This window comes from Leucobacter sp. OLIS6, from assembly GCF_002752355.1.
In the GTDB taxonomy this organism is placed as follows: domain Bacteria; phylum Actinomycetota; class Actinomycetes; order Actinomycetales; family Microbacteriaceae; genus Leucobacter.
Genome location: NZ_MRAV01000011.1, coordinates 454742 through 510768 on the forward strand (window position 1 = coordinate 454742; position 56027 = coordinate 510768).

At 70.7% G+C, this 56027-nt stretch carries 54 protein-coding genes (2 of these 54 running past the window's edge); 31 read left to right on the forward strand and 23 right to left on the reverse strand.

Translation table 11 applies throughout. From position 1 onward, the window contains the following. Positions 1 to 426 carry the final stretch of an EamA family transporter gene (locus BMH31_RS08545; RefSeq protein WP_099723388.1) on the forward strand. Its footprint begins 462 nt before the window's first position, so the window shows 426 of its 888 coding nt (coding positions 463-888); its start codon lies beyond the left edge, outside the window; the stop codon is at positions 424 to 426. Positions 427 to 447: 21 nt separating this feature from the next. Here BMH31_RS08545 and BMH31_RS08550 read toward each other — a convergent pair whose 3' ends face one another. Then, a complete protein-coding gene (locus BMH31_RS08550) occupies positions 448 to 1155 on the reverse strand; it encodes a phosphonatase-like hydrolase (protein WP_099723387.1) in 708 nt (235 codons plus the stop codon). Then, positions 1152 to 1958 (reverse strand): GntR family transcriptional regulator, encoded by an 807-nt coding sequence (locus BMH31_RS08555; RefSeq protein WP_046454574.1) that lies wholly within the window; start codon positions 1956 to 1958, stop codon positions 1152 to 1154. Before BMH31_RS08555 ends, BMH31_RS08550 begins: the two co-directional genes overlap by 4 nt. Before the next feature lie 165 nt (positions 1959 to 2123). Between BMH31_RS08555 and BMH31_RS08560 the strand changes: the two genes are divergently transcribed. From BMH31_RS08560 to BMH31_RS08585, 6 genes are all read left to right on the forward strand, one after another. Beyond that, positions 2124 to 3257, forward strand: a complete 1134-nt coding sequence (locus BMH31_RS08560) for a TIGR03364 family FAD-dependent oxidoreductase (protein ID WP_099723386.1) — start codon at positions 2124 to 2126, stop codon at positions 3255 to 3257. A gap of 81 nt (positions 3258 to 3338) precedes the next feature. Next, positions 3339 to 4253 carry a phosphate/phosphite/phosphonate ABC transporter substrate-binding protein gene (locus tag BMH31_RS08565; RefSeq protein ID WP_099723385.1) on the forward strand — a complete coding sequence of 305 codons (915 nt, stop codon included), beginning with the start codon at positions 3339 to 3341 and terminating at the stop codon, positions 4251 to 4253. A 4-nt stretch (positions 4254 to 4257) separates the two neighbouring features. After that, entirely contained in the window at positions 4258 to 5013 is a 756-nt protein-coding gene (locus BMH31_RS08570) for an ATP-binding cassette domain-containing protein (RefSeq protein ID WP_099723384.1), read from the forward strand. Positions 5014 to 5023: 10 nt separating this feature from the next. Next, positions 5024 to 5881: a phosphonate ABC transporter, permease protein PhnE gene (phnE, locus tag BMH31_RS08575; RefSeq protein ID WP_241898201.1), complete on the forward strand. Its 858-nt coding sequence runs from the start codon at positions 5024 to 5026 to the stop codon at positions 5879 to 5881. Between the two features lie 8 nt (positions 5882 to 5889). Further along, the gene (locus BMH31_RS08580; RefSeq protein WP_199068259.1) at positions 5890 to 6711 is read left to right on the forward strand and encodes an inositol monophosphatase family protein; all 822 of its coding nucleotides are present in this window, start codon (positions 5890 to 5892) and stop codon (positions 6709 to 6711) included. 65 nt (positions 6712 to 6776) lie between these two features. After that, on the forward strand, positions 6777 to 9842 hold the full coding sequence (locus tag BMH31_RS08585) for a metallophosphoesterase (protein ID WP_099723382.1): 3066 nt from the start codon (positions 6777 to 6779) through the stop codon (positions 9840 to 9842). 636 nt (positions 9843 to 10478) lie between these two features. On the opposite strand, the gene BMH31_RS08590 is transcribed toward BMH31_RS08585, so the two are convergent. Next, positions 10479 to 11768, reverse strand: a complete 1290-nt coding sequence (locus tag BMH31_RS08590) for an MFS transporter (protein WP_099723381.1) — start codon at positions 11766 to 11768, stop codon at positions 10479 to 10481. Then, a complete protein-coding gene (ddaH, locus tag BMH31_RS08595; protein ID WP_099723380.1) occupies positions 11761 to 12531 on the reverse strand; it encodes a dimethylargininase in 771 nt (256 codons plus the stop codon). The genes BMH31_RS08590 and ddaH overlap by 8 nt, the downstream gene beginning before the upstream one ends. 158 nt (positions 12532 to 12689) lie before the next feature. Between ddaH and BMH31_RS08600 the strand changes: the two genes are divergently transcribed. Then, positions 12690 to 14276, forward strand: a complete 1587-nt coding sequence (locus BMH31_RS08600; RefSeq protein WP_099723379.1) for an AMP-binding protein — start codon at positions 12690 to 12692, stop codon at positions 14274 to 14276. Positions 14277 to 14396: 120 nt separating this feature from the next. Beyond that, complete coding sequence (locus BMH31_RS08605) at positions 14397 to 16565, forward strand: AAA family ATPase (RefSeq protein WP_099723378.1); 2169 nt, start codon at positions 14397 to 14399, stop codon at positions 16563 to 16565. Positions 16566 to 16638: 73 nt separating this feature from the next. Here BMH31_RS08605 and BMH31_RS08610 read toward each other — a convergent pair whose 3' ends face one another. Then, a complete protein-coding gene (locus BMH31_RS08610; protein ID WP_099723377.1) occupies positions 16639 to 17526 on the reverse strand; it encodes a MurR/RpiR family transcriptional regulator in 888 nt (295 codons plus the stop codon). Between the two features lie 89 nt (positions 17527 to 17615). Here BMH31_RS08610 and BMH31_RS08615 point away from each other — a divergent pair, with 89 nt between their 5' ends. From BMH31_RS08615 to BMH31_RS08665, 11 genes are all read left to right on the forward strand, one after another. Beyond that, positions 17616 to 18797: a C45 family peptidase gene (locus BMH31_RS08615; protein WP_099723376.1), complete on the forward strand. Its 1182-nt coding sequence runs from the start codon at positions 17616 to 17618 to the stop codon at positions 18795 to 18797. Positions 18798 to 18893: 96 nt separating this feature from the next. Continuing rightward, entirely contained in the window at positions 18894 to 20483 is a 1590-nt protein-coding gene (locus BMH31_RS08620) for an ABC transporter substrate-binding protein (RefSeq protein WP_241898202.1), read from the forward strand. Between the two features lie 6 nt (positions 20484 to 20489). Beyond that, complete coding sequence (locus BMH31_RS08625; protein ID WP_099723374.1) at positions 20490 to 21440, forward strand: ABC transporter permease; 951 nt, start codon at positions 20490 to 20492, stop codon at positions 21438 to 21440. After that, positions 21437 to 22285, forward strand: a complete 849-nt coding sequence (locus BMH31_RS08630) for an ABC transporter permease (protein ID WP_099723373.1) — start codon at positions 21437 to 21439, stop codon at positions 22283 to 22285. The genes BMH31_RS08625 and BMH31_RS08630 overlap by 4 nt, the downstream gene beginning before the upstream one ends. 12 nt (positions 22286 to 22297) lie before the next feature. Further along, positions 22298 to 23086: an ABC transporter ATP-binding protein gene (locus BMH31_RS08635; RefSeq protein ID WP_158234911.1), complete on the forward strand. Its 789-nt coding sequence runs from the start codon at positions 22298 to 22300 to the stop codon at positions 23084 to 23086. Next, positions 23083 to 23925 (forward strand): ATP-binding cassette domain-containing protein, encoded by an 843-nt coding sequence (locus BMH31_RS08640; RefSeq protein WP_099723371.1) that lies wholly within the window; start codon positions 23083 to 23085, stop codon positions 23923 to 23925. Before BMH31_RS08635 ends, BMH31_RS08640 begins: the two co-directional genes overlap by 4 nt. 108 nt (positions 23926 to 24033) lie before the next feature. Beyond that, positions 24034 to 24672, forward strand: a complete 639-nt coding sequence (locus BMH31_RS15565; RefSeq protein WP_199068255.1) for an excalibur calcium-binding domain-containing protein — start codon at positions 24034 to 24036, stop codon at positions 24670 to 24672. Between the two features lie 142 nt (positions 24673 to 24814). Next, a complete protein-coding gene (locus BMH31_RS08650) occupies positions 24815 to 25783 on the forward strand; it encodes an aldo/keto reductase (protein WP_099723370.1) in 969 nt (322 codons plus the stop codon). After that, the gene (locus tag BMH31_RS08655) at positions 25770 to 26696 is read left to right on the forward strand and encodes an MBL fold metallo-hydrolase (RefSeq protein ID WP_099723369.1); all 927 of its coding nucleotides are present in this window, start codon (positions 25770 to 25772) and stop codon (positions 26694 to 26696) included. The genes BMH31_RS08650 and BMH31_RS08655 overlap by 14 nt, the downstream gene beginning before the upstream one ends. A gap of 143 nt (positions 26697 to 26839) precedes the next feature. Beyond that, entirely contained in the window at positions 26840 to 27565 is a 726-nt protein-coding gene (locus tag BMH31_RS08660) for a TrmH family RNA methyltransferase (RefSeq protein WP_099723368.1), read from the forward strand. Positions 27566 to 27601: 36 nt separating this feature from the next. Continuing rightward, the gene (locus tag BMH31_RS08665; RefSeq protein ID WP_099723367.1) at positions 27602 to 28858 is read left to right on the forward strand and encodes an ATP-binding protein; all 1257 of its coding nucleotides are present in this window, start codon (positions 27602 to 27604) and stop codon (positions 28856 to 28858) included. 7 nt (positions 28859 to 28865) lie between these two features. Here BMH31_RS08665 and efeB read toward each other — a convergent pair whose 3' ends face one another. The 3 genes from efeB to efeU form a co-directional block, all read right to left on the reverse strand. Beyond that, the gene (gene efeB / locus BMH31_RS08670; protein ID WP_099723366.1) at positions 28866 to 30224 is read right to left on the reverse strand and encodes an iron uptake transporter deferrochelatase/peroxidase subunit; all 1359 of its coding nucleotides are present in this window, start codon (positions 30222 to 30224) and stop codon (positions 28866 to 28868) included. 17 nt (positions 30225 to 30241) lie between these two features. Beyond that, complete coding sequence (efeO, locus tag BMH31_RS08675) at positions 30242 to 31483, reverse strand: iron uptake system protein EfeO (RefSeq protein ID WP_099723365.1); 1242 nt, start codon at positions 31481 to 31483, stop codon at positions 30242 to 30244. An 85-nt stretch (positions 31484 to 31568) separates the two neighbouring features. After that, the gene (gene efeU / locus BMH31_RS08680) at positions 31569 to 32501 is read right to left on the reverse strand and encodes an iron uptake transporter permease EfeU (RefSeq protein ID WP_099747334.1); all 933 of its coding nucleotides are present in this window, start codon (positions 32499 to 32501) and stop codon (positions 31569 to 31571) included. 264 nt (positions 32502 to 32765) lie between these two features. Between efeU and BMH31_RS08685 the strand changes: the two genes are divergently transcribed. Next, positions 32766 to 33032 (forward strand): hypothetical protein, encoded by a 267-nt coding sequence (locus tag BMH31_RS08685; RefSeq protein ID WP_099723363.1) that lies wholly within the window; start codon positions 32766 to 32768, stop codon positions 33030 to 33032. Here the strand turns inward: BMH31_RS08685 and BMH31_RS08690 are convergent. Genes BMH31_RS08690 through BMH31_RS08700 form a run of 3 tightly spaced genes read right to left on the reverse strand, consistent with a single transcriptional unit; the run spans position 33019 to position 36148 of the window. Then, entirely contained in the window at positions 33019 to 33792 is a 774-nt protein-coding gene (locus tag BMH31_RS08690; RefSeq protein ID WP_099723362.1) for an anti-sigma factor, read from the reverse strand. The genes BMH31_RS08685 and BMH31_RS08690 overlap by 14 nt on opposite strands. Continuing rightward, positions 33789 to 34388, reverse strand: a complete 600-nt coding sequence (locus BMH31_RS08695; protein ID WP_241898203.1) for a sigma-70 family RNA polymerase sigma factor — start codon at positions 34386 to 34388, stop codon at positions 33789 to 33791. The genes BMH31_RS08690 and BMH31_RS08695 overlap by 4 nt, the downstream gene beginning before the upstream one ends. Before the next feature lie 38 nt (positions 34389 to 34426). Next, the gene (locus BMH31_RS08700; protein ID WP_099723361.1) at positions 34427 to 36148 is read right to left on the reverse strand and encodes a cytochrome c biogenesis protein DipZ; all 1722 of its coding nucleotides are present in this window, start codon (positions 36146 to 36148) and stop codon (positions 34427 to 34429) included. Between the two features lie 159 nt (positions 36149 to 36307). Here BMH31_RS08700 and BMH31_RS08705 point away from each other — a divergent pair, with 159 nt between their 5' ends. Next, positions 36308 to 36988: a fasciclin domain-containing protein gene (locus BMH31_RS08705; RefSeq protein WP_099723360.1), complete on the forward strand. Its 681-nt coding sequence runs from the start codon at positions 36308 to 36310 to the stop codon at positions 36986 to 36988. 93 nt (positions 36989 to 37081) lie between these two features. On the opposite strand, the gene BMH31_RS08710 is transcribed toward BMH31_RS08705, so the two are convergent. From BMH31_RS08710 to BMH31_RS08720, 3 genes are all read right to left on the reverse strand, one after another. Further along, the gene (locus tag BMH31_RS08710; protein WP_143469830.1) at positions 37082 to 37690 is read right to left on the reverse strand and encodes a histidine phosphatase family protein; all 609 of its coding nucleotides are present in this window, start codon (positions 37688 to 37690) and stop codon (positions 37082 to 37084) included. A 58-nt stretch (positions 37691 to 37748) separates the two neighbouring features. Next, positions 37749 to 40166 (reverse strand): chitobiase/beta-hexosaminidase C-terminal domain-containing protein, encoded by a 2418-nt coding sequence (locus BMH31_RS08715; RefSeq protein WP_099723358.1) that lies wholly within the window; start codon positions 40164 to 40166, stop codon positions 37749 to 37751. Between the two features lie 282 nt (positions 40167 to 40448). Next, the gene (locus tag BMH31_RS08720; RefSeq protein WP_099723357.1) at positions 40449 to 41912 is read right to left on the reverse strand and encodes a helix-turn-helix domain-containing protein; all 1464 of its coding nucleotides are present in this window, start codon (positions 41910 to 41912) and stop codon (positions 40449 to 40451) included. Between the two features lie 86 nt (positions 41913 to 41998). Here BMH31_RS08720 and fepB point away from each other — a divergent pair, with 86 nt between their 5' ends. From fepB to BMH31_RS08745, 5 genes are read left to right on the forward strand one after another with little or no spacing between them, the layout of a single operon-like run. Next, the gene (gene fepB, locus BMH31_RS08725) at positions 41999 to 43000 is read left to right on the forward strand and encodes a Fe2+-enterobactin ABC transporter substrate-binding protein (protein ID WP_099723356.1); all 1002 of its coding nucleotides are present in this window, start codon (positions 41999 to 42001) and stop codon (positions 42998 to 43000) included. A gap of 4 nt (positions 43001 to 43004) precedes the next feature. Beyond that, the gene (locus BMH31_RS08730) at positions 43005 to 44054 is read left to right on the forward strand and encodes an iron ABC transporter permease (RefSeq protein WP_099723355.1); all 1050 of its coding nucleotides are present in this window, start codon (positions 43005 to 43007) and stop codon (positions 44052 to 44054) included. Further along, positions 44051 to 45082 (forward strand): iron chelate uptake ABC transporter family permease subunit, encoded by a 1032-nt coding sequence (locus BMH31_RS08735; protein WP_241898204.1) that lies wholly within the window; start codon positions 44051 to 44053, stop codon positions 45080 to 45082. Before BMH31_RS08730 ends, BMH31_RS08735 begins: the two co-directional genes overlap by 4 nt. Positions 45083 to 45092: 10 nt before the next feature. Next, positions 45093 to 46019: an ABC transporter ATP-binding protein gene (locus BMH31_RS08740; RefSeq protein WP_099723354.1), complete on the forward strand. Its 927-nt coding sequence runs from the start codon at positions 45093 to 45095 to the stop codon at positions 46017 to 46019. After that, entirely contained in the window at positions 46016 to 46846 is an 831-nt protein-coding gene (locus BMH31_RS08745) for an SIP domain-containing protein (RefSeq protein WP_099723353.1), read from the forward strand. The genes BMH31_RS08740 and BMH31_RS08745 overlap by 4 nt, the downstream gene beginning before the upstream one ends. 63 nt (positions 46847 to 46909) lie before the next feature. Here BMH31_RS08745 and BMH31_RS08750 read toward each other — a convergent pair whose 3' ends face one another. From BMH31_RS08750 to BMH31_RS08780, 7 genes are all read right to left on the reverse strand, one after another. Next, positions 46910 to 47554, reverse strand: coding sequence for a DUF2076 family protein (locus BMH31_RS08750; RefSeq protein WP_099723352.1), 645 nt, complete (start codon positions 47552 to 47554; stop codon positions 46910 to 46912). A gap of 199 nt (positions 47555 to 47753) precedes the next feature. Next, on the reverse strand, positions 47754 to 48074 hold the full coding sequence (locus tag BMH31_RS08755) for a thioredoxin family protein (RefSeq protein WP_099723351.1): 321 nt from the start codon (positions 48072 to 48074) through the stop codon (positions 47754 to 47756). Between the two features lie 105 nt (positions 48075 to 48179). Next, a complete protein-coding gene (locus BMH31_RS08760) occupies positions 48180 to 48701 on the reverse strand; it encodes a MarR family transcriptional regulator (protein ID WP_099723350.1) in 522 nt (173 codons plus the stop codon). A 24-nt stretch (positions 48702 to 48725) separates the two neighbouring features. Then, the gene (locus BMH31_RS08765) at positions 48726 to 48956 is read right to left on the reverse strand and encodes a hypothetical protein (RefSeq protein WP_099723349.1); all 231 of its coding nucleotides are present in this window, start codon (positions 48954 to 48956) and stop codon (positions 48726 to 48728) included. A 136-nt stretch (positions 48957 to 49092) separates the two neighbouring features. Beyond that, complete coding sequence (locus BMH31_RS08770) at positions 49093 to 49635, reverse strand: DNA starvation/stationary phase protection protein (protein WP_099723348.1); 543 nt, start codon at positions 49633 to 49635, stop codon at positions 49093 to 49095. A gap of 39 nt (positions 49636 to 49674) precedes the next feature. Continuing rightward, positions 49675 to 49938 (reverse strand): GlsB/YeaQ/YmgE family stress response membrane protein, encoded by a 264-nt coding sequence (locus BMH31_RS08775; RefSeq protein WP_099723347.1) that lies wholly within the window; start codon positions 49936 to 49938, stop codon positions 49675 to 49677. A 63-nt stretch (positions 49939 to 50001) separates the two neighbouring features. Further along, the gene (locus tag BMH31_RS08780) at positions 50002 to 50187 is read right to left on the reverse strand and encodes a CsbD family protein (RefSeq protein ID WP_099723346.1); all 186 of its coding nucleotides are present in this window, start codon (positions 50185 to 50187) and stop codon (positions 50002 to 50004) included. Positions 50188 to 50329: 142 nt separating this feature from the next. Here BMH31_RS08780 and BMH31_RS08785 point away from each other — a divergent pair, with 142 nt between their 5' ends. Beyond that, positions 50330 to 50824, forward strand: a complete 495-nt coding sequence (locus BMH31_RS08785; RefSeq protein WP_099723345.1) for a GNAT family N-acetyltransferase — start codon at positions 50330 to 50332, stop codon at positions 50822 to 50824. Between the two features lie 126 nt (positions 50825 to 50950). Here the strand turns inward: BMH31_RS08785 and BMH31_RS08790 are convergent, their stop codons facing one another. Beyond that, positions 50951 to 51466 carry a DUF4190 domain-containing protein gene (locus tag BMH31_RS08790; RefSeq protein WP_099723344.1) on the reverse strand — a complete coding sequence of 172 codons (516 nt, stop codon included), beginning with the start codon at positions 51464 to 51466 and terminating at the stop codon, positions 50951 to 50953. A 152-nt stretch (positions 51467 to 51618) separates the two neighbouring features. Beyond that, positions 51619 to 52383 (reverse strand): helix-turn-helix domain-containing protein, encoded by a 765-nt coding sequence (locus tag BMH31_RS08795; RefSeq protein ID WP_099722724.1) that lies wholly within the window; start codon positions 52381 to 52383, stop codon positions 51619 to 51621. Positions 52384 to 52528: 145 nt separating this feature from the next. Here BMH31_RS08795 and BMH31_RS08800 point away from each other — a divergent pair, with 145 nt between their 5' ends. The 3 genes in view from BMH31_RS08800 to BMH31_RS08810 are tightly spaced (at most 9 nt apart) and all read left to right on the forward strand, a layout consistent with a single transcriptional unit that may run on beyond the window. After that, positions 52529 to 53539 carry an ABC transporter substrate-binding protein gene (locus tag BMH31_RS08800; RefSeq protein ID WP_099722725.1) on the forward strand — a complete coding sequence of 337 codons (1011 nt, stop codon included), beginning with the start codon at positions 52529 to 52531 and terminating at the stop codon, positions 53537 to 53539. A gap of 9 nt (positions 53540 to 53548) precedes the next feature. Beyond that, complete coding sequence (locus BMH31_RS08805; protein ID WP_099722726.1) at positions 53549 to 55300, forward strand: siderophore-interacting protein; 1752 nt, start codon at positions 53549 to 53551, stop codon at positions 55298 to 55300. Beyond that, on the forward strand, positions 55297 to 56027 hold the 5' portion of the coding sequence (locus BMH31_RS08810) for an iron chelate uptake ABC transporter family permease subunit (RefSeq protein ID WP_241898205.1). It continues 328 nt past the right edge of the window; 731 of the gene's 1059 nt are visible here — the first part of the coding sequence; the start codon lies at positions 55297 to 55299; its stop codon lies beyond the right edge, outside the window. The genes BMH31_RS08805 and BMH31_RS08810 overlap by 4 nt, the downstream gene beginning before the upstream one ends.

Sequence of the window (56027 nt, forward strand, 5' to 3'; positions counted from 1 at the left end):
CTCGGCATCGGGCTCGCCCTGCTCGCGGGTCTCACCTACGCCGTCTACACCTGGGCCGCCCGACGGCTCATGGGTGCGGGCTGCGGATCACGCTCGGCGATGGGAGCCGTGTTCGGAGTCGGTGGGATCCTGCTGCTGCCCGTGCTCGTCGCGGCGAGCGGGCCGTTCCTGCAGGATCCGCGCGACCTCGCGGTCGGCGCGTACATGGCGATCGTGCCGATGTTCCTGGGCTACCTCGCCTTCGGCGCCGGGCTCCGCACGGTGCCGGCCCGCACCGCGACCGTGCTGACGCTCGCCGAGCCGGCCGTCGCCGCGGTGCTCGCGTGGGCGGTGGTCGGCGAACGGCTGGGCGGACTCGGCTGGGCCGGGATCGCGCTCATCGCGCTGAGCCTCGTCGTGTTCTCGCTACCGCGCGCCCGGTCGTAGCGGCCGCGCGGCAGCGCCGGGTCACGAGACGCGCGAGGCCAGGTACGCCGGGATCTCCGCGACCGAGCCCAGCAGCTCGGTGAACGGCTGATCGGCGAACGCGGCGCGGTCGAGCTTGCCGCTCAGCACGCCGATGGTGATCGCCGCGCCGGAGTTGGCGCCCGCCTGCACGTCGACGGCGGTGTCGCCCGCGACGACGACGCCCGCGACATCGAGCACGCCCGTGCGCTCCATGGCGCGGTGGATCATGTAGGGCGCCGGGCGGCCCTGGGCGACCTCGTCGCCGCACACGAGCGCGTCAATGACGAGCTCCGCCTCGGTCTCGGCCTCGGTGCCCGCGATCGCCCAGCCGAGCTGCCGCAGGATCCTCTCGGCCACGTCGCGTGAGAAGCCGGTGGTGAGGGCGACGCGGATCCCGCGGCCGCGCAGCTCGTCGATCGCCTCGGGCACGCCGGGCATCGCGACCGGCGGTTCCGCGGTGTAGAGCTCGTCGAGGATCGTGCGGAAGCGCTCGAACGCCGCGTCGACGAGCTCGTCGCTCGCCCGTCCGCCGCCGAGCTCGACGAGCGCCGTGATGGCGGCCCGCTTCTCGGTGCCCATCCAGGTCTGCAGGTCGGCGGGGGCGACGGTCACACCGGTCTCGGTCACCGCCTGCTCGAGCGCGCGGTACACGGCTCCGCGGTCGTCGATGGTGGTGCCGGCCATATCGAATGCGGCGAGGGTGATCATGCGTGCTCCTTGATGAGGCTGGCCGGCCGGACCGGCTCGCGGGGTTCGGGCGACGAGCCGACCGGCTCGCGCGTGATGGGGGTGCGGTGCGCGGCCGAGTTCTCGATCACGAAGGTGGCCATGCTCGGCAGGTAGCGATCGTCGGCGACCTCGATGAGCGCGCCGTGCGCGTCGAACGCGACGCGGCGCGCTCGCAGCAGGGGATTGCCGGGCACCACACCGAGCCACTCGGCGTCGAGCTGGTGCGCGGCGACGGCGTCGATCGTGTGCCGGGCGCGGACCGGGGTGATGTAGAGCGCGCTGAGGTGCTGGTAGATGCTGCCGCGGTCGAGGTCGGCGGTGAGCAGGTGCTTGCCGACCCAGAAGGGGAACAGCGAGCGCTCGAGCATGGCCGGCTTGCCGTCGAGCAGGCGGAGCCGCACGATCTCGACGACCGGATCGCCCTCGGTCAGCTGCAGGTCGCGCGCGATTTCCTCGGTCGCCGGTCGCCGGGCGGCCTCGATGACCTGCTGTCCCGGCACGTAGCCCAGGTGATTGGCCCACTCGGTGAACGAGAGGAAGGTCTCGAACGACTGCGAGGGTACGAGGCGCTGGACGCGGGGCGGGGCGCCGCGGCCGCCGACGATCATGCCTTCCGCGCGGAGCGCGGCGAGGGCCTGCCGCACCGGCCCCCGTGAGGTGCCGAACTCGGCGATGAGCGACTTCTCGCTCGGAACGCGTTCTCCCTGCACCCACTCGCCGGTGCGGATGCGCTCGATCATCGCATCGTACAGCTGCGCGTGCAGCGGCTTCGTCTCGGTCATGTCAGCAGCGTACAAGTTGTCAAGACCGGTTTGGAGGGCCGCCGAAGCCCGTGAAGTGAACAGTTGGTAGCCGGATCGATGCGAAACCTGAACGGCGGTGAACACTCCGCGAACTCGCCCGTTTCGAGTTGTCATGACTACTTGCCGCGCCGCATCCTCGTTGCCATGACACCTCGACCCTCACCGCTCCACGTCGCGATCGTCGGCGCCGGGATCGTCGGCCTCGCTCACGCGGTCGCCGCGCTCGACGCCGGCCACCGCGTGACCGTGGTGGAGCAGGACTCCGCCTCCGTGACCGCGAGCGTCCGCAACTTCGGTCACGCCTGCGTCTCCGTGCAGGCCGGCGAGATCGGCGAGCTCGCCGTGCGGGCCCGCGAGATCTGGCTCGGGCTGATCGAGCGGGCCGGGATCGAGGCCCGCGTCTCGGGCACCCTCGCGGTGGCGCGCAGCGCGGCCGAAGCCGCGGTGCTCGAGGATCTCGCCGCGCGCGACACCGCGATGCCCTCCGAACTGCTCACCGGCGAGGCCGCCGGACGCGTGCTCGGGACTGCTGGCTCCGCCGCCGAGCCCGTCGCCGGCCTGCTGCTGCCGAACGATCTCACCGCGAATCCCCGCACCGCGGTGGCCCGGATCGCGGCCTGGGTCGATGCTCACGAGCGCGGCGAGGTGCGGTTCGCGACGACCGCGACCGCCGTCGAGACCGGCGTGCTCACTACGAGCCGCGGAGCGATCCGCGCCGACCGCATCGTGGTCGCGGCGGGGCACCTGCTCGGCCGCCTGCTGCCCGGGACCGCCGAGACCGGCGAGGTCCGCGAGTGCGCGCTCCAGATGACCCGCGTCGTCGCCCCGTCCGGGCTCTCGCTCGGGCCGGCCGTGCTCACGGGCACCTCGATGCTCCGCTACGGGGCGTTCGCGGGTCCGGCGGCGGAGGCGCTGCGCGCCGAGATCCTGCGGGACCGGCCCGAGCTGCTCGAGATCGGCGCCAACGTCATGTTCACCCAGCAGCAGGACGGCACGCTGCTCGTCGGCGACTCCCACGAGGACTTCGACAGCGCACCGCCGTTCATGCACGAGCGCTGGAGCCGGATCCTGCTCGACGAGGCCGCGCGCGTGCTCGGCCTCGGCTCGGGCGCCGACTTCGACGTGCTCGAGCGCTGGCAGGGCGTCTACGCCACGAGCGCCCGCCAGGACCTCCTCGTCGAGAGCCCGATCGACGGCGTCACCGCGGTCGCCGTCACCACCGGCGTCGGCATGACCGTCGGCCTCGCGCTCGGGGAGCGCGTGGTCTCCGGTTTCTAGCCGCAGCGCCCTCAGACTTCACCGACCCGTTCCACCCACGCACACCTCACACCCACCCTCACCACACACAGGAGAAACACCGTGAGAAAGTCCCTCGCCATCGCCGCATCCGCCGCGGCGCTGCTCGCCCTCGGTCTCACCGGCTGCTCGTCCGCCGCATCCGGTACCGCCGCCGCGGGCAAGGACGTGACCTGCCCCAACGGAAAGATCAAGTTCGGAATCCTCCCCTACGAGGATCCGAGCCGCCTCGAGCCCGCCTACAAGACCCTCGCCAAGGCGCTCGAGAAGAAGCTCGACTGCCCCGTCGAGGTCGTCATCACCGAGGACTACGCGGCCGAGGTGCTCGCGATGGAGAACGGCAAGCTCGACGTGGCCGAGTTCGGCCCGCTCGGCTTCGTGTTCGCCAGCGAGCGCGCGGGGGCCGTGCCGCTCGTCTCCTTCGGCGACGCCGAGGGCAAGCCCACCACCTACACCGCGGGCATCTGGGTCAAGAAGGACTCCCCGGTCAAGACCCTCGACGACCTCAAGGGCCACACCCTGGCGCTCGGCAGCCCCGGCTCGACCTCGGGCGACGCGTTCCCGATGTCGGCGCTGAAGGACGCCGGCATCGACAAGGAGGTCCGCTCCGACTACGCCGGCGGCCACCCGGAGGCGCTCCTCGCGCTCGTCAACGGCACCGTCGACGCGGCCCAGATCAACTCGCAGACGCTCGAGAGCGCCAAGTCCGAGGGCAAGTTCGACGAGAGCAAGTTCCGCCAGGTCTGGAAGTCGAACCCGATCCCGAACGACCCGATCACCGTCCGCAGCGACGCCCCCCAGGAGTTCCAGGACGCCGTGAAGAAGGCGTTCCTCGAGCTCGACCCGAAGGACGTGGCCGAGGTCGGCAAGTTCCTCGACGTGGATCCCGCGGGCCCCATGATCGAGGTCACCAAGGAGACCTACCAGCCGCTGTTCGACCTGGCCAAGACCATGGGCCTTACCGAGAAGGACGTCTGATCCGATGACCACCGACACCGCTCGCGAGGTCCTTCTGGACGTTCGCAAGATCTCCAAGAGCTTCGGCGACCGCGTCGTGCTGCGCGACATGAGCATGCAGGTGCACGCCGGTGAGGTCGTGGCGTTCCTCGGGGCCAACGGTTCCGGGAAGTCGACCACCCTCCGAGCGGTGAACGGTCTCATCGAGGCGGACTCCGGCGACATCGAGATCTCCGGGGTCCGCCTCGCCGAGGCCAGCGGCGCGCGTCGGGCGGAGGCCCGGCGCTCCGCCGCGACCGTGTTCCAGAAGATCCACCTGGTGGGCCGCCGCACCGTGCTGCAGAACGTCTGCGCCGGCGGTTTCGCCCGCCTCGCCACCCTGCGCTCCGTCCCGCCGCTGTTCGGCGCGGAGCTCAAGGAGGAGGCGATGGCCTGCCTCGACCGCGTCGGCCTCGCCGATCGGGCCCACGACCGCGCGGGCAGCCTGTCGGGCGGTCAGCAGCAGCGCGTGGCGATCGCGCGCGCGCTCTGCCAGCGCCCCCGGATCCTGCTCGCCGACGAGCCCGTCTCGGCGCTCGATCCGCGCGCGGCGGACGACGTGATGGCCCTGCTGCACGAGCTCGCGGTCGAGGAGAACCTCGGCGTCGCCGCGGTGCTGCACCAACCCCATCTCGCCCGCAAGTACGCGCACCGCGTGATCGGGCTGCGCGACGGCAACCTGGCATTCGACGCGCCCATCGACGACATCGACGACGCGGCGCTCGCCGCCCTCTACGTGTAAGGGATCCCTCGTGACCGCAACCATCGACACCGCTGCCGACACCGGCGCCGAGCCGGGCGCCAAGTCCCCGCGCCGCCTGCCCGTCCCGCGCGACGCGAAGGCGCCCATGCGCGCCACCTCGTGGACCGTCGGGATCCTGATCCTCGTCGCCCTGCACTGGATCGCCTTCGAGAGCACCGACTTCCGCCTCGACTCGCTCGTCTCGGGCGCGCAGGGCATGGGCCGGTTCATCGCCGAGGCGTTCCCGCCCGACCTCAGCCCCGAGGTGCTCAGCGACGGCGCCCAGGGCGTGCTGCAGACCCTCTGGGTCGGCCTGCTCGGCACGACGGTCTCCGTGCCGTTCGCGCTGCTGCTCGCGGTGTTCGGTGCGCGCACCACCGCACCCAACGCCTTCGTTTACCAGGTGGCCCGCGCGATCCTGTCGTTCTTCCGCGCCGTGCCCGACATCGTGTTCGCCCTCATCTTCGTGACCGCGGTCGGCCTCGGCCCCTTCGCGGGCGTGCTCGCCCTCATCTGCCACAACACCGGCGTCATGGGCAAGCTCTGGTCGGAGGCGATGGAGGAGGTCGATCCCGGCCCCGAGCAGGCGCTCGGCACCGCCGGCGCGAACCGGTTCCAGGTCGTCGCGAACGCCACCATCCCGACGGTGCTGCCCCAGCTCGCCGGACTGCTGCTCTACCGCTTCGACGTCAACGTGCGCTCCTCGCTCGTGCTCGGCCTCGTCGGCGCCGGCGGCATCGGACTGCTCATCAACAAGTCGATCAAGACCTTCCAGTTCGACCAGATGCTCACCTACCTGATCATGGTGCTCATCCTCATCGTGGTCGTGGACCTCGCCTCGGCGTGGATCCGCAAGCGGCTCCAGTAGGGCCCGCCGTGTACGACGACGACCTGCGGCTCGCGCACGAGCTCGCCGACCTGGCCGACTCCATCGCCCTGCCGCGGTTCACCGCCGAGGGGCTTCGCAGCAGCCGGAAGCCCGACGGATCATTCGTCACCGAGGCCGACACCGCGACCGAGCGCGCGCTGCGCGACCTCCTCGCCGAACGCCGTCCCCGCGACGGGTTCCTCGGCGAGGAGACCGGGGAGTCCGACGAGACCGGTGCGCCGGGCGCCGCCCGTCGCCGGTGGATCATCGACCCCATCGACGGCACCGCCAACTACCTGCGCGGCGTGCCCAACTGGGGCGCCCTCATCGCGCTCGAGGTCGACGGGGTGCCCGTGCTCGGCGTCGTGTCGGCGCCCGCGATGGGCGCCCGCTGGTGGGCGATGACCGGCGCCGGCGCCTGGAAGCGCTCGACCGCGTCGGGCGGCGCCGGCGCGGCGGGCGAGCCCCGCCGACTGCGCGTCAGCGGGGTCGACGAGCTCGGCGACGCGTCGCTCAGCTTCCAGGGCATCGACACCTGGGAGGCCGCGGGCCGTCGCGAGCAGCTGCTCGACCTCGCCGCCCGCGTTTGGCGGGACCGCGCCTACGGCGATCTCTGGTCGTACATGCTCCTCGCCGAGGGCGCCGTCGACATCGTCTGCGAGTTCGACGTCAAGCCCTACGACATCGCCGCGATCCTGCCGATCGTGCGCGAGGCCGGCGGCTCCTGCACCGACGCCGCGGGCGAGGAATCCCACACCTCCGGCGAACTGCTCGCCACCAACGGGCGCCTGCACGCGGCCGCGCTCGCCGCCATCGCGCCGCAGGCCTGACTCCGCACGGCCCACCGCTTTCCTCCACCCGATTCACCCGCCCCTCCCTGAACCGAAGAGAGAAGATGCATCCCTCAGCCCCCTCGGCATCCCGCCGACGCTCCGGCCTCGCCGCCGGCGCGCTCCTCGCCCTGATGTCCGGCCTCGTCGTCGTACCCGCGGCCGCCCCGGCGTTCGCCGCACCCGCCCACCTCACCGAGACCTTCGAGACCGCGTCGTCGGCGCAGACCCCGCCCGCCGGCTGGCTCGTCGACCGCGTCAACACGACCGGCATGCGCGCCGGCTGGGAGGGCTGGACCTTCCACACCACCGCGGAGGTGACCAAGGAGTTCGGCAACACCGGCGACCGCGGCAGCTTCGGCAAGGCCTCCGGCATGGTCGCCGTCGTGCAGTCCGACTCCAACCGTCCCACCACGGGCAACTTCGACTCGACCCTGTGGTCGGCGCCGCTCACCATCGCCGATCGCACGGGCGCCGTCACCGTGAAGTTCGACAGCCACTACAAGCAGGGGCAGAACCCGCCCTCGCAGCTGCTCGCCCGCATCGACGGCGGCGCGCCCGTCGTGGTCAAGTCCTATGGCGCCAACGGACTGAACACGAGCGAGTCGGTCACCTTCGACGTGCCGAAGTCCGCGACCAAGGTCGAGGTCGGCTGGGCCTACCTGCAGAGCAGCAACAACTGGTTCTGGATGATCGACAACGTCGACATCGCCGAGGCGGCGCCGAAGGCCGTCGACCTCAAGATCCTGTCGGCCGCGAAGCCGCTCGCGGTCCCCGGCGCCCCGCTCGCCGTGCGCGTCGGCGGTCTGCGCGAGGGGCAGCAGCTCGTCGCCGACCTCGCCGGCACTCCCGTGACCGGGATCCCGAAGGCCGGCGCCGACGGCACCGCGAGCTTCGACGTGACCGTCCCCGCCGGATCCGCCGCCGGGGTGCGCATCCTCGCGCTCAGCGGCGACGGGATCACCCCGGCGAAGCTGCCCGTGACCGTCGTCGCGAAGGCCGCCGGGGCCGCGAACAGCACGGAACCGCAGCGCTGGTTCGACGGCATCGAATCGACCGAGCGCTGGCAGTTCCCCGCCTCCGGCTGGGAGCAGACCACGCTCGCCCAGGTCGTCGACACCTTCGGAGTGGATCGCCGCCAAGCCTTCACCCGCGCATCCGGCAGGATCGCCGTCGCCGACGCGTCGAAGGCCGCCGTCGAAAGCGTGCTGAAGACCAAGCCGATCGGGGTGACCTCGCGCGACGCGCTCGAACTGCGCTTCGACAGCCACTACCGCAAGCGCGGCGGCGCTCAGCGCGCCGCCGTCACCGCGGTGTTCGACACCGGCCAGCGCGTTGTGCTGAACGAGTGGACGACCAAGGATCAGGAATCGGCCCAGTCGCGCCTGCCGTTCACCGTGCCCGCCGGGGCCCAGTCGATGACCCTCGAGTTCGGCTTCACCGCCGACGCGGGCGCCGGATCCTGGATGATCGACGACGTCGCGATCGTGAAACCGCTCGCGGCGCTCGCCGCCGAAGCGCAGCCCGTCGCCGCGGTCGACGTGATCAGCGACATCCAGGGCGCGACCGCGCGCCTGCGCGACCAGACGCTGCCGGGGCTCCGCTCCCTCACGCCCCGGGCCGACACCATCGTCGCCAACGGCGACCTCACGAGCAACGGCACCGCGACGCAGTACGACGACTACTTCGCCGCCTTCAATGCGGGCGGCGGGAAGGACTACGCCACCCGCATCTCGACCATCGGCAACCACGAGTACTACGGATCCGACGGCGTTCCCGCCTACGTGAAGCGCTTCCTCGACAAGACGAGCATGCGCGAGGTCGGCGGCCAGGGCGGCCTCTGGGGCGAGCACCTCGTCGACGGGCAGCTGCCGCTGATCTGGCTCGGCAGCGAGGGCCACGTGTACCACGGGGGCGGAGGGCCGTTCGTCGACCTCTCCGATCAGCAGTTCACCTGGCTGAGCGAGCGCTTCGCCTACTGGAAGTCGCAGGGCAAGCCGGTGCTGCTCATGACGCACCACGTGTTCAACAACTCCGTCTCGGGCACCTACGCCAAGTTCTACCAGGGCGATTACGGCGCCGACACCGAGCGCATCGAGGCGCTGCTCGCGCAGTACTCGAACGTGACCGTGCTCACCTCGCACACCCACTGGTCGCCCGAGCTCAACGACTGGTCGGTCGAGCAGCGCTTCGACCCGAGCACCGCCGCCGGCCCGACGATCGTCAACACGGCGGCCGTGACGACCCAGTACGGCCCGAGCGGCGATTGGAACGAGACCGCGGTCGGCGGCGCCGACCCGATCGGCCTGCGCGTCGGACTCTATAAGGACCGCCTGCGCGTCACCGCCTACTACTTCGGGGCCGGCGGGGCCGCCCGGGAGGCGAAGCACATCGACGTCGCGCTGCCGGCCGAGGCCGAGCAGCCGACCGTGCCGAAGCTGACGGTGCCCGGGAGCGACGCGGGATCGCCGATCTCGGTGGAGGCCGGCGGCAGCGTCGGGATCGCCGGATCGGGCTTCGCGCCCGACGAGCAGCTCGCGCTCGAGCTGCACTCCGCACCGGTGGCCATCGGCACGGCGACCGCGGACGAGCACGGCGCGTTCTCGCAGCGCGTGACCGTGCCCGCGGACGCGCCGGCCGGCGCCCACACCATCGTGGCGGTGCGCGACGGCGAGACCGTCGCCGAAGTGCCGATCACGGTGACCCGTGCCGACACCGGTGCGGACGCGGGCGCCGACGCTGGTGCTGGTGCGAAAGGGAACGCGAGTGCGGGCGCAGGTGCGAACTCCGGTGCCAACGGGAACGCGAGCGCCGGGGCCGGAACCGGCGCTGGTGCGAACGGCAGCTCCGACGCCGGGTCGACCGGCACCGCCGATGCCGGTGCTGCCGGCGCCGACGGCGCGAATGCCGGATCCTCCGCCGGAGGAAGCGCTTCTGCCGCGGCCGAGTCCACGGGCGCTGCCTCGGGCGAGACCGGCGGATCCCTGCCCGTGACCGGCGGCCAGAACCTCGCCCTGTTCGGGATAGCGGCCGTGGTCCTGCTCGGTGCGGGCGCGGTGCTCCTGATCCTGCGCCGTCGCCGGGCGAACGGCACCGGCGCGGAGGCTCCGGGCGAGGTCGGCGCCGAATAGCGCGGCGGGTTCGCGCTCGAACGACGAGGCCCTCGACTCCACCCCTGCGGAGTCGAGGGCCTCGCTCTGTGCGCTGTGCGCTGTGCGGCTTCTGCGCACGATCCTCCGCAGGCCGAGCGGTGCCGCCTCGGCCACGGATTCGAGGAACGGTCATCCCATCGAGAGCGGGGGAAACTGTCGAGGAACCCCCGAAGTCGCGGCTCTGCGACCCGGTTCTCGTCAGTGGGCCCGGCCCTCGTGAGTCTGCCCGGCTCTCGACAGTGGGACCGGCCCTCGTGAGTCTGCCCGGCTCTCGACACCGGGACCGACTCTCGTGAGCCGGCCCGGTTCTCGTCAATCGGACCTGCTCTCGTGAGTCGCCCCGGTTCTCGTCACCGGGGCCGCCTCGGCCAAGGGCTCGAGGAACGGTCCCACTGACGAAAACAGGGGCTACTGTCGAGGAACCCCCGAAGTCCCGGCCCTGCGACCCGCCTCTCGTCAGTGGGACCGGCCCTCGTCAGTGGGACCGGCCCCTCACCAGCGGGACTGCGTCTCGTGAGTCGGCCAGGCTCTCGTCAGCGGGACTGCCACTCGTCTGCGGGACCCGCGCCCACACACCGCCCGCCCCCACCCCACGCGGAGGCCCAGCACGCCCGGCTATCGCGGGTCGAGCACGCGCCGGGTGCCGCGCACCGCGACGCCGGCCGTGAGCCCGGTGACCGAGGCGAGCAGCACGACGGTGAGCGGCAGCAGCCAGCCGCCGGTGAGCTCGTGGGCTAGGCCGAACAGGATCGGACCGAGCCCGGCCAGCAGATAGCCGACCGACTGCGCCATGCCCGACAGCGCCGACGACGCCGCGTGGCTGGCGGCGCGCTGCGCCATGAGCGTGAGGCTGATGCTCAGCGCGCTCCCGCAGGAGAATCCCGCGAGCGCGAGCCACAGTGCTGGCAGCACACCGGGCAGCAGCACGATGCCGAGCGCTCCGAGGATGCCGAGCGCGGGCGGAACGACCGGCAGCACCGGGCGCAGCCGTGTGCGGGCGAGGAACGGAGCGGCGAGCGAGCCGAGCACCCCGCAGACGTGGAACAGCATGACGTCGAGGCCCGCGACGACGGGCGGGACGGAGCGCGAGAGTTCGATCGGCGCGAGCCAGGTCGCGAACACGTAGAAGTTCCAGGACTGCATGCCCATGTAGATCGCGATCCACCAGGCGAGGTGATCGCGCCAGATCCGGCGGCCGACCCGCTCGTCGGCCGCGGTCGCTCCGGCTGCGGTGCCGGAGCCGTCGGCATCGGCGGAGCCGGAGCCGGAGCCGCGGGCCCCGCGCCCGGCGAAGATCCCGCGTCGGTGGGTCAGCCCCCAGGCGACGAGAGCGATCGGCACGACGAGGCCGCTCGCGAGCAGCGCGATGCGCCAGCCGAGCGGCTCGCCGCCGGCCGGGGCGAGGTGCGAGATCGGCACCACGAGCCCGGCCGAGATCGCGGCGGCCCCGCCGAGCAGCGCCGAGTAGACGCCCATCACGAGGGGGATCCGGGAACCGAAGTCGCGCCGGATCGTGACGGGCAGCAGGACGTTGGCGACGGCCAGCGCCGCGCCGATGAGGCAGGTGCCGAGCCACAGGTTCAGCGAGGGACCGGGCAGCGAGCGCCAGACGGTGCCCGCCGTGAGTGCGAGCAACGACCAGGCGACGGCGGCGTCGGTGCCGATCCGCGTGGCGAGCCCGTGCGCCAGCGGCGACACGAGCCCCCACGAGATCAGCGGGATCGACGCGAGGAGTCCGAGCGCGGCGGGCGTGGTGCCCTGCGAGGCCGCGATCTCGTCGAGCAGCGGCCCGACACCGGTGATCGTCATGCGCATGTTGAGCGCGACGAGGCAGACGGTGACGAAGAGCGCGATCCAGTGCCGCGGGGCGGCGCCGGCGCTCAGGCCGCCGCGGCGGTCAGACAAGCGCTCGCACGCGCACCGAGAGGCAGGTCGGGCAGCCCTCGAGCTTCTCGTACTCCGAGATCTCGACCTCGGTGACGGTGTAGCCGAAATCGCGCAGCATGGCGGCGGTGCGCGGGGCGGACGCCGAGATGATCAGCTCGCTCTCGCTCAGGCAGACGACCGCGGTGCCGTGCGGCTCGGGCACGGGCACGAAGCGCTCGAAGATCGCGGGATCGTCGACGAAATCGGGGAAGCCGATCACCGTGCCGTCGGGCAGCGCGGTGACGGCGGTCTTGAGGTGCAGCACCTTGGTGACGGGCACGGCCACGACCTTGCCGCCGAGCGGGGCGAGGATCGCGCGCAGCTGGGCGACGCCCTCGGCGTTGGTGCGGCCGCCGCGGCCGACGTAGACGGTGTCGCCGATCTTGAGCACGTCGCCGCCGTCGAGGGTGCCGGGCTCGCGGATCTCGGCGACGGGGCAGCCGAGGGCTTCGAGCGCCTTGCGGGTGCCCGCGGTCTCGGGCTTGCGGCTGTCGGCACCGGGGCGGCTGATCACGGCGACGTTGCGGAACATGACGACCGTGTCCTCGATGAACACCGAGTCGGGGCAGTCGTCGGCGGGCTCGACCTCGATGGTCTGCCAGCCGTGCGACTGAAGCGTGGCGACGTAGCCGCGCCACTGCTCTCTGGCACGCTCCAGATCGACCGCGACCTTCTCGATGTGGTCGACGATGCCGTTGTCGAGAAGGGGGCTGGGCTGGCGGACGAGTGCGATGCGCGACATAGCTGGGGTTCCTCTGCGGATGGCTCGATGGGGGATAGCTCCAGGCTATCGCCGACGGGAGCCATCGCCGTTGGAGCGGGGCCACGGAACCGGATGGGCACCGTTGCGCGGGGTGGACGCATCGCCGAGGATGAGCGGGACGAGTCAAAGGAGACGACGTGACGTTCAGCAGTCCCTACGGGGAGATCGAGATCCCGGATATTTCCATCACCGAGGCCGTGTTCGGCGGATTGACCGAGGCTGAGCTCGGGCGGGTGGCCCTGGTCGACGGGCCGAGCGGCGCCGAGACGAGCTACGCCGAGCTGCGCGGCCAGGTCCTGGCGATCGCGGGCGGCCTCGCCGCCCGCGGCATCGGGGTGGGAGACGTGGTGGCGCTGCACGCACCGAACGTGCCGGCGTTCGTCGCCGCGTTCCACGGGATCCTGCGGGCGGGAGCCGTGGTCACGCCCGTGGCGGCGCTGTCGACGGCCGAGGATCTCGCCCGGCAGCTGCAGGATTCGGGCGCGGTTCTGCTGCTTACCGTCTCGCCGCTGCTGCCGAACTCGGGGCCGGGCGCCGAGGCCGCGGGTCTCACGAGGGATCGGGTGATCGTGCTCGACGGAGCCGAGGGGTACGCGAGCCTGCGGGATCTCGCGGGAGGCGGACATGCGGCGCCCGACGTGTCGTTCGACCCGGCGACGCAGCTCGCCGTGATCCCGTACTCGTCGGGCACCACGGGACGGCCGAAGGGCGTGATGCTCACGCACCGCAACCTGGTCGCCAACGTGCTGCAGTCGAATCCGGCGATCGGGCTCGACGCGCACGATCGCGTGCTGGCGGTGCTCCCGTTCACGCACATCTACGGGCTCACGGTGCTGCTGAACCTCGCGCTGCGCGAACGGGCGACGCTCGTCACGGTACCGAAGTTCGATCTGCCGGAGTTCCTGCGGATCATCCAGGATCAGCGCACGACCGCCGTGTTCGTGGCGCCCCCGATCGCGGTGGCGCTGGCGAAGCACCCGATCGTCGCCCAGTACGATCTGTCGGCGGTCGAGTTCGTGCTGTCGGGCGCGGCCGCGCTGGACTCGAGCCTCGCGAAGGCGGTGGGGGACCGCCTCGAAACCCTCGTGCTGCAGGGGTACGGCATGACCGAGATGAGCCCGGTCTCGCACGTGATCCCGCGCGACCGCCCCGACATCGACCGCGGTTCGATCGGCGCCCTGGTCGCGAACACCGAGATGCGCATCGTCGACATCGAGACGGGGGAGGAGATCGGGCGGCCGGAAGCGGGGCGCAGCCTGCCCGGCGAGCTGCTGATCCGGGGACCCCAGGTGATGGTCGGGTACCTGAACAACGCGGAGGCGACCTCGGCGACCCTCGAGCCGGACGGGTTCCTGCACACGGGAGACATCGTCGAGATCGACGCCGACGGGCAGGTGTTCGTGGTCGACCGGCTCAAGGAGCTCATCAAGTACAAGGGGTACCAGGTGCCGCCGGCCGAGCTCGAAGCGCTGCTGCTCACGCACCCGGCGATCGCCGATGCAGCAGTCGTGGCGCTTCCGCACGAGGAGGCCGGCGAGGTGCCGAAGGCGTTCGTGGTACTGCAGGAGAACGCCTCGCTCACAGGGGAGGTGGTCATGGCCTTCGTCGCGGAGCACGTCGCGGCGCACAAGAAGGTCCGCGCGGTCGAGTTCATCGACGTGATCCCCAAGTCGAGTTCCGGCAAGATCCTGCGGAAGGACCTGCGGGTTCGGGACGCGGGGTAGCGCCGCCGCGGGTCCCGGCATAAACTTGAGTCAACTGAACTCAAGTTCGCGATGTTGCGGGTGCTCGGGTCGGCCGGCACTCGCGACATCGCGCCCGTCTGCTGAACAGAGAGGACCCAGATGCAGGCCAATTGGACGCCCGCCCAGGGCGAAGAGGGCGCGCAGAGCGCGCTCGAGCAGTTCGGCGTCAACCTCACGGAGGTCGCCCGGACCGGGGGGCTCGATCCCGTCATCGGTCGCGACGCCGAGATCCGCCGCGTGAGCCAGGTGCTCACCCGGCGCACCAAGAACAACCCCGTGCTGATCGGCGAGCCCGGCGTCGGCAAGACCGCCGTGGTCGAGGGCCTCGCCCAGCGCATCGTCGCGGGCGACGTCGCCGAGTCCCTGAAGGACAAGGAGCTGATCTCCCTCGACATCTCGGCGCTCATCGCGGGTGCGAAGTACCGCGGTGAGTTCGAGGAGCGCATGAAGGCGGTGCTGCAGGAGATCAAGGAGAGCGACGGCAAGGTCATCACCTTCATCGACGAGCTGCACACCCTCATGGGAGCTGGCGGGGGCGAGTCCTCCGTCGCGGCCTCGCAGATGCTGAAGCCCATGCTCGCCCGCGGCGAGCTGCGGCTCATCGGCGCGACGACGCTCGACGAGTACCGCGAGTACATCGAGAAGGACGCCGCGCTCGAGCGGCGCTTCCAGCAGGTCTACGTCGGCGAGCCCTCCGTCGAGGACACGGTCGCGATCCTCCGCGGCCTCAAGGAGCGCTACGAGGCGCACCACAAGGTCACGATCGCCGACTCGGCGCTCGTCGCCGCGGCCTCGCTGAGCGACCGCTACATCACATCCCGGCAGCTGCCCGACAAGGCGATCGACCTGATCGACGAGGCGGCGAGCCGCCTGCGCATGGAGATCGACTCGGCCCCGGTCGAGATCGACGAGCTGCGCCGCGCGGTCGACCGCATGAAGCTCGAGGAGCTGGCGCTCAAGAAGGAGAAGGACGAGGCGTCGAAGGAGCGCCTCGCGAAGCTGCGCGCCGATCTCGCCGTGAAGCAGGCGGATCTCGACGTGCTCGAGGCGAGGTGGGAGCGCGAGCGCGCGGCGCTGAACCGCACGGGCGAGCTGCGCGAGCAGCTCGACCGCCTGCGCATGGACGCCGAGCGCGCTCAGCGCGAGGGCAATCTCGAACGGGCGTCGAAGCTGCTCTACGGCGAGATCCCGGTGATCGAGAAGCAGCTCGCCGAGGCCGAGCGCGCCGAGCACGAGGCTGAGGCCGCCGGTGACGGCGAGCCGCCGATGGTCAACGACCAGGTCACCGACGAGGACATCGCGGGCGTGGTCGCGGCCTGGACGGGGATCCCCGTCGGACGGCTGCTGCAGGGCGAGACCGAGAAACTGCTCGCGCTCGAGAGCGAACTGGGCCGACGGCTCATCGGCCAGACCGACGCGGTGCGCGCGGTGAGCGACGCCGTGCGGCGCACCCGCGCCGGCATCGCCGACCCGAACCGGCCCACCGGCTCCTTCCTGTTCCTCGGCCCGACGGGCGTCGGCAAGACGGAGCTCGCGAAGGCACTGGCCGAGTTCCTCTTCGACGACGAGCACGCCATGGTGCGCATCGACATGAGCGAGTACGGCGAGAAGCACTCGGTATCCCGGCTGGTCGGCGCCCCTCCCGGGTACGTCGGCTACGAGCAGGGCGGTCAGCTGACCGAGGCCGTGCGACGCCGGCCGTACTCGGTGGTGCTGCTCGACGAGGTCGAGAAAGCGCACCCCGAGGTGTTCGACGTGCTGCTGCAGGTGCTCGACGACGGCCGCCTGACCGACGGACAGGGGCGCACGGTCGACTTCCGCAACGTGATCCTGATCCTCACCTCCAACCTGGGCTCGCAGTACCTCATCGATCCCGAGCTGGCGTGGGACGAGAAGGAATCGGCGGTGCGCGAGACGGTGCGCCGGGCGTTCAAGCCCGAGTTCATCAACCGGCTCGACGAGATGGTGATCTTCCGGCCGCTCTCCGAGGCGGACCTGGCGCAGATCGTCGAGCTCTCGGTCGACCGGCTGCAGGCTCGGCTCGCGCCGCGACGGCTCACGGTCGCGGTCACGCCCGAGGCCCGCACCTGGCTCGCGCAGACCGGGTACGACCCGGTCTACGGCGCGCGTCCACTGCGCCGGCTCATGCAGCACGAGATCGAGGATCGGCTCGCGCGGGCGATCCTGTCGGGCGAAGTGCGCGACGGCGGCACGGTCCGCGTCGACGTCGCCCCCGACGGCGAGTCGCTGGCGGTCGCGGCGGCGTAACCGTGGAACCGGCGGGTCACGCGGGCGCGATCACTCCTGATCGCTCCCGCGTGGCCCGTTCGTGCGCGCCGGCTCAGTAGCCGAGGCGCGACCGCAGGTCGTTGAGCGCCTGGGATGAGCGGAGCGCCGTGTCCGGGGCCACCGCGGTGATCCCCTGGGCGAGGATGTCGCCGATCAGGATCCCGGTGAGGCTTTCGGCGGTGAGCCCCGTGGGCGTGAGCGGGGCGTGCAGGGTGACGGCGACTCCTTGGGTCAACCGGTCCTGCAGGTGGTCGGTGACCAGGATCACGTGGGCGCCGACCAGTTGCGCATGATCGAGCATGGCCTCGATATCTCGCGTCTTCCGGCCAGGGGCGAAGATCACCACCGCGTCGTTCGGCGCGAGGTGGAGCAGGTCGTCGGCGAGGCGGAAGCCGTCGGACCCGAGGCGCTTCGTGGGGACTCCGATGCGACCGAGCCGGGTGGCCAGATGGTCGGCCGCCGATCCCGACGCACCGAGTCCGTAGCAGTAGACGGTGCGGGCGTGGATCAGGAGATTGATCGCCTCGGAGAAGACTTCGTCGTCGTTCGCCGCAGTGCCGAGCTCGACGAGGGCCTGCGCCTCGCTCCAGATCTCCTGCTGAATCCGACCCAGGTCCTTGCCCATGTGCTCGATCCGCTGGCGCAACCGGACATCCGGCGCGACGTTCGTGGTGAGCGGCGCGGCGATCTCCTGCTTGAGCGCGGAGAGCCCCGAATAGCCGAGCGACTGCAGAGTACGGACCACGGTGGCGTTCGAAGTGCCGCTCTGCTGGCCCAGTTCGGCGGCGCTCGAGTAGAGCAGCCGTTCGGCCGAGGTCGAGCTGAGCACCTGGCAGACGGCGCGCTCGGCTCGGGAGAGCTCGTCCCAGGAGTGGGCGATGCGTTCGCGAAGGAGCTGGATCGACGGGTTGGTTGTATCGCTTGTTACAAAAGCGTTCATATGTGTATGATCCTGTTCCAGTAGGAGTGAATCTGTAACAGATGATCCAACACTAGCCGAGAATCGCCATCGAGAGCCGAGGTAGCAACGTGAGCAGGTCCGAGATCCCCGTCGTCGAGGTGAGCGGTGCGCCCCGGGAGCGAGGCCGGCAGTACGGAGAAGCCGCCCGCGACCTGATCGCCACGGCGATCGGCTACTACTCGGCGGCCCTCGGCGCGCAGACGGGGCTCGGATGGGGCGCGATCAGTCGCTCGGTGCGCACCTGGCTGCCGATCTCCGAAGAGCTCGCCCCGCACCTCGTCGAGGAGATGCGCGGTATCGCCGAGGGGGCCGGAGTCGGCTTCGACGAGATCCTGGCCCTCAATCTGCGCGGCGAGTTCGTGCACAATCACCGCGCTCAGCGCGCGGGGCAGCCGAAGGCCGCCGACGCCGCGACCATCGATGAGGACGACCGCGGCTCGGTCGACGGCTGCACGTCGTTCTTCCTGACGGGTGCCGCGAGCGGAACGGGCGACACGCTCGTCGGGCAGAACTGGGACTGGCGCACGCTCACCGCCGAGACGACCATGGCCATCCGTGTGGTCCAGGATCCGCTGCCGACCGTCGTGATGCAGGTCGAAGCCGGGCAGGTCGGACGCCACGGGGCGAACTCGAGCGGGATCGCGCTCAACGCCAACGGGCTCGGGGGGACCTTCGATTCCACGATCGGGCTTCCGCAGACGCTCATCCGTCGACTCGTGCTCGACAGCGCGGACATCGCATCCGCGCTGAAGGTGCTCGTGAAGACCCGGCCCCACATCGCGAGCAACGCCCTGCTCGCGCATCGCAGCGGCTTCGGCATCGACCTCGAGACCACTCCGCACGGGGTCGATTGGGTCTACCCCGACGAATCCGGGATGATCGCGCACACGAACCACTACCAGGCCGCGGTCCCCCCGCAGCTCGCGGGCCGGTACCGGCCCGCGTCGTCGGACTCCCTGCTCAGGCTTCCCCGGGTGTCCGCGGGCCTGCGCCGCGTCGCCTCCGCGACGAGCGCCGCGGAGAGCCGCGAGGCCGTGCGTGCGGCGATGTCCGACCACCTCGGTTTCCCCGAAGGGGTCTGCACGCATCCGGTCGAGGGTGCGGATCCGCTCAAGCAGTGGTCGACGCTGCTCTCGAGCTGCGTCAACCTGTCGACCGGGCAGTACCACGTCGCCGCCGGATATCCGTGCGAGACGCCGTACACGGAGCTGCCCTGGAACCTGTACGACGGACCCGGCTCGCCGAGCTGAGCCGCCGACCACACTGAATCACGCGCAAGGAGGCGTACGAGGATGAAGATCAAGCACTCGCGATGGCGGACGGCCGCCGTCGCAGGAGCCGCCGTGATGGCACTTATGATCACCGGCTGTTCCGGAGGCGGGAGCGGCGAAACGACGGCGGGGATCGACGTGCCCTTCGGGCCGACGACGCCGAAGGCCGCGGGAGGCCTCGATACGGTGACCTGGATGCTGCCGGGGGAGCCCACCACGCTGGACGCGGACATCGACGCGACGACGCCCGACGACATGATCCTTGCGAACACCTGCGACCGGCTCATGCAGCTCCAACCCGACCTCTCTCTCGGAAACGGCATCGCGTCCGCCGCGGAGTGGGTCGACGACACGCATCTGCGCCTCACGATCCGCCAGGATGCGACCTTCCACGACGGCAGCCGGGTCACGACTGCGGACGTGCTCTGGAGCATGCAGCGTCACGCCGCCGAAGGCGCGGCGGAGTCGGACGAGTACGCGAAGGTGGTGAAGATCGAGCAGTCCGGAGCCGACACCATCGTCGTCACCACGACCCAGCCGGACGCGATCTTCCTCCAGGCGATGGCCGGCGACGGCGGCATCGTCTGGAATCCGCGGGTCATCACGGCGGAGGGCAGCAAGTTCGGGAGCCCCGGATCGGCCTCGGCATGCGGCGGCCCCTATCGGGTCGAGGAATGGAAGCCCGGATCCCAGGTGACCCTCGTACGCAATGACGAGTACTGGCAGAAGGACCGCGTCGGCAAGGTCGAGCGGGCGGTGCTTCGCTGGGCCGATGAGGCCGCGACGGTGAACAGTCTCACCGCGGGCGAGGTGCAGGGCGCCTATTTCGAGAACCCCGCCGCGGCGAGGCCGTTCGTGAGCAGCGCGGACAACGCGGTCTTCCAAGGGCCCGCGACGAACGCGTGGGTCGCCGAGGCCACACCCAGAGGCGCGCTCTCGGACGTGCGGCTCCGCCAGGCGCTTTCGCTTGCGATCAACCGGGAGGGCATCGCCCAGGCGGCGTTCAGCGGTCTGGCGCAGGCCTGGAAGACCCCGGTCGGCTCCGGCGCATGGGGATACGAGAAGGACGAGTTCCAGGCCGCCTACGACCGGCTCGAGGGGGCACCCGCGAAGCCCGCCGATGCGGACATCGAACGGGCGAAGCAGCTGGTTGCCGAGGCCGGCGTCCCCTCCGAGCCGCTCGTCATCGCCTCGAACGGCACCCCGGTCCACAACGTGATCGCCAACGCCCTCGTCGACGCCGCGAAGAAGATCGGCCTCTCCGCGAAGATCCTCGCGGTACCCGAGGTGCAGTACGGCGACTTCTACAACGACGAGAAGCTGCGGGATTCGGCGGACCTCTGGCCGGACGTCTACTACATCTCGAAGTCCGACCCGCTCGGCTTCTACAAGAACGGCAGGTCCGACTCATCACGCAATTTCGTCGCGTACGACGATCCGGCGTACGACGCCGGGGTCGATGCGGCATACGCCGCGACCGACGACGCACGGCGCGCGAAGCTCACCATCGAGCTCGAGAAGAAATGGGTCGAGAACGCGATCTGGCTCCCCGTCGTCGCCACGCCCGCCACGCTCGTGATGTCGAAGCGGGTCACCGGAGCTCCGGCCTCGGCGTCCTACCTCTACTACCCTTGGCTCGCCGACCTCGGCTCGGCGAAGGGATAGCCTCCGATGAATCGCGCTCTGCGCAAGCTCGGCGGCATGCTGCTGACCCTCGTGATCGCGTCGTTCGTGATCTTCGCGGCGATGTACGCCGCACCCGGTGACCCCGTGACCTTCCTCATCGGCAGCGCGGAGGACGTGACGCCGGAGCGCATCGCCGCGGTGCGCACGCAGTACCACCTGGACGAGCCATTGCTCGCGCAGTACTGGCACTGGGCCTCCGGGGCGATCACCGGGGACCTGGGCGAATCGTTCAAGTACCATCAGCCGGTAGCGATGATCCTCGCTTCCCGGATTCCCGTGACGCTCGGGCTCGTGGGCTACGCGGCCGTGCTGATCTGCGTGATCGGCGTCGGGCTCGGCGTGGTCGCCGCGGTGCGGCGCAAGCGCCTGGCGGACACCGTGATCGTCGGCGGGACGACGCTGGCGGCGAGCATTCCCAGCTTCGTGCTCGGTATCGCTCTCGCCGCGCTCTTCGCCGTGCAGCTGCGATGGTTCCCCGTCGCGGGAGCCGGGGCAGGCGGTTTCGAGCGGCTGCACGCGCTCACCCTGCCGGCGGTCACTCTGTCGCTCGGTGCGCTCGCGATCATCAGCCGGGTCACCCGGCAGTCGATGGTGGAGCAATACGAGTCCGAGCACGTCGAGGCCGCGCGTGCGACCGGGTTGTCCGAGCGGTTCGTCGTGCGGGATCACGTCCTCCGCGGTTCCTGGGGGCCGATCATCACGATGATCGCGCTGGTCATCGCCAGCATGATCGCCGGGACGGTGGCCGTCGAGACCGTGTTCGGTCTGTCCGGTGTGGGGTCGCTGCTCGTCGAGGCCATCAACACCCATGACTTCCCCGTCGTGCAGGCCGTCCTCCTCTTCATGGTGGTGGCCTACATGATCGTGACCACGATCGTCGACGTCTGCCTGCCGCTCCTCGACCCGCGCATCGCCGAAGGGACGGTCGTCGCATGACTCTGCTGCTCGCACCGCGAATCCGCGCCCGGACGCGCCGCACGACTTCCCTCGGGGTCTGGATCGCGGCCGCATTCCTCGCCCTCACGGCGCTCGCCGCCGTCGCCGGTCCGTTCCTCGCGCCCTATGACGTCGATGAGATCGACTTCGCCGCGGTCTGGGCGGGGCCGAGCCCCGCGCACCTGTTCGGAACCGATCAACTGGGTCGGGACCTCTTCTCGCGAATGCTCATCGGTGCGGGTGAGACGCTCGTCGGCCCGGTGGTGCTCCTCCTGCTCGCCACGGCGCTCGGCGTCGCCATCGGTGTCGTCGCCGCGTGGCGCGGAGGGTGGGTCGACACGGTCCTCGCCCGGCTGACGGACGTGATGTTCGCCTTCCCCGGCCTGCTCTTCGTCGTGCTCGTCATCGCGGTCTTCGGGAAGGGGCGCTGGACCGCAGTGCTCGCCCTCGCGCTCGCGTACGCTCCGGTGATCGCCAAGTACACCAGGAGCCTGGCGCTCAGCGAGATCGCACGCCCCTACATCGACGCCTATCGCGCGCAGGGACTCGGGGGAGCCGAGATCTGCCTCCGGGGCGTGATCCCGAATCTGCTGCCGTCCCTGGTCGGCTTCCTGGTCGTCCAGTTCGGCGAAGTGCTGATGAGCCTGGCCACACTGAGCTATCTGGGCTTCGGCGCGCAACCGCCGAGTTCTGAGTGGGGGCTGATGGTGCAGGAGGGGCAGGCCGGCATCGTGCAGGGCCAGTTCCTCCCGACGCTGGTGCCGGGGGCGGCGATCGCGCTCGTGGTGGTCGCGGTGAACATCGTCGGCGTGCGCGTCGCCGACCGACTGCAGGCGAAGGGATAACCGGCCATGCTCATGGAGATACGTGATCTGCGGCTCGCTTTCGAACAGCAGGGCGCACCGGCTCCGATCCTGAAGGGGGTGGACCTGGAGGTCGACCGTGGCGAGCTGGTCGCGCTCGTCGGAGAATCGGGCTCGGGCAAGTCGACGACCGTGCGGGCGGCGCTGCGCCTCTACGGCGATGAGGCCGAGCTCGCGGGGAGCATCAGGATCGATGGCACCGAGATGATCGGTGCGAGCGCGGCGGAGATCCGGGCGGTCCGGTCGGGAAAGGCCGCCCTCATCCAGCAGGATCCGCGCGCGGCGTTGAACCCCGTTCGGCGCATCGGGGAATCCCTGGCAGAGCGCCTCGTCCGGGTGCACGGTTGGGCCCCGTCCCGGGCGCGCACGCGGATCGTCGAGCTCCTCGGCGCGGTCGGGATCTCGCAGCCCGAGCTACGGGTCAGCCAGTATCCGCACGAGCTGTCCGGCGGGATGCTGCAGCGGGTCGTCATCGCGGGAGCGCTGAGCACGGACCCCGCCCTGATCCTCGCGGACGAGGCCACGAGCGCCCTCGACGTCACGACGCAGGCGGAGGTGCTGGCGATCTTCCGGCGGCAGATCCGTGAGCGGGGGCTCGGCATGCTGTTCATCACCCACGACCTCCACCTCGCTGCGGCGGTCTGCGATCGCATCCATGTGCTCCGTCAGGGCGAGATCGTCGAAGTGCTCAGCCGGCCCGACCTCTTCGGGGGAGCGGAGCACCCCTATACCCGCGCGCTGATCGACACGGCGCCCGTCATGAAGCGGAGGAACGGATCATGAGTCTGGTCGAAGTCGAGGGTCTGAACCGGACCTTCCGGGCGAAGCGAGGCGGGACGCCGGTCGTCGCGGTCGACGATGTCGGATTTCGCATCGCCGCAGGGGAGGCCCTGGGTCTGGTCGGCGAGTCCGGGTCGGGGAAGTCCACGATCGCGCGGATCCTGATGGGGCTGGAACGAGCGGACTCCGGCCGTGTCGAGATCGACGGAGTGGACCGGCTCGCTCGATCGCGCGGTCGGACGGAACGGCTCGCCCGAGCGCGAAGCGTGCAGATGGTCTTCCAGGATCCGAACGGGACCCTCGATCGTCACCTGACGGTGGGCGAGACGCTTCGGCGCGCGCTGGTGGCGCATCGGATGCTGCCGAGCCGCTCGGCGGTCTCGGCCCGGGTGGGCGAACTCCTCGACCGTGTCCGGTTGACGGAGCGCCACGGCCGGGCGAAACCCCATGAACTGTCGGGCGGGCAACGGCAGCGGATCGCGATCGCGCGAGCTCTCGCGCTCGAGCCGCGCCTCGTCGTGCTCGACGAGGCGGTGTCCGCGCTCGACGTCTCGGTTCAGGCGCAGGTGCTCGATCTGCTCGCCGAGATCCAACGGGACTCGGGGGTCGGGTATCTGTTCGTGAGTCACGACCTGGCGGTGATCCAGCAGCTGTGCCAGCGCTCGCTGGTGCTGTTCCGAGGTCGCGTGGTGGAGCAGGGGGAGACCGATCGGGTGTTCGCGGCGCCTGAACATCCCTACACCCGGCTGCTCGTCGCCTCGACCCCGGGACCCGGGTGGGACCCCGAACGCGTGGTCGAGGCGCGCCTGAGCTTCACGCAGCGCATGACGTTGCCCGGGTAGACGGGTATCGAACCGATCGAGCTCAAATGCTTGACGTCTAAACCGGGTCGGAATTCGAGTTAGGGTATTCGTAACGAATGCACTGCTCAGACCCGGGAGGCCTGAAGAATGACCTGGAACGATCCGACGTCGCACGTTCCCACCGCTCCGTTCGAAGCGCCGGCTCCGATCGGCCCCGCGCAGACTCCGCCCGCCACGGGTGACGCGAAGCCGAAGAAGCGCAGCAAGTGGGTGAGCGTCGGGGTCCCGGTCGCCGCGGCGGTGTTCGCCTTCGCGCTCGGTTCTGGCGCGGGCTCCTCGGGAGCGCAGACCGAGCTCGCCGACCTGCGCACCGATCAGACCTCGCTCACGAAGCAGGTCGAGACCGCGAAGAGTACCGCGCAGGAGTCCCGGAAGCAGCTCGCGGCCGTCGAGACCAAGCTCGACGAACGCGAGACGCAGGGCACGAAGCTCACCGAGCAGGCCGAGGCTCAGACGAAGAAGATCACCGAGCTGACGACGGCGAACAGCAAGCTCACCTCTGAGAACGGCAAGCTGCAGGCTCGCGTGACCGAGCTCGAATCCGCCACCTCGGCGCCCGCGCCGCTCGCCGCGCAGGCGCCCCAGGCGGATGCTCCGGCACCGTCCACCGTCTACTTCAAGAACTGCGCGGCGGCCCGCGCTGCCGGTGCAGCGCCCGTGCACCGGGGCGATCCCGGATACGGCGCTCACCTCGACCGGGACGGTGACGGGATCGGCTGCGAGTAGTCTTCGCGCTGCGGGCTCGCACCGTGCCGCCCCGAGCTGACCGCGCGCCCAGCCCCCGGGAATAGCCTGGAGAGCGTCCGCGCTGCACCCGACGTGCGCGCATCCGCGCGGCCACGCATCGACTCGCGAAGGAGCGTTCTCCATGACCATCGCCCGCACCCGCATCGGATCCTCGGAACTCGAGATCGCGCCCCTCGCGCTTGGCGGCAACGTGTTCGGCTGGACCGCCGACCGGGACGCCTCGTTCGGGGTGCTCGACGCGTTCGTCGCCGGCGGCGGTGACTTCATCGATACCGCCGACGGCTACTCGCACTGGGCTCCGGGAAACGGCGGCGGCGAGTCGGAGCGACTCATCGGGGAGTGGATGCGGGACCGCGGCGCGCGCGAGCGGGTCGTCATCGCGACGAAGGTCTCGACCCACCCCGAGTTCTCGGGGCTGTCCGCGGCGAACGTGCGCGCGGCGGCCGACGCGTCGCTCGAGCGGCTCGGCACCGACCGGATCGATCTCTACTACGCGCACTTCGACGACGCCGAGACGCCGCTCGCCGAGACCGTCGCCGCGTTCTCGGGGCTGGTCGATGCGGGCAAGGTCCGCGCGATCGGCGTCTCGAACTACACGGCCGAGCGGATCGACGAGTGGTTCCGCATCGCGCGGGAGGGCGGTTACCACCTGCCCGTCGCGCTGCAGCCCCACTACAACCTGATGGAGCGCGACTTCGAGACGAACGGCCTGCGCGACGCGGCCGAACGCGAAGGGCTCTCGGTGTTCCCGTACTTCTCGCTCGCGAAGGGGTTCCTCGCGGGCAAGTACCGCGACGCGATGGACGTGAACAGCGCCTCGGCGAGCCCGCGAGCCGAGGATGCGGCGGCGTACCTCGACGCGCGAGGGCTCGCGGTGCTCGCCGGCCTCGACCAGCTGGCCGAGCTGTACCGGGTCCCGGTCGCCGCGATCTCGCTCGCATGGCTGCGCCAGCAGCCGACCATCGCGGCACCGATCGCGAGCGCGCGCAACACGGACCAGCTGCCCGCCCTGCTCGACTCGCTCGAGGTCGAACTGAGCCGGGCCGAGCTCGACCTGCTGAGCACGGCGTCCGCTGATGACGATCGCTGACCCCTTCGTCGCGGCTCCGCCGGCTCCCGAACCCCTCGTCGGCCAGCGGCACTCGAACGAACCCCTCGGCGTCCGCTGGATCCACGGCTCCCCGTCGGCGAAGCACAACACCGATCCCGAGCTGCAGGTGCACTGGGTGGATCCGCACACCGCGATCCTGCGGCAGAACAAGGCGGTCGACTTCGAGGCCCCGTTCCTGTTCCTGCTGTTCGGCGAGGCGCGCGCGGCCCTGATCGACACGGGGGCGACCGCGGATCCGGAGCTGATGCCGCTGCGGCGCACGGTCGACGATCTGATCGCCGGGTGGCTGCGTCGGCACCCCCGCCCGGAGTACGAGCTGGTGGTGCTGCACACCCACGCGCACGGCGATCACGTCGCGGGCGATGCGCAGTTCACGGATCGGCCGCGCACCGTGGTGGTCCCGGCCGATCGCACGGCCGCCTGGGCGTTCCTCGGCATCCGCGACGGACTCACGGGTGCCGAGCCCGACGCCGAGCCGGGGCGGCTCGAGCTCGGAGGCCGCAGTCTGCGCGCCATCGGCGCACCCGGGCACGAGCGGTCGGCGGTCGTATTCTTCGACCCCTGGACCGGGTTCCTGCTGACGGGCGACACCGTCTACCGGGGCCGGCTCTACGTGGACGACTGGGCGTCCTACTCGCGCACCATCGACCGGCTGATCGCGTTCGCGGAGGAGTATCCGGTGACCCAGGTGATCGGCTGCCACATCGAGATGACCTCCGAGCCGGGCGTCGACTACCCGATCCGCACGACCTACCAGCCGGACGAGCCGCCGCTCGAGCTTCCGCCGGAGGTACTGGGGCGGATCCGGGCCGTGCTCGATGAGGTGGGGGACGCGCCCGCGCGCCGGATCGACGCCGACTTCATCGTCTGGCCCACCGAACCCGGGGAGTGATCCGCTCGAGCCCTCGCGTCGCGTCGCTCACCGAAACACCGCGTTCCCCGCGAGACGCCACGGTGCAGACCGGTGCCTCGGCGGGAGAGCGGCGTCTCGGCCGGGCGGGGCGGGGATTCTCGCCGCACTGGGAGAATGGGCGGGTGACTGAGAACGCCGAGCCCGCCGACGGCCCAGAGCCGCCCGCGAGCCATCCCGAACGCACCACCGCAGGCGTCGGCCCCTGGCCGGGCGGCCCCGAGGCCTGGCCCGACGACGAGCGCTTCGACCCCGAACTGCTGGAGCACGGCGACTCCCGCAACGTGATCGACCGCTACCGGTACTGGCGCATGGAGGCGATCGTCGCCGACCTCGACGAGCACCGGCACCCGTTCCACGTGGCGATCGAGAACTGGCAGCACGACATGAACATCGGCTCGATCGTGCGCAGCGCGAACGCTTTCGGCGCGGACACCGTGCACATCGTGGGCCGACGGCGCTGGAACAAGCGGGGTGCCATGGTGACCGACCGCTACCAGCACGTGCAGTACCACGCCGATGTCGCCGAGCTCGCCGCGTGGGCCGAAGCGAACGGGCTGCCGATCATCGCCATCGACAACGTGCCCGGCTGCGTTCCGGTCGAGACCTTCGCGTGGCCCGAGCGCTGCATCATGCTCTTCGGGCAGGAAGGGCCCGGTCTGACGGACGAGGCGGTGGCGGCAGCCGAGGCCGTGGTCGAGATCACGCAGTACGGATCCACGAGATCCATCAACGCCTCGGCGGCGGCCGCGGTGTCGATGTTCAGCTGGGTGACGCAGCGCTCGGCGCTCGTGCCGGGCGGGCCGTCCCGCCCGGAGGCGGGGCGTGAGAGCGCGCCGCTCCAGCGATAAAGTTATCAAGATTCATCCGGCTGATAAAGTTATCGAATGAGGAGCTCGCTCAACAACCCGTTCAGCCCCGGATCCGACATCGTCCCCGAGGTCTGGGCCGGCCGCAGCGAGCAGCTGAGCGACTGGCGCGATATCGTGCGGCCGCGTCGGATCGTCGGACTTCCCGAGCGGGGGCGCACGATCCTCGGCGAGCCCGGGCTGGGCAAGTCGTCCCTGGTGCGCCGCATCGCGCAGACCGCCGCGGCGCACGGGGACTGGGTGACGCCCCAGCTCCGCATCCCCTCGGGCGCGGATCCGCTGAAGCTCGTCGCGGAGGCGATCCTGCGGCTCGCAGAGACCGCGGGACTGTCATCGAAGCCCGCGAACGAGATCGTGACGGCGCTCTCCCGGGTCCGGGCGGTCGCAGCCGCCGGGATATCGCTCACCCTGCAGGGGGCCGAAGGGCCGGATCCCTACCGGGCCCTGACCGACCTCCTCATCGAAGTCGGGCGCGCGGCGATCCGCCGAGGCGACGTCGTGGCGCTGATCCACATCGACGAGGTGCAGAACATCTCCGACGAGCACGCGCTCTCGCAGCTGCTCATCGCGCTCGGCGACGCGCTCACGCACGAGATCGAGGTCGAAGTGCCGGGCGGCAACCGGGTGCTGCGATCGTTGCCGATCGCCGTCTACCTGACCGGTCTGCCCGACTTCGAGGACATGACGGGCGCGCGCAAGGGGGCGACGTTCGCGCGGCGGTTCAAGACCACCACGCTGACGGCGATCGAGGACGAGGAGCTCGCGGAGGCGCTGCAGGGGTTCGTGCTCACCGGCTGGAGCACCGCCGCGCCGGACGGCGGGAGCGAACGGGTCCGCATGGATCCCGCGGCAGCTGCCGCGATCGTCGACCTGTGCCGGGGCGAGCCGTTCCTGTTCCAGCTCGCGGGAGAGCAGGCCTGGTACGCCGGCACCGGCCCCATCATCACCGAGGAGCAGGTGCTCGCGGGCTGGCGGAGCGCCAGCCGGGAGGCGGGCGCCCACGTCGAGCGGATCCTGAACCGGCTGCCCGAGCGGGAGAAGCAGTTCCTCGAGGCCATGGCGGACCTGCCCCCGAAGGAGCGGACGCTCACGCGGATCGCGGCCGATGCGGGCTTCGCGAAGGCGACCGACGCCGGTCCCACCGCGCAGCGCCTCGACACGGTGCGCGGGATCATCTCGCGAGGCAAGCCGTACACGTTCCGACATCGGGCGGTCGAGGCCTATCTGACGAGCGAGTGGCCCGACGCTCCGGCCGGTTCGCCCGGCGGACGCTGACCCGGGCTCAGTCGAACAGGGCCTGGCCGACGAACTCGCCCGAGCCGACCCCGCGGGGCACGGCCCAGAGCCCTGAGCCGACGTGGCGGATGTACTCGTTCAGCGCGTCGGTCTTGAGCGCGCGCTGCACGGTGACGAACGCCGACGGGTCGCTCTGGTACGAGATGAAGAAGAGGCCGGCGCCGAGCTGTCCGAGCGGGTTGTTGCCGTCGACGTAGTTGTAGCCGCGGCGCAGCAACCGGATCCCGTGGTTCTTGCTGGGGTGGGCGAGGCGCACGTGCGCCGCGATGTCGATAGCCGTGCCGCCGGAGGTCCGGGTCCGGGCGAAATCGGGCTCGGTGAACTCCCCGCCGCCCGAGAGCGGCCCGCCCTCGCCCTTGGTGCGCCCGATCACGCGCTCCTGCTCCTGCAACGTGGTGCGGTCCCACGATTCGATGGTCATGGCGATCTTGCGTGCGACCAGGTAGCTGCCGCCGCGGATCCACTCGGGTCCGTCGGCGACCCACACGTGCTGGGCGAGCGCCTTCGTCTCCTCCGCCTTCACATTGGCGGTGCCGTCCTTGAACCCGAAGAGGTTCCGCGGCGTCTCCTGCGACTGCGAGGTGGACGAGGTGCGTCCGAAGCCGAGCTGGCTCCAGACGATGCGCGCGCGGCCCATCGCGATGCGGCTGAGGTTGCGGATCGCGTGCACCGCCACCTGAGGGTCGTCCGCGCAGGCCTGCACGCACAGATCCCCGCCGGTCGTCGCAGGGTCGAGCAGGTCGAACGCGAACGAGGGAAGCGGAGCGAACGATGTGGGCATCCGCTCCCGCAGGCCGAACGGGTCGGCCTCGGTGCCGCCGCCGCGCAGCGACCGGTCGGCGAACAGCTCCCGGCCGAGTCCGAAGGTGAGCGTGAGGTTCGACGCGCTCAGCCCCTGCGCCTCGCCCGTGTCGTCGGGCGGGGCGAGCGGCGGTCCGTCGACGGCCCCCGAACCGATGTCGCGCCCGGCGGTCAGCTCGCGAGCCGCGGCGGTCCAATCGCGCAGCAGCGAGATGAGTTCGTCGCGTCCGGCGCTATGCAGCATCTCGAAGGAGGCGAAGTGCAGCCGGTCCTGTGCCGGGGTGACGATCCCGGCCTGGTGCGCGCCCTCGAACGCTACGACGCCTCGCGTCGCCCCGGCGGTGCCGGAGCCGACCGGCCCGGAGGCGAGGGCGCTGTTCGCGACCGCGCCGGCTGCCGCGCCGACGGCGAGCCCGGCCGCACCGCCGCCGAGCATGCCGAACAGCGCGCGGCGGGAGGGCTGCGGCGCGGACTCCTCCGGAGTCCGCGGGCCGTCCTGCGGGTGCGGCTCCTGCGGCAGCTCGGGGCGTGTGGGGTCGGACATCGTCGACAGACTACCGATTACTCGGACGCGGGAAGGCCGAGCACGGTGTGCGTGAGCTTCGAGAGCGGCTCGCTCAGGGCGTTGAGCTGGGCGCCGAGCTCGTTGCGGGCGTTCTGATCGACGGTGGAGTAGTCGACGAAGCCCTTTTCGTAGGAGCCGTACTGCGACAGCAGGTCGAGCATGCCGGTGAACTGGCGGTCGAGCTCGGCGACGAGCTTCTTGCCCTCGGGGCCCTTGGCCTCGGCGATCTTCTTGACCGCGTCGAATGCGACCTGCGCGCCCTCGACGTTCGCGGTGAAGTCATAGAGGTCGGTGTGGGCGAACTCGTTCTCCTCGCCGGGCAGCTTGCCGTCGGGAGCTGCGACCTCGTCGAGCAGGCCGACCGCGCCGTTGGTGATGTCGGCGAGCGAGAGCGTGAAGTCCTTGGAGTTCACGAGGTCGTGCAGCTTCGTCACATCGGCGACGAGCTTGTCGCCGACCTGCTTGCGACCGGCCTGATCGAGCGGGGCGAGCTTCTCGCCCGGGTAGTTCTTCTTGGCCTGGTCGAGCCAGAGATCCATCTCGATGCGGTGGAAACCGGTGAAGGGGAGCCCCTCGGCCTCCGCGCCGGGCTTGCGGTAATCGATCGCCGGGTCGAGATCGCCGAACTGCTCGGCGGTGGGCTCGATGCGCTCGTAGTTCACGCGGGCCAGCGGGAACAGCTTGCGCGCCTCGTCGTCCTTGCCGGCCTCGTAGGCGTCGACGAACTTCTGCACGTTGGGCAGCAGCTCGCTGGCCTGCGCCTTGACGTAGCCGACGTACGAGGCGACGGCGGCATCCGCCGCCTTCTGCTCGTCGCCGTCGAGCGCGGTGGCCTTGCCGGTGACCGCGAAGGCGGCCTGGCCCACGTTCGCGCCGACCATGCCCGGCTTGCAGGCGGTGAAGTAGCTGCCGGGATCGGCGACGACGGTCAGGTCTCGGGTACTGTTCGGTGCGATGTTCTCGACCTCGCCCACGATGGAGAGCTTGTTCTCGCCGAGCAGGTAGAACTCGGTGACCTTGTCGCTCGTGTTCTTCACCCGGAAGGTGACGGGACCGCTCGGGGCTTCGGCCTTGGACACGGTGCAGGCATCGGAGGTCGCGGTGACGTCGAGCACCGTGGTGGCTCCGCCCGCGGTTCCGGCGTTCGGCACGCAGCCGGTGAGGAGGGCGGCGACGGCGATGCCGGCCGTTCCGAGTGCGAGCGGGGCGGTGGTGCGTCGGGCGAGGCGGAGGGTCATCGGGGGTCCTGTTCTGTAGGAGGGATCGGAGTGCGGGGTCGCGCGATGCGCCGATGCCGTCGGGCACCGGGTGAGCGCGGCGCCGTTAGGGGAGAGCGGGGGCGGCGGTCGGCTCGGCGGGCTCGGCGGGAGCCGAAGCGGGCTGGGAGCCGGTCGCGGGCTGGGGGCGGGTGCGCAGGAGGAACCAGGTGAGGGTCGGGATCAGGTAGAGCGCCCAGACCAGCACCTCGAGCTTCGTCATATCCGGCGAGAACCCGAGCGTGCCCTTGAGGATCACGCCGAGCCAGCCGTCGGGCGCGATCACGTGCGAGAGCTGGAACGCCCAGGCCGATTCGCCGTACCACGAAGCGATGAAGGCGCCCGCTCCGGGAGGCGCTGGGGCGAAGGGGCCGGGCAGCACCGCGGCCTCCTGCAGGTCGTGGATCGCGTAGGCGAGCACGCCCGCGGTGAAGACGACGAGGATGGCGCCGCTCCAGCGGAAGAAGCGACTGAGCCCGATGCGGAGCAGACCGCGTGAGATGGCCCAGCCGAGGGCCGCTGCGACGAGGATCCCGGCGACCGCCGCGAAGAAGCCGAGCAGTGCGTCGGTTCCCGTGGCCCGGGTGGTCGCCCAGATGAAGAGCGCGGTCTCGATGCCCTCGCGGCCGACGGAGAGCAGTGCGACGGCGACGATGCCCCAGCCGGTTCCGCCGATGACCGCGTCCAGGCGGCCGCGGAGCTCGCCGCTCATGCTGCGCGATGCCCGCGCCATCCACATGATCATCCAGGTGACCATCACGACGGCGAGCAGCGAGAGACTGCCCCCGATGATCTCCTGCGCCCGGAACGAGAGCCCGTAGGCGCCGTAGGTGAGGATCGCGCCGACGGCGAGGGAGATGCCGATGGCGACGCCGACGCCGAGCCAGATCCGGACGACGACGTCCTTGCGATCGAGCTTGCGCGCGTACGCGATCAGGATTCCGACGATGAGTGCGGCTTCGAGGCCTTCGCGGAGGCCGATGAGGAAGGTGCCGAGCATGGAGCGTGGATCTCTCGTGAGGGTGGTTCTTCGGGTGCACCGGCACGGAGATGTCGGGGCGGATGCGGCGGTGCGCCGCGTGGGCGTCACTCGGGTTCGCCGAAGCGATCCCGACGCCGGCGTCCTTCATCAGATGTTAGTGAGTCGAGCCTCATTTGCCAAGATCGAGTGCTGTGAATCCTGCGCCGTCATGCGGATCCGGACGTATCCTGAGGGCAACCGGTCGCGACCGGCCGAGCCGCGGCCGCACGTGAGGTGAGTGCGATGAAGCAGAAGAAGCGGGACCGGCCGTACGCCGCGACCCGGCACGACGCCGGCACCGGGCAGGGAACCGTGCACGACCCGCACTACGGGTGGAGCACCCTCGACCACCCCGTGCTGGACGGTTCGACCGAGTCGAAGCGCGCGCAGGCCAAGGTCGAGAATGCCTACCGAGGCGTCGAGGATCCCTCGTTCGTGCACGGGATCCGCAAGCACGGACTCGGCGTAGCGGATCCGCCCTCGGGCGTCCGCGGGCTCAGGCCGAACTGATCGCCAGTATCGGCGCGGTCGTGGGGGCTCCCGTCGGGGAGCCGCCGCGTTCCTCGACGGTCACTGCCAGCGTGTCGCCGGGGTGGAAGTCCTTCGCGATCACCGCCGCGCGCGAGCCGTCGGGCCGCACGACCCCGAGCGAGATGGGCCGATCGCCGCGTACGATCCACAGCTCGTAGTCGTGTCCGGAGGCCGCCTTCGGCAGGTCGTCCAGCACGAGCACCGCCCGGCGCTCCGCGTCCGACCAGTGCAGAGTGCCGCGTGCCGCCGCATCGGAGGTCCCCGTCGCGCTGCGCGCATCGGGGGCGGCTTCGACGCGCTCCAGCGCCGTGGCGACCGGATCCTGCGGGAACAGGCTCTCGCGCACCCAGGGAGAGAGCCCGAGGCTCAGCAGCACGGCGATCGACGCCGCGAGCGCGAACCAGCCGGCGCGTCCGCGCGTGCGGCGGGGGGCGTCCGGCGTCGGGGCCCCGGCTCGTTCCGGCTCCGGCGCTGCGGGGGACTCCGAAGCCGAGTGGGACCCGTCCCGTGCTTGGGGGAGCCCCGCGATACCGTCGAGGATCGATGCGCGCACCGATGCGGGAGGCACGACCTCCGGCACCGATCCGCCGAGGTCGGCCGCTGCCTCGCGGTCGGCGTCGAGGACCGCGCGCCACTCGGGGTGCGCCTCCAACGCCTCGGCGAAGGCGAGTTCCTCGTCGGGCGACAGTGCGCCGAGCGCGTGCGCCGCGGAGAGCTCGCGGAATTCCTGCTCGTTCATCGCGGTGCCTCCAATACGCTCCGAAGCCGGGTGAGCCCGTCCCTGATCCTGGTCTTCACGGTGCCGAGGGGTGCCCCGACGATCACCGCGATCTCGCGCTGACTGTATCCGCCGAAGTAGGCGAGCACGAGCGCTCGCCGCTGGGGCTCCGGGAGCTCGTCGAGCCCGTGCACGGCGCGGGCGCCGTCGATCCGCAGCTCAACGTCCTCGGCGATGCTCGGGGCCGGCTCCGCGATCTCCCGAGCGCCCACCAGCAGGTCGCGACGCCGCGCCGCCTGCGCGGAGCGCACCCGATCGACCGCCCGGCGATGGGCGATGGTGAGGATCCAGGCGCGGGCCCGGCCGCGGTCGGGGTCGAAACCCGAGGCCGTCTGCCAGGCTTCGAGGAACACCTCCTGCAGCACCTCCTCGCTCTGCGAGCGGTCGAGGAGGATCCGCAGGATGAGTCCGAAGGCGCGCGCCGCGAGCAGATCGTAGAACTCGGCGAAGGCGGCGCGGTCGCCGGTTCCGGCGCGCGCGAGGGCGTCGTCGGCAGGATCGGCGCGCTCGCCGTCCTCCGGAACTTCGACTCCGTCGATCACCATCTCACCCAGCATGCCGCATCCACCCCCGTTCGTCATCGAAGCCGCGTCGCTCACCCGAAGGTGAACGAGTACACCTGGACGCCGCGGGGCACGCTGAGCCGCAGCGAGCCCGACGTGTCCTGCGTGGTCTGCAGCAGGCGGTACGACCGCGGAGTCCCGCTGACCGCGATGTCCCGCGTCGAGCCGTCGGGCAGGGTCGCGGTCAGCGTGCCGTCGCCCGAGACGACGACCCGCACCTCGCGGGCATGGAAGTCGAGGCGAACGGTGCCGCCTGCGGCGTCGGCCGGGGTCGCGAACTGCGTCTCCACCGTCCACCGGCCGTCGAGCGCGAAGGTGTCGCGATCCTGCTTCGCGGGGAACCCGAAAGCTCCTGTGCCCTGCTCGTACGCCTCGGCGCCGCCGAAGTTGCGGTCCTTCGACGAGCCGAGGAACGTCTCGGGCGTCGTGCTGCCCGTCTTCGGCGTTCGGTCGGCCACCTCGGTCGCCTTCGGCAGCGAGGCACTCGGATCCGCGTCGCGCAGCAGCTCCCGGATCATCCGCTCGGTCGTGGCGTAGTCGCCCTCGCCGAACGAGATGTGCCGGACCGTGCCCTTCGCGTCGATGAGGTAGTGCGCCGGCCAGTACCGGTTGCGATAGGCGGTCCAGGTCGCGAGCGAGTTGTCGAGCGCGACGGGGTACTCGATCCCGAACCCCTTCGCCCCCGCCGCGACGTTGGCGGGATCCTTCTCGAACGCGTACTCGGGGGAGTGGACGCCGATCACGGTGAGGCCGGCGTCGCGGTAGGCTCGATCCCACGCGACGACGTGCGGGATCGAGCGCTGGCAGTTGATGCAGGAGTAGGCCCAGAAGTCGACCAGCACCACCCGGCCGCGCAGCGAGGCGAGGTCGACGGGCTTGCCGCCCGGGGTGTTGATCCAGCCGGTGAGTCCGCGCAGCGCGGGGGCTGTGCCGCAGTCGCGCAGCTCCGGGGCGTCGTTGCCGCACTTGGAGAGATCGCGGTTCTCGTCGGTGACCAGGCCGCCGAGGTTCAGGGCGCTGCGCCCGGCGTCGCTGTCGGCCAGGTCCTTCTGCAGTCCGGCCGTGTAGTCGGGCACGAGCCGCTGCAGTACCTGGGGGAGGTCGAAGGCGAGCCCCACCGCGAGCGCGATCAGCGCGATGCCTCCGGTGATACGGATGGCGCGTTCGCGCTTGCGGAAGCCGCGGATCCGCTGGGCCACGCTGCGCCCGGCGAGTGCGAACACGAGCAACGGGATGGCGACGCCGATCGCGAAGGCGAGGGTCAGCAGGACCGTGCCGGGACCGACGGTCCCCGTCGACCCGGCCACCACGATCGCGGCGAGCACGGGGCCGGCGCAGGGTACGAACACCGTGCCGAGCGCCAGACCGGTGCCGAAGCCGGAGCCTCCCTCGTCGACCCGACGGCGAGGGAGACGCTGGAACGGGCGTTCGAGCAACTGCTCGAACCCCGGGAAGAGCATGCCGACGCCGATCAGCAGGAGCACGGCGACGCCGGCCCAGCGGATCGTGCTCTGCGGCAGGCCGATCAGGCTCAGCAGCAGCGAACCGAGCAGCGTCACGACCGAGAAGCTCACGACCAGACCGGCGATGATCCAGTAGGGTCTCGCCCGTTTCGCCGGGATCACCTCGGGCCGTTCGCCGGGACGCGCCGGTTTGGCGCCGGCCGTGAGGAAGATGACGGGGAGCACGGGAAGGATGCACGGCGAGATCCCGGTGATGAGGCCGCCGAGCAGTCCGATGAGCACGATATCCATGAGTTCTCCTCCTGTTGCCGAGCTATTCGGAGCGCCGGGTCGATCGGATTGGCGGAGCTCGCGAAAAAACTTCCACCGATCTCCCATCCGTTCCGCGATCCGCTCCGAACGACCTCACAAGCCGCGAAGAATCGCGGTCCCGAGACCCGAGGAGGGGCCATGTTCACTCAGAAGAAGACCGTCGGTGCCGCATTCGCACTGCTGCTGATCAGTGCCGCGACGCTCACCGGATGTTCCATGGGGGCGTCGACGGACAGCGGAGCGAAGACCGAGACGTCGCAGTCTCCGTCGAAGGAGAGCACGCCGAGCACGAGCAGCACGAAGATGGATCCCTCGGCGAACCTCGTCGGGCCCGGATGCGCGGCTTACGCGAAGCAGGTGCCGTCCGGTGCCGGATCGATCCAGGGAATGTCGCAGGATCCGGTCGCGGTCGCGGCCTCGAACAACCCGATGCTCAAGACCCTCGTCGCCGCGGTCAGCGGCAAGCTGAACTCGAAGGTGAACCTGGTCGACACGCTCAACGGGAGCGAGTTCACCGTGTTCGCCCCGGTCGACGACGCCTTCGGCAAGATCGATGCGGCGACCATCGACAAGCTCAAGACCGACGACGCGCTGCTGACCTCGATCCTGACCTACCACGTGGTGCCCGGCCAGATCGAGCCGTCGAAGATCGATGGCACGCACAAGACCGTGCAGGGCGGTGAGCTCACCGTCACCGGCTCGGGCGACAGCCTCAAGGTCAACGGCGCGAACGTGATCTGCGGCGGAGTGCAGACCGCCAACGCCGTGGTCTACCTGGTCGACGGCGTGCTGATGCCGCCGGCCGACGCCAAGCAGTAACGCGGAAACCGACGCGGAGGCCGGTGCTCGTCAGCTGACGGGCACCGGCCTCCGGCGTGCTCGGTCCCGGAGCGGTTCGGCCGCCGGCGCCGCTCAGGCGGGTTCCACCAGCGGCACGACCCGCTCGACGAAGCGGATCGCGTTCGCCGGATCCTCCGTGTCCGGGCGCCAGGAGAGGTGCGTCACCGAACCGTTCGCCGCCGCACCCGGGTAGTCGGAGAGGTCGCGTCGGCAGGCCCGCTTCACGACGGCGTTGATGAGGGCGCCGTGGCTGACGGCGACCAGGACTCCGCCCGGGGCGATCGCGACGGCGTGCGCCTGCAGCGCGCGGTGCGCGCGGGCGACGAGATCGAGCTTGGACTCCGCGCCGGGCACGTGGCCGTCGGGGAAGCGGCTCTCGAACTCCGGCCAGAGCATGCCCTCCGCGATCCCGAACCCCTGCTCGGTGAGGTCGGCGTCGAGCGCGGGCGTGGGGAGGCCGAGCGCGTCCGCGATCCGCTCCGCCGTGACGGCGGCCCGGCGGAGGGGGCTCGAGACGATGCGGAGCGGCGCGTGCGCGCGGAGCAGTTCCGCTGCGAGCACCGCGTCCAGGCGGCCCTGCTCGTCGAGCTCGATGTCGGTGCGGCCCTGGATCCGGCCGGCGACGTTCCAGGGCGTGCGACCGTGCCGCACCAGCAGGATCGTGACCGGCGGTTCGCTCATGCTCCAACGGTAGCGGGGGCCGGGGCCGATGTGCAGGCCCCGACCCCCGCTCCCCGGATCAGACGTTCCGTCGACGGCGGAGCAGCAGCCCGCCGCCCGCCGAGGCGAGTGCGAGCGCGGCGCCCGCCGCGGGCAGCAGCGACTCGGCACCGGTCTTCGCGAGTCCGTCGCCCTCGCCCGTGCCGGAACCCGTTCCCGGCCCGGTGCTCGGCGGGGTGTTCGGACCCGTGGTGGGCTTCGGGGTCGGACGCTCGGTCGGCGTCGGCTTCGGCGTGGGCGTCCCGGCCGCGCGGTAGGCCTCGACTGCTGCATCGAGCTCGTTCGCCGCCGCGTCGATGCCGGTCTGGGGCACGTTCAGGCGCTCGGAGACGCCGGCTGCCGAGCGCTGCGCCGTGCGCAGGCGATCCGCGACCGCTCGGGTGTCGTCCTTCGCCCGGTCGACGACGGGCTTCGCGGCATCGAGCGCGGCGGTGAGCGGAGCGCGATCCACCGCCGTGACGAGCTGCCGCAGTGCCGAGGTGCCCTCGACGATCTGCGCGGCGGCCGCGTCGACCTCGTCCTGGGTCGCGGGCCCCGCGGCGGCGCGAGCGGCGGCGCCGTTCGCGCTCGCCGATGCACCGGCCGCGTCGATCTGCGCCGTCAGCTGGGAGATGCGGTCGCGCGCGGCAGCCGGGTCCGCGATCGCGAAGCCGAGGTCCGCGGCCTGCGCGGGGGTCTCGTCGCCGAGTACCCGCGACGCGGTGCCGATCAGCTCCTGCGCCTTCGGGATCGCGGCGTCGAGGGCGGCGCGGTCGAGCGCACCCGCCACGAACCGGAAGGTGCGCGGTGCGCTCGCGTTGCGGTAGGAGTCGTAGGCGACGAGCGTGGCCTCGTACTCGCGACCCGCGACGAGCGGGCTCGGTGCGACGGGCTGGTTCGTCTTGCCACCGCCGCGCAGCGCGAGCGGGATGTCGAGCGCGGCCGGACGAGGCGTGAACACGTAGTCGGCTGCGAGGCGGTCGTTCCCTCCGACGAGGTTCACGGTCGTCCCCGCGGCGACGTCCTTCAGCGCGAGGGAGTAGTCGTTCACGAACTGGTCGTCGGCGGCCTGCGGCAGACGGAGCACGGGGCCGGTCGCGGTCTGGCGCACGGTCGGCTGCTCGGTGCCCCAAGCCGGGGCCGAGGCGTTGCGATTCGCCCGGGTGTAGACGAACTTCGATTTGATCTCGGCAGGGGTCGCGCCGCGTCCGATGACCCAGCTGGGGCCCGCGAGGGTGCCGGTGGAGCGGAACGGCGGGTTCTGCTGGAAGCCCCACTTCCCGGCGTCGTCATAGGTGCGGCCGGCATCGGCGGCGTAGTTGATCCGGTCGACCTCGACGCGGTCGCCGTAGACCTCGACCAGCACGGACTGCGCGGTCGGGATCGTGTGCTCCTTCGCGAGCCCCGAGCCGAACGCCTGGTACATGCTGTCGATCTCCTCGTACGACATCGATCCCTCGTTGACCGAGGTGAAGGTGTCCTGGTGGATCGACCGCTCGTCGGAGATGTTCAGGTGCGAGTGGCCCGAGAAGAAGACCACCTGCGGGAAGTCGTCGAGGTTGGTCTTGAGACCCGGGTTCGAGGTTTGCGCGCCGTCCCATACGGTGTTCGGGATCGGGCGGTGGCCGAAGACGAAGATCGGCTGGCCCTGCGTCGCGGGATCCTTCGAGATGGCGCTCAGGCGCCCGTACAGCCAGGTGGCCTGCGCCGAGGTCCACGACTCCGTGTTCACGACGAACGCCGGGAAGCCGCCGATCTTCGTCTCGTAATAGCCCGTGCCGTCGAACTGCGGGAACCAGTCCTTCGGGTACTGCGCCGCCATGCGGTCCACGTAGTCGTCGTGATTGCCGAAGGTCACGAGCACGTTCGTGTCCGTCATGCCGGTGCGCGCGAGGTTCTGCTCGAGCATGGCGCGCGGGAACCGGTGGTCGGCGGCGGTGTCGTGGTTGTTGTCGTTGATCTGGTCGCCGTTCGACACGATCGCGTCGGGCCGCGGCGCGATCCGCTTGAGGGTGTCGAAGTAGCCCTCCCACTTCTTCACGAGAGCGGGGGAGTCGGACGAGAGGTGGATGTCGCTCATCACCGCGAACTGCGCGAGCGGCTGCTCGGCGGTCTTGATCAGATAGCCGCGCACGGTCGGGGCGCTCGCCGTCGTCGGAGTGAACGCGATCGCCGTGAGGTTCGCGGAGCGATCGATGCGGATCGGGCCGGAGTATGCCGTGCTCGCCCGCGTCGGCATCGTGCCGTCCAGGGTGTATCGGATCTCGGCACCGGGCGCGGCGGTGAGGGTCACGGACTGCGCCCCCGTGTAGCGGCCGGTCTCGAGGCTCGCGGCCGGTCCCGCCGCCGCGGTCTCGGGCGCGGCCCACGCGACCGCGCCGGTTCCGGCGGTCGCGGTCCCCGCGGCGAGCAGGATCGCTCCTCCGAGTGCCAGTGTCGTTCCCCATCTGCTGCGCATCGCGCCTCCTCGCTTTCGGCGACGGCGCACCGTCGCGGGTGCGGCGGTGCGCCGCGCCAGGGACCAGGTTCCTGAGCGGAGACCAACGAGTTGTATATACACCCTTCACGGGGCGCGAATTCTCGATGAACGCGCAGCCGGGATGTTCACCGGCTGTTCCCGCTCCGCGGGTGGCGAAGTCGGGGCCGCGCCCTCGGGCTCGTGCGCGCGACGGCGGGACGCGGAGCGGTGCGAGGCTCAGGGGCGAGGCGGTCGGAGAACTCGGGCCGCAGGCGCCGGATCTCAGCTGCGTCCGGGGGCCGCGAAGGTCTGCTCCCGGCCGAAGGACGCCCGGGTCGCGAGCAGATCGGGCACGCGGATCGTGCTCGGCCCGGAGCCGTGCACCTCTCGGAACGCTCGTGAGAACGCGGGAAGGTGCGCGTACCCCAGCTCCCGTGAGAGCTCGCTCGGCGAGGCGCCGCGCCCGAGGCCGTTGCGGGCTCGGGTCATGCGAGACATGCGCCGCCAGGACGGCATCGGGGACCCGGCGCGTTCGCGCACGACGCTCGTCAGTTCGCGCTCGGTGCGCCCCAGCAGTTCTGCCGCGCTCGAGAGCTCGAGGTGCGGCTCGCGCGCGATCAGGCTGGCGAGGGCCGCCACCACGGCGTCGCGGTCGTCGGTCTCCGAACGCTGCGAGCCGTTCAGCACGGCATCGAATCCTCGCGATACGCCGATCCCCGGAGCTCCGATAGTCGTGTACGCCGCGAGCATCGACTCGACCGGTTCGAGGGTCTCGAGGCCTCCGAGACGGGCGGGGGCGACCGGTGCTCCCACGGCACCCGACTGCCCGGAGCGATAGCCGATCGGCAGCAGCAGGGAATCGGCCGGGATCCGGACCTCGTTGGGTACCCCGGCGGGGAGCACGACGGCCTCGCCCGGGTGGAGGGTCAGCGCCCGCCCGCCGACCGAGATCATCGACGAACCGACGGCGGCCCAGACGGCGACGTGCGCGCCGTTGACGCGTGACCAGGTGCGCCGTGCGACCGCCCCTGCGTCGGCCGGCAGCCGGAGTTCGCCCGGACCGGGATAGCCGGCGCCGCCGGACCGCCAACGGCCCGGGGTCCGGCCGGTGACCTCGGCGAAGCTCCGGATGAACCCGGCGACGCTGCGGTACCCGACTCGGTGCGCCACCCACTCGAGGTCGCGTCCGTCGACCAGCAGCCGGGCGGCCTCGGCGATGCGCGCCCGGCGCAGCCATGCGGTGATGGTCAGACCGGTCTCGGTCGAGAAGCGCCGCTGCACGGTTCGGAGGCTCCAGCCTGCGACCGCCTCGGCCGGACGGAGCCGCGGATCTGAGAGGAGCCGGTCGACCAGCTCGCGCAGATCGGAAGAACGCGGGTCGGGAGGCGGAGCAATGGGTGCCGGTCCGTGCGCGACGACCTCGGCGAGCGGATTCCGGTCCCCGTCGAGGTGGCCGAGTGCCAGCGAGAAGTCCTGCAGCAGCCCGTGCAGCTGCGTGTCCGCGAACGGCGTGGTGATCGGGACCCCTGCGGTGCCCCGCACCCTCGGAACGGGGAGCAGGACCGCCCCGGGGTCCGGATGCACCTCCAGCCGGGTTCCCGCGGGGGCCCAGAGCGCCGTTCCCGCGTCGACGTCGAATGCGACCCCCTCGGCGACGAATCGCGCCGATCCCCGCAGCGCCGCATAGAGCGAGGGCTCGGTCAGGCGGGTCGATAGGGCTGGTAACACGGTGTCGCTCTCGATCAACAGATGAAAGTAAGGGTTGGCTAACTTGAGGATATCGCGCGGCGAACCGTCTGCGCGTCGAACCAGCCCCTCCCGGAGGTCCCCGCATGGCCGGACGCCTGTCTGCCCTCATCGCCGCCGCTGCCTGCGCGCTCCTGCTCGCAGCCTGCGGCTCACCCGCTTCGGAGAGCTCGAAGCCCGAGTCCTCCGCGGCCGCCGCGGAGTCCGGCTCCTGGCCTCGATCCGAGAAGCACGAACTCGGCACGACCGAGATCGCGAAGAAGCCGATGCGCATCGTCTCGACCTCGCCATCGATCACCGGAAGCCTGCTCGCGATCGACGCCCCCGTGATCGCCTCGGCCGCCACGACCGTGTCGCCGCTCACCGACGACCGGGGGTTCTTCACCCAGTGGGCCGATGTCGCCGAGGAGCGCGGGGTCGAGATCGCCTACAAGAACCTCAAGATCGACATCGATCGCATCGACGCACTCGAGCCGGATCTCATCATCGGCTCCGCGAACGGCGGTGATGCCACCGCGGACGCGTACGCGCAGCTCTCCGAGATCGCGCCGACCGTGATGCTCGACTACAGCAGCAGCACGTGGCAGGACCTCACGACCAGGCTGGCCGGGATCACGGGGCTCGAGCAGCAGGCGAAGGATCGCATCGCCGAGTACGACACGTGGGTCGCCGGACAGGCGAAGAAGATCGCTCTGCCGAAGCAGCCCGCCACCGCGCTCGTCTACATGGGTGCCGACGGCTCCTGGGCGTTCACCCCGGAGAGCCCGCAGGGCCAGCTGCTCACCGCTCTCGGGTTCACCTACCAGCCGGTCGCGAAGCAGTTCCGCAGCGACGGCCAGGGCGGCCGCGGCGTCGATGTGCTCACGAGCGAGAACTCCGCGGCGGGGCTCGCCGAGGCGCAGACCGTGCTGACGGTCGCGATGGGCGGCGGCGACCCGGTCGCCGATTTCACGGGGGACCCGCTGCTCGCGAACCAGCCGGCCGTCGCGGGGAAGCGCGTCTACTCGCTCGGAACCGAGGCCTTCCGGCTGGACTACTACAGCGCCAAGCGCACGGTCGAGCTGCTCGTCAAGACCTTCGCCGGCTGAGCCGATGATCCCGTCCGTCCGTGAGAGCGGCGAGGCCCTCGGGTCCCGCCGCTCGGCGACCGGCCGCACCGCGGCACTGCTCCTCGGTGCGGCCGTGGTGCTCGGTGCGGCCGCGGTGCTCGGACTCGGGCTCGGCTCCCACCGGATCGATCCCGCGACCGTGGTCGCGGCGTTCGTCGCCTACGACCCGACGGACGACGCGCACCTCATCGTCGTGCAGTCCCGGCTTCCCCGGATCGTGCTCGGGATCGCGGTCGGCGCAGCGCTGGGCCTGGCCGGAGCGCTCATGCAGTCGGTCACGCGCAACCCGCTCGCCGACCCCGGGATCCTCGGCGTCAACGCCGGTGCCTCCCTGCTGGTAGTGCTGGCCATCGCCTACCTGGGCATCGGAGACGTCGGCGGGTACATCTGGTTCGCGTTCGCGGGAGCGGCTGCCACCGCGGTGGTGGTGTACCTGCTCGGGACCGCACGCGGCGGAGCTGCGACGCCGGTGCGCATCGCGCTCGCCGGAACCGCGGTCGCGATCGTGATCGGAGCGCTGACGCAGATGGTGCTCATCAGCAACGAGACCGTGTTCAACACGTACCGCTACTGGGCGATCGGCTCGCTGCAGGGGCGCGGCTTCGAGGTGATCCTCATCGTGCTGCCGTTCATCTCGGTCGGCGTGCTCGCCGCGCTCGCGCTCGCTCCCGCGCTCGATGCGCTGGCGCTCGGGGACGAGGCGGCCTCGGGCCTGGGCGCGCGCGTCGCCGGAACCCGGATCGGAGCCGCGCTCGCCGTCGTGCTTCTCGCGGGCTCCGCCACCGCTGCGGCGGGTCCGATCGGCTTCATCGGGCTGGGTGCGGCGCACATCGCGCGGCGCTTCACCGGGAATGAGCATCGCCGTCTGCTTCCCGCTTCGCTCGTGCTCGGAGCCGCGCTGCTCGTCGTCTCCGACACGATCGGGCGGGCGATCGTCGCACCGGCGGAACTGCAGACGGGGATCGCCGCTGCACTGTTCGGTGCACCGTTCTTCATCGCGATCGTGCGTTCGCGCCGGGTGGCCGCGCTGTGAGCGCCGTGCTGCCCGGTCGCGTGCTCCGCGTCGGATCGCTGTCGCTGCGGATCCGTCCGCGCGCCGCGATCGTTGCGATCCTCGCGTTCGCGGTGCTGGCCGGGCTCCTCGGCGCTTCCCTGTCGGTCGGTTCCACCCGGATCGGGCTCGACGAGCTCGCCGCGGTCGCCTCCGGCGATGCTCGCCCGTCGCTCGTGCGCTCCGTGCTCGGTCGGCGCCTGCCCCGGGCGCTCACCGCGGCCCTGGTGGGCGCGCTGCTCGGCATGAGCGGGGCCGTGTTCCAGTCGCTGTCGCGCAATCCGCTCGGTTCGCCCGACATCATCGGGTTCACCTCGGGCGCCGCGACCGCCGCGGTCTTCCAGATCGTCGTGCTCGGCGGCGGGTTGATCGCGACCGCGGCGGCAGCGGTGCTCGGCGGGATCGCCACGGCGATCGTCGTCTACCTGCTCGCCCGTCGCGACGGCGTGACGGGAGGCCTCCGGCTCGTACTGGTCGGCATCGGCGTGGGAGCGGTCGTGAGTGCGCTCTCATCGCTGCTCATCGCCCGTGCCGATGTCGACGATGCGCTGCTGGCGCAGCTCTGGAGCTCGGGCTCCCTCGTCGGACGCGGATGGCCGCACGTCTGGGCCCTGCTGATCGCCGCCGCGGTCACCGTGCCGCTCCTGGTGGCGCTCTGCCGGAGTCTCGCGATCATGGAGATGGGCGACGACACGGCGAGCGGCGTGGGCGTGGCAGCCGAACGCACGCGCCTGGGCGCGATGCTCCTCGCGGTGGGCCTGGCGGCCGCCGCGACGGCCGCGGCCGGCCCGATCGCATTCATCGCGTTCGCTGCAGGGCAGATCGCGCGCAGGCTCGCACCGGTGCCCGGCGTCCTCATCGGCCTCTCCGCCCTGGTCGGTGCAGTGCTCCTCGTCGGCGCGGACCTGCTCGCACAGAACCTCGACATCGGGCTGCGCACCCCGGTCGGCCTCGTCACGAGCGTCCTCGGCGGCGCCTATCTCCTCTGGCTCCTCGCCCGCCGCATCTGAAGGGACCCCGATGACGTTTCCTCGAACCTCCCGATCCGCGCCCGAACTGGCGACGGCGGACCTCACCCTTCGCTACGGCGACCGCACCGTCGTCTCGGATCTCGAACTCGTCCTGCCGAGCGGCGGATTCACGGTGATCATCGGCCCGAACGGATGCGGCAAGTCGACGCTGCTACGCTCCCTGGCGCGGGCCGTGCAGCCGAGCGAGGGCACCGTATCGCTCGATGGCCGCGACCTCGCCTCGTTCGGTCGAAAGGACCTCGCGAAGCGCATCGGGATCCTCGCGCAGTCCCCGGTCGCACCGGCGGCGATCACCGTCGCCGATCTCGTGGCGAGAGGCCGGCATCCGCACCAGAGTCTGCTGCGGCAGTGGAGCCGAGCGGACGAGTCCGCGGTCGCCTCCGCGCTCGCCGAGGTCGGCATGGAAGAGCTCTCCGACCGGCTCGTCGAGGAGCTCAGCGGCGGGCAGCGGCAGCGGGCCTGGATCGCGATGGCGCTCGCACAGGAGACGCCGCTGCTGCTGCTCGACGAACCGACGACCTACCTCGACATCGCTCATCAGATCGAGGTGCTCGATCTGCTCTCGCGTCTGCACGCCGATGGACGCACGCTCGTCGCCGTGCTGCACGACCTCAATCTCGCGGCGCGCTACGCGAGCCACATCGTCGCGATGCGGGACGGCGTCATCGCCGCGCAGGGAAGCCCCGCCGAGGTGATCACCCCCGATCTGCTGCGGCGCGTGTTCGACCTCGACGCGCTCGTGCTCGACGATCCCGAAACGGGGGCGCCGCTCATCGTCCCGCGCGACCGTCGCGGCGGCTCCCGCCCTCCCGTCCCCATTCCCGAACCGGACCGAGGACGCGCGGTCCCGATCGTACCGACCACCCCGATCGCCGCGGCCGGTTCCGCGGCAGAAACCAGGAGTATCCGCTCATGACCGATTCCACCCCGATGCACCGCACCTCGGCGATCCGCTCCGCCGATCACAACCGGGGGCTGCAGCTCGCCACCGCGACAGCGCGGGCGATCTCCGAGATCACCCCGCAGCTCGTGCGCATCGTGCTGCACATCCCCGGCCTGTCCGATGAGCCGCTCTGGCTGCGCCCGAATGTCGCGATCCGCTTCTACCTCGATGATCGTTTCGGTTCCACGTCACGTGTCTATACGGTGCGATCCGGCGATCCCGTGACCGAGACGATCGAGGTCGACGTGGTGCGGCACGGTGCATCGAGCCCGATGATGCAGTGGCTCGACACCCTCGCCATCGGCGACACCGTCGAGTTCGGCGGGCCGCGACCGCACTTCCCCATCCCCGAGCGTGCAGGCCGGGAAGCGGTGCTGTTCGCCGACGCCACCGCGATCCCCGCACTGTATGCGATTCTGCAGCAGGCCGACGCCTCGCTATCGGCCCGCGGTTGGATCGCCACCGACGACGACGTCGCGTTCGCCGAGCTGCCGGATCTGCCGGGCGTATCTCTCGAGCAGGTGCGGCCGGGGGACGGCTTCGACGCGCAGCTCGGGACGATCGAGGACCCGTCCGCGCTGGTCGTCTGGGGCGCCGGAGAGCGGGATGAGATGAAGCGGATCCGGTCCTTCTTCCGCAACGAGCACGGGCTCGGGAAGGACGACGTGGCCGTGTTCGGCTACTGGAAGCGCGGGACGACGAACTCCGAGATCGATGCCCAGCGTCTCGTCGCCTACGAGCAGGTCCTGGCCGACGGCGGGACCGTGGGCGACCTCGACGATCTCGCGCTCGCGATCTAGGCGGCGCGAACCCGTCGGGCCCCGCAGCGAATGCTTCGGAGCCCGACGGGTTCGCGGAACGGGTCAGACGTCCCAGCCGCCTCCGGCGTCCCAACCACCGGCATCCCAGCCGCCGCCGTCCGGGGCCGCCTGGTCGGCGGCGCCCTGGTCGTACGCAGCCTGCTCGGCATCGCCCTGGGGCTCGCCCGGCGCGTCGGTGTTCTGCGCGCCGTCGCCGGCGAACAGGTTCGAGATGCTCGACGCGAGCAGCACGCCCCCGGCGACGCCGAGCGCTCCGGCCGCCGCGGTGCGGAGGAAACTGCCGCCTCCGCTCGCGGCGGGGGCGCCCAGAACGGGGCCGGAGGCACCCGGATGCGGCTGGGCGGGCGCGGCGGCGCCCGGGGGAGCCTGCTGAGCGTACGCGGCACCCCGGCTCGGTGCCGGTGTCTCCGGCTCGCCTCCGCCGAACAGGCTGTCGAGGAACCCGCGGCGCGGTGCCGGCTCGGCACGCGACTCGAGTTCGTGCTCGAGCTCGGCGATCCGATCCTGCGAGCCGCGCAGCGCCTGCTCCTGCAGCAGCACGGCCTGGACGAGGACGTACAGTGAGTCCGGGATGCGACCGATCTGCTCGAAGATCAACCGTTCGGCATCAGGATCCTTGGCGGGGGGTCCTGCAGCGCGGATGCGGTCGGCCAGGTCGGTGATGAGGCGGGCGTCTGCGGCGTCCATGAGGGTCCTTTCTCGGCGGCGGCCCGTGCGCTTGCACGCTCCGGGTGCTCTCGTCGGTGGACTTCCCACGCTAGGAACCGCCGCATTGCCCGAGCCGGGAGGATGCTGCGGAGCGGCTGCGAGCCGCACGAAGACTGGAGTTCTCCACTGTTCAGCGGGACCGCCGCGTCGCTCCCGCACCGCGCGGGGGCGGCGGTGCTCAGCGCGAGAGCGCCCGGTCGATCTGCGCCGCGAACTCAACCGGGGGCATCGCGCCGGTGAGTCCGTCGAGCACGCGATCGCCCCGCTGCACGACGAACGATGGCACCGCGGTCACCCGGTAGTTCGCCGCGAGCCCGGGGTGCGCGTCGATGTCGACGCGAGCGACCTCGACCCGATCCTCGTTCTCGGCCGCGAAGCGGTCGACGACGGGGATCATGGCGCGGCAGGGGGCGCACCACTCGGCCCAGAACTGGATGAGGACGGGGCGGTCGCCGTCGAGCGCGGTCTGCAGCGTGGTCGCGGTGGCTTCGATGGTCATGGGATCTTCCCTCCGGTCGGTGTCGGAGGTTCCAGGTTCCCGGGGGGCCGGAGAGCGCAGCAAGCGGTTCTGCCGTATCGGCAAAGGGGTCGACCGGACGGAATATCAGCCGGCCATGCGGCGCTGTTCTTCGGCCAGATCATCGAGGGAGGCTGCGATCCGGGCGATGACCGAGGCGGCGAGTTCGGCATCCCGATCGTCCAGCTCGTCGATCTGCTCGACGAGGCGCGCGTGATGCGAGCCGATGGCGAGATCGACCTGCTGCACGGCCGCGGGGGTGGGGACGAGGACGCTGGCGCGCCGATCGCTCGGGTGCTTCATCCGTTCCACGTATCCGCGTCCGACGAGCCGATCGATGACGTTGGTGATGTTGGCGCTCGAGGTGCCGAGCATGACGATGAGGTCCTTCGCCCCGATACTGCGCTCGTCGCGTTGCGCCTGGACCAGGTAGCGGAGGGCGCGGAGGTCGAGGTTGGACAGGCTCGAGGAGGTGAGCGCGCGGTGTTCCTGCACGTGCTCCGCGCGGCGCAGGCGAAGCAGCGCCGATGCGAGTTCGCGGCCGGCGTCGGACCTCGGCGGCTCGGCGTAGAGGTGCTCCTGCTCGTGGCGAATGATGTTCTGCGGCATCTCACCCTCCGATGAGAATAGGGACTAGTGGTTGGTGGGGCGGGCGATGCGCTTCTGGGCGTCCGCGAGCGTCAGGAACACCCCGAGCGGCCGATGGAGCGCGTCGAAGGCGATGAAGCCCTGACGGTGCTCCTCGATGGTTCCGAGGAACTCGCCGGGGCGGTTCCCGGCCCAGAAGCCGGGCTCCACCTCGGTCCACACCTCCGCCTGCGGCGGGGATTCTGCCGATGCCCGTTCCGGAGCGATCAACGTCATTGTGGGTCTCCAGTATAAAAGTTCGCTGCTCGTGGGATCCGTTCGAGCCGCTGCAGCAGCGAAGAGTCGAGGGAGGGACAGGGGGTCGCTGCGGGGCCGGGAGTCTGTGCACCCGGCCCCGCCCGAGGTCCACGGTTCAGCGGCCGCCGGGGGTGCGGAGTTCCGCCCCCATGAACCAGGCCTGCTGCTCGAGCTTCACGATGAACTCGTGCAGCACGTCCGCCGAAGCCGGGTCGGCCTCGTCGACGACGTCATGGACCTCGCGCATCGTGCGTACGGCGGCTTCGGTGGCGCGCACCATCTCCCGGATCGCGTCGTGCGTCAGGATCTCGCCGTCCGGGAACTCGGGGAGCGAGGTCTGCCCGGCCATCACGCTGGGGCGGCCGTCCGGGGCCGCGTGCAACGCCCGCATGCGCTCCGCGACCGTGTCGGCACCGTCCCGTGCCACGCTCACCAGTTCGTCCAGATTGAGGTGGAGGTCACGGAAGTTCGGCCCGACGATGTTCCAATGGGCCTGCTTGCCGACTGTGTGCAGTGCGATCAGGTCGACCAGTACCTTCTGGAGCGCGTCGCGCAGGGCGCGCGGCGCGATGAACCCGGTCTCCGCCTCCTGGAGGTCGGTCGCCCGGTCCCCCCGAGGGTTCGGGAGGGTGATCGTGTCGACGTTCTCGGCAGTCATGTCGTTCCCTTCGCTCGTCTCAGTTTCGGCTGTCGCGCGTCACTCGCGCTTGCGGCCGGTGACCAGTCCGTAGATCAGCAGCACCACGATGGAGCCGACGATCGCCAGGATCCAGGTCTGGAAGGAGAAGAAGTCCTGCAGCGGAGCGTTGAACAGCAAGCTGCCCAACCAGCCGCCCAGGAGCGCTCCGACGACGCCCAGCAGCAGCGTCGCGAACCAGCCGCCGCCCTGCCGCCCGGGCAGGATCGCCTTTGCGATCGCGCCTGCGATCAGGCCCAGCAGCAGAAATCCAAGAAATCCCATGATCGTTCTCCTCGTGCGTCGGTGGGGGAATCACCGGTGCCCGCGGCACCGGATCTCGGGCGCTCAGTTGTCGAACGCGTCCTTGACGGCATCCTTCGCCTTCTCGGCGGTCTGCTTGAGGTCGCCCTTGGCCTGGGTCGCCTTGCCCTCCGCGACCTTCGCGTCGTCGCCGGTGGCCTTGCCGACCAGTTCCTCCGCCTTGCCCTTCAGCTTGTCCATGCCGGCCGAAATCTTGTTCTCGGTGCTCATGTCCGGGTCCTCTCGTTGTGGCAGTGATTGGAATACAAGCTCAGTAAGTATCTCACTGAGTGTCATAAACGTTATGGCAATTCTTTCGAGACCGCAACCCGAGCGCGCATGAACGGCGCGAACGCGCTGAGAGACTGGGGGCATGGGCATTGAAACGGTGACTGTGCGACCTGACGACGCCGAGGCGGTCGCCCTGATCCGCGAGTACCTGGGCGATGTCGTCGCGCGCTGGTGGGGGCGGCCCGCCGAAGCGCACGAGGTCGATCGCGCCGTCCGCGAGGAGCCGGCGGACGAACTCCGGGAACCGACCGGGATCCTGGTGATCGCGCGTGTCGACGGAGCGGCCGCAGGCATGGCGAGCCTGAGGTTCCCGAGCGATGGGACCGCAGAGCTCACGAAGGTGTTCGCCCGTCCCTCCGTGCGCGGTCGCGGGGTGGCGTCCGCACTGCTCGACCGTCTCGAAGCGGAAGCTCGGGAACGCGGGCTGCGGGAGGTGCGGCTCGAGACTCGGAGCGACCTCGTCGAGGCCTGCCGGATGTACGAGCGTCGCGGGTATGAGCCCGTCGCGCCGTTCAGCGATTCGCCGTACTGCGATCGCTGGTACGCGCTGCAGCTCGCGGCGGCGCCGGAGCGGTGACCCGGGGTCGGGCTACGCCTCCTGGCATCCGCCGTTCGGCACGAGCCTGAGGCTCGTCCCACGCGCAAACGGGGAGGCCCCCACCGCCGAAGCGGTGGGGGCCTCCCCGTTTGCGCGTGCGAATGCTCAGTAGGAGCTGTTCATCACGCTCGTCATGATGATGACGCCGATGATCGAGCTCGACAGCGAGCAGAGGATGCCGATGGCGCCGGTGATGATGCCGGTGAGCGCCATCCCCTTCGACTGGCCCTTGCGCAGGGCGAGGATGCCGAGGACGAGCGCGGTGATGCTCGCTCCCCAGCCGAGGATCGCGATGATCCAAGCGACGAGCAGCGAGACGATGCCGAGGATCATGCTCGTGATCGCCATGCCGTTCGAAGCCGAAGCGGGTGCCGTGTAGGACGCGGTGTAGGTCGGAGCCTGCGGGGCCGCGGGCGCGCCGTAGGCGGGGGCCCCGGTCGCGGGTGCGCCGTAGGCGGGAGCCGCCGGTGCCGTGGGTGCCTGGTGCGCGGGGGTCGGGGTTCCGGGTGCCTGCGGCGCTGAGGTCTCCTGCGGCGCTGAAGTCTCCTGCGGCTGCGGGGCGGCCGAGGGAACCTGGGGCTGATCTGCGGGCTGCTGGCCGTTCGGCTGCGTGTCTGACATGTTCGCTCTTTCGGGGGGGGGGGGGGTAGGTGGCGGTGCCCGCCTCGGTGCCGGCGTAGATCCGCGCGAGGTCGGGCGCTTCCATTATTCCCCGACTGCACGCACCGCCGCCGACCGTCGTTGCCGGCCCTGGGTGAGCGAAGCGGTCGGCGTCATCCTCTCGACGGCGAAGGGCCGGTGGGGCGCTTCGCCCGGCCGAGGAGCCCGGCGATGTCATCGGCGGGCACTTCCCGCTCAAGCGCTTTCACCAGGCCGGAACGGGTTCGGTATCCGGCGGTCCGAGCGACCTGGCCGACGGACTGGCCGCCGCGCATTCCGGCGATCGCGACGTTCAGTCGTGCGAGAGCCCGCCATCGTTGGAACGGCATGCCCGTCTCGTCCTGGAATACGCGTTGGACGTGCCGCACGCTCAGCCCCTGCTCGCTGGCGAGCTCGGCGAGAGTCCGGGTCGAACGCACTGCGGCTCGTGCGATGGGAGCTACAGCGGGATGTGAGGGGGTCTTCAGCGCGAAATAGGTGGAGCTGACGCCTCGGAGGACGTTCCCGATCGCATCGCGCAGCACGGCGACCTGCGCGCTGGAGTGCGGGGCGACTCCGAGGACCGTCGTCATGACCGCAGCGATCTCGGGGACGACCCCGAGTTTCAGTACCGAGATCGGCGGAGAATCGGAGACGTTCAGGAAGGGGCCCAGGACGAGGCTTCCGTGCTCGTAACGCGCGGAATGGGGCACGCCTGACGCGAGCCATACCGACTCCCGAGCCCGCAACGTCATCGGAGCATCGTTGACCACAAGGTGGGCGACACCGGTGGCCACGTAAATCAGATGGGGCACATCGTGGGTGTGCATCGGGTGTCCGAGGAACCGGATCACGTTCTCGGGCTCCAGATGCTGCAATCGCAGCGTCGACACGGTCATGAGCTCCCTCCGTGTAGCCGCCGAATGTCGTGTGGGTCTCGAGGTCGCGTCGCCTCGGGAGTTTCGGCCGCGAAAAGCAAGCTTAGGCTACCCTTACCAAATTTCCATCCGGTGCTGCCAGAGCACCGTCCCCGGAGAGGTGAACATGCGCTCACGTCCTTTCTCACTTTCCGCGCTCGTCGTGGCCCTGCTCGTATCCGGCGTCGGCCTCAGCGGATGCGCGGCTCCCTCGGACTCGGCCTCCGGCCAGAGCCCGAGTGCGAGCGTCGAAGCGGGCACGCGCGTCGTGAAAACGGACCAGGGGGACGTCACCATTCCCGCGAAGCCGAAGAAGGTCGTCCTCTTGAACTATGCGCTCGCCGGATATCTCTACGATCTGGACGCGCCCGTCGCCGGCGTGACCTCCGAGGCGACGAACACCGATGCGTCCTACTCCGAGTTCTGGGAGAAGGATGCCCGCGCTCAGGGGACGGAATTCGTGTCCTGGAGTCCTGAGGGCTTCGACCTGCAGGAGATCCTGGCGATGAAGCCCGACCTCATCATCGCCGGCGGGCTCGGCTACCCGCTCATGCTCGCCACGAAACAGTACAAGCAGCTCAGCGAGATCGCTCCGACCGTGATCGTCTCGGGCAAGCTGACCGAATGGCAGCAGCAGTACGAGTTCCTCGCCGGAGATGTGTTCGGAAAGCCGAAGGTCTATCAGGACGCGCTCGCCCGCTACGAGGCGAAGGCGAAGAAGGTGCGTGATTCGATCGCTCCTCCTGCGGGGGAGTCGGTGTTCCTGAGCTTCACCGCGGACCAGCGCCCGTACGTGCTCATCGAGGACCGCGGTCTGCCCCGGGTCTTCAGCGATCTCGGCTTCCGCCCCGCCCCGCTGTTCGCGACCGGGGACTTCAAGCCGTACACCGCCGGTGGAGATTCGTTCGAGATCTCGACCGAGCAGGCCGGTCAGCTCCTGACCCAGGAATCGGTCTTCGTCTTCGGCTTCAACGCCGAGACGGTCGACCTCAAGACGCTCCGTGGCAACCCCGTCTACGCAGCGCTGCCGGCGTTCACGAAGAATCAGGCGTACCAGTTCCCCTACTGGGCCCAGCGTGCCGACTTCGACGAGTCGATGGCGCTCCTCGACCTCATCCAGAAGCAGTTCGCGAAGTAGGGTCGGCGCGTGGCGATTCGGCGGTTCACACCGCATCCTCTCGTGCTGCGTCGTCTGACCGTGGTCCGCGTGGTCGACATCACGCCGCGCATGCGTCGGGTGACTCTCGGCGGAGCGCAGGTGGGCGGTTTTGAACGGGACGGACTCCGGCACCCGCCCTTCGCCAGCCCGATGTTCGACGATCACGTCAAACTGCTCTTCTCGACGGACGGGCCCGTGGAAGCGGTCCTCCCGAAGCAGCTCGCCCACGGCATCGAGTGGCCGATCGCCGCGGCTCGCGAGGGGCGCGACTACACCCCGCGTCGCGTCGGAGACGGTGAGATCGACCTGGATTTCGTGGTGCATTCGGGGCCCGTTGAAGCCGGCCCCGCAGAAGCGTGGGCGGGTGCCGCGAAGCCCGGTGACGTGCTCTGGACGGTGGGCCCGAAATCCTCCACCGTCCTTCCGGACGACATCGACCGTCTGATCCTGATCGGCGACGAGACGGCGCTGCCAGCGATCGGGCGGTGCTTCGAGGAACGACCCGTTTCCGCGCCCGTCCACGCGATCATCACGGTTGCGGACGAGAGCGCCAGACAGGAGCTCGCGTTGCGGCCCGAGGACCGGATCACCTGGGTGGTCGCGGAGCCCGGAGACGCCCGAGCCTTGGCGCGGGCGGTGGCGGAATCGGGGGCGATGGACTCCGCGACCCACCCCTACGTCTGGGCGGCTGCGGAGTCGCAGGCGCTGCTCCCGCTCCGGCGTGCGCTCACCCGGGAACACGGCATCCCCCGTTCGCATCTCGACATCACGGGCTACTGGCATGCTCGCGTCCCCGCGCGCGATCCGTCCGATCCGAAAGCCGCGCCCTCGGAGAAGCAAGTGGCCGGCGCGGCGGCCCCGGCCGACTCCCCGGTGGCGTGGTTCGCCGTACGTGCCGCCCTGCAGCTGCACCTGTTCGAGGCGCTCGAACCGCGGCCGCTGCCGGCGTCGTCGCTCGCGACACGGATCGGTCTGAAGCGCGCTGAACTCGATCCGCTTGTCGCCGTGCTCGCGGATCGCGCCTATCTGGTGGTGGAGGGACAGCGTCTTCGGATCAGCGGACGAGGTATGCAACTGCTCTCGGACGACCACGCACGGGAGGCGTTCGACGGCTTCGAGGCCTCGCAGATCCTGGCGCTCCAGAATCTCCCGGAGGCCCTGCGCGACGGCGGCACGGCCTGGGAACGGACGAACGGCGCGTCCGTCATCGCCCAGGCGGCGACCGACGCCGAACTGCACGATGAACTGCTCGAGCGAGCCGAGGGGCTCGCCTACCTCATGCCGGCCCTGCTTGCGGCTCGGCCGTGGGGTGAGAAGGCCGCCGTCGCGGTGCGCGGTCCGGGAGCGGCCGTGGTCGGGGATGCGCTCCGGAAGGGTGGTGAGGGATCCGCTTGCCGGGTGGTGGAGCAGGGAGCGGACACGGAGGTCCATGCTCACGCGCTCGCCCACCTCACCGACGCGGAGGCGCGAGCGTACCTCTCCGGGGAGATCCCCGTCGCATCGATGCTGCTGATCGAATCGACCCGGGCAGACGCGCTCGACCCGCGGACGTCGGAGCATGAGCTCCTGCGCCTGGCGACGACGGGTGCACCGACGCGCAGCGCGGAGCGGTTGATCGAGCTCGCCGCAGAATGCGGTTGGACGGCTGCCGGCACGACCGAGCTCGGGTGGGGCGTGTCGTGCCTGGCGTTCACCGCCGGGCCGGGGGCGTCGTCCGCACGGATTCCCCGCGGCTCGTGACCGCGACCACTGCGCTTCTCGGAGCATCGGCCAGCCGGAATCGGCGTCGGGCCGGTTTCTCCGGGCTTGCGCGCGCCGCGGGATTGGCCGTTTCGGCGGTCGTCCTCCTCGCTGCTGCGCTCGCGAGCGTCATGATCGGTTCCGCGCTGCTGTCTCCCGGCGCAGTGCTGAGCGCTCTCGTGTCTCCGAACGGATCGATCTCCCAGATCACCGTCACGGATGTCCGGGTTCCTCGGACGCTGCTCGGGATCGCCGTCGGCGTAGCGCTCGGCCTGGCCGGCGCGCTCATGCAAGCCGTCTCCCGCAATCCGCTCGCCGACCCCGGACTGCTCGGCGTCAATGCAGGGGCCTCGCTGGCGGTCTCGATCGGCGTGGCCGCCTTCGGACTCGTGCACATCGGCGACTACATCTGGTGGGCGTTCGCGGGCGCGGGCGTCGCGTCGATCCTAGTGTTCGCGATCGCCTCGCGCGGGCGGACCGGGGCGACACCGGTGCGCCTCACGCTCGTGGGGATGGCCTTGAGCTCGGTGTTCCTGGGGGCATCGACGCTGCTCACGCTCATCGATCCCCGCACGTTCGATCGAATGCGGTTCTGGGGGGTCGGCTCGATCACCGACCGTCCGGACGGAACGCTGACGACGATCCTGCCGTTCATCGCGACCGGAACGGCCGTCGCGCTGCTCCTTGCCCGGGCCCTCAACGCGCTCGCACTCGGCGATGACGTCGC

Coding starts and splice junctions, on each gene's coding strand:
- BMH31_RS08570 (WP_099723384.1), top strand. CDS start 4,258: ATGACCACCGACACCGCTCGCGAGGTCCTTCTGGACGTTCGCAAGATC.
- BMH31_RS08715 (WP_099723358.1), bottom strand. CDS start 40,166: ATGCGCAGCAGATGGGGAACGACACTGGCACTCGGAGGAGCGATCCTG.
- BMH31_RS08655 (WP_099723369.1), top strand. CDS start 25,770: ATGACGATCGCTGACCCCTTCGTCGCGGCTCCGCCGGCTCCCGAACCC.
- BMH31_RS08585 (WP_099723382.1), top strand. CDS start 6,777: ATGCATCCCTCAGCCCCCTCGGCATCCCGCCGACGCTCCGGCCTCGCC.
- BMH31_RS08620 (WP_241898202.1), top strand. CDS start 18,894: ATGGCACTTATGATCACCGGCTGTTCCGGAGGCGGGAGCGGCGAAACG.
- BMH31_RS08710 (WP_143469830.1), bottom strand. CDS start 37,690: ATGAGCGAACCGCCGGTCACGATCCTGCTGGTGCGGCACGGTCGCACG.
- BMH31_RS08730 (WP_099723355.1), top strand. CDS start 43,005: ATGATCCCGTCCGTCCGTGAGAGCGGCGAGGCCCTCGGGTCCCGCCGC.
- BMH31_RS08775 (WP_099723347.1), bottom strand. CDS start 49,938: ATGGGATTTCTTGGATTTCTGCTGCTGGGCCTGATCGCAGGCGCGATC.
- efeO (WP_099723365.1), bottom strand. CDS start 31,483: ATGACCCTCCGCCTCGCCCGACGCACCACCGCCCCGCTCGCACTCGGA.
- BMH31_RS08605 (WP_099723378.1), top strand. CDS start 14,397: ATGCAGGCCAATTGGACGCCCGCCCAGGGCGAAGAGGGCGCGCAGAGC.
- BMH31_RS08630 (WP_099723373.1), top strand. CDS start 21,437: ATGACTCTGCTGCTCGCACCGCGAATCCGCGCCCGGACGCGCCGCACG.
- BMH31_RS08760 (WP_099723350.1), bottom strand. CDS start 48,701: ATGCCGCAGAACATCATTCGCCACGAGCAGGAGCACCTCTACGCCGAG.
- BMH31_RS08765 (WP_099723349.1), bottom strand. CDS start 48,956: ATGACGTTGATCGCTCCGGAACGGGCATCGGCAGAATCCCCGCCGCAG.
- ddaH (WP_099723380.1), bottom strand. CDS start 12,531: ATGTCGCGCATCGCACTCGTCCGCCAGCCCAGCCCCCTTCTCGACAAC.
- BMH31_RS15565 (WP_199068255.1), top strand. CDS start 24,034: ATGACCTGGAACGATCCGACGTCGCACGTTCCCACCGCTCCGTTCGAA.
- BMH31_RS08665 (WP_099723367.1), top strand. CDS start 27,602: ATGAGGAGCTCGCTCAACAACCCGTTCAGCCCCGGATCCGACATCGTC.
- fepB (WP_099723356.1), top strand. CDS start 41,999: ATGGCCGGACGCCTGTCTGCCCTCATCGCCGCCGCTGCCTGCGCGCTC.
- BMH31_RS08800 (WP_099722725.1), top strand. CDS start 52,529: ATGCGCTCACGTCCTTTCTCACTTTCCGCGCTCGTCGTGGCCCTGCTC.
- BMH31_RS08625 (WP_099723374.1), top strand. CDS start 20,490: ATGAATCGCGCTCTGCGCAAGCTCGGCGGCATGCTGCTGACCCTCGTG.
- BMH31_RS08690 (WP_099723362.1), bottom strand. CDS start 33,792: ATGAACGAGCAGGAATTCCGCGAGCTCTCCGCGGCGCACGCGCTCGGC.
- BMH31_RS08550 (WP_099723387.1), bottom strand. CDS start 1,155: ATGATCACCCTCGCCGCATTCGATATGGCCGGCACCACCATCGACGAC.
- BMH31_RS08795 (WP_099722724.1), bottom strand. CDS start 52,383: ATGACCGTGTCGACGCTGCGATTGCAGCATCTGGAGCCCGAGAACGTG.
- efeB (WP_099723366.1), bottom strand. CDS start 30,224: ATGTCCGACCCCACACGCCCCGAGCTGCCGCAGGAGCCGCACCCGCAG.
- BMH31_RS08685 (WP_099723363.1), top strand. CDS start 32,766: ATGAAGCAGAAGAAGCGGGACCGGCCGTACGCCGCGACCCGGCACGAC.
- BMH31_RS08790 (WP_099723344.1), bottom strand. CDS start 51,466: ATGTCAGACACGCAGCCGAACGGCCAGCAGCCCGCAGATCAGCCCCAG.
- BMH31_RS08745 (WP_099723353.1), top strand. CDS start 46,016: ATGACCGATTCCACCCCGATGCACCGCACCTCGGCGATCCGCTCCGCC.
- BMH31_RS08555 (WP_046454574.1), bottom strand. CDS start 1,958: ATGACCGAGACGAAGCCGCTGCACGCGCAGCTGTACGATGCGATGATC.
- BMH31_RS08640 (WP_099723371.1), top strand. CDS start 23,083: ATGAGTCTGGTCGAAGTCGAGGGTCTGAACCGGACCTTCCGGGCGAAG.
- BMH31_RS08705 (WP_099723360.1), top strand. CDS start 36,308: ATGTTCACTCAGAAGAAGACCGTCGGTGCCGCATTCGCACTGCTGCTG.
- BMH31_RS08635 (WP_158234911.1), top strand. CDS start 22,298: ATGGAGATACGTGATCTGCGGCTCGCTTTCGAACAGCAGGGCGCACCG.
- BMH31_RS08750 (WP_099723352.1), bottom strand. CDS start 47,554: ATGGACGCCGCAGACGCCCGCCTCATCACCGACCTGGCCGACCGCATC.
- BMH31_RS08700 (WP_099723361.1), bottom strand. CDS start 36,148: ATGGATATCGTGCTCATCGGACTGCTCGGCGGCCTCATCACCGGGATC.
- BMH31_RS08780 (WP_099723346.1), bottom strand. CDS start 50,187: ATGAGCACCGAGAACAAGATTTCGGCCGGCATGGACAAGCTGAAGGGC.
- BMH31_RS08755 (WP_099723351.1), bottom strand. CDS start 48,074: ATGACCATCGAAGCCACCGCGACCACGCTGCAGACCGCGCTCGACGGC.
- BMH31_RS08695 (WP_241898203.1), bottom strand. CDS start 34,388: ATGCTGGGTGAGATGGTGATCGACGGAGTCGAAGTTCCGGAGGACGGC.
- BMH31_RS08770 (WP_099723348.1), bottom strand. CDS start 49,635: ATGACTGCCGAGAACGTCGACACGATCACCCTCCCGAACCCTCGGGGG.
- BMH31_RS08610 (WP_099723377.1), bottom strand. CDS start 17,526: ATGAACGCTTTTGTAACAAGCGATACAACCAACCCGTCGATCCAGCTC.
- BMH31_RS08785 (WP_099723345.1), top strand. CDS start 50,330: ATGGGCATTGAAACGGTGACTGTGCGACCTGACGACGCCGAGGCGGTC.
- BMH31_RS08650 (WP_099723370.1), top strand. CDS start 24,815: ATGACCATCGCCCGCACCCGCATCGGATCCTCGGAACTCGAGATCGCG.
- efeU (WP_099747334.1), bottom strand. CDS start 32,501: ATGCTCGGCACCTTCCTCATCGGCCTCCGCGAAGGCCTCGAAGCCGCA.
- BMH31_RS08740 (WP_099723354.1), top strand. CDS start 45,093: ATGACGTTTCCTCGAACCTCCCGATCCGCGCCCGAACTGGCGACGGCG.
- BMH31_RS08560 (WP_099723386.1), top strand. CDS start 2,124: ATGACACCTCGACCCTCACCGCTCCACGTCGCGATCGTCGGCGCCGGG.